We start from the raw sequence: 49793 nt of genomic DNA, 5'->3' as shown, positions 1-49793 counted from the left end.
GGCCCGCGGCTCTCGGCGGCGCCGGGCAGCACGGCGGCGAGCGGTCCGGGGACCGGCCGGCCGGCGGCGCCCAGCGCGGCGGAGAGCCGGTGGAAGCCGCCCAGGGCGCCCGGGGCGGCGGCGAACGGCAACTGCCGCTCGCCGAGCGCCAGCCGGGGGCCGGCGGAGCGCAGCGGGCGGGCGTCGGCGGCCAGGGCCAGCAGCCGGCCGGCCGGGCCGTCCAGCGGGTAGGCCCACCAGAGCACGTCCCGCAGGTGCTCCTCGCGGTCGACCACGGGCAGCTGCCCCGCCCAGGCGGCGCCGTCGGAGGTCAGCTCGGCGAGGGTGGTGAAGGTGTCGCGGCGGCGACGGCCGACGGCGCCCGGCCCGGCCTGGCCCGGCACGCTGCGCGGCTCGGCGGCGGGCAGCAGGCCGGCGGCCGGCCGGTCGTGGACGGCCTCGGCGCGGTGTCCGAACAGCTCCTCGGCGGCCCGGCTCCACTGGGCGATCCGCCCCTCGCGGTCGACCAGCACGACGGCGAGCCGGACCAGGGCGACCACCCCCGACGGCTGGTCGCCCGGTGCGGTGCCGGGCTCCGGAGCGGTGCCCGTCGGACGCGGTGTGGAGTTTGGATCGTCCACCATGGATTCGGTCTGCTCCCGCCTGGCCGCCACGCCTGGAGACGGCCGGTTCTCCGGAGGAAGGCATGCTGTGCGGATACCAGCGAAGCACGGACCGGCCGGGACTCGATAGCGAAACGGGGAGATTCCTCGGTATCAGTTGCGTGTCACACGCCGTGCGCCCCTCCGCACTCCCCGTCCGGCCCGCAGGCCGGGCCGGGTACGGGCGGTAGGGTCGCAGCACGGGCCAGGCCGGCCCCGCACCGGACAGCAGGAGACGGAGGCCAGAGGTGACCGCGCAGATCCCCGTCCGCTGGACGGATCCGCAGCAGGGGGAGCTGGAGGAGCGGGTCGAGGCCGCCGAACTCGCCTGGCTGACCATGGACGTCGACGTGCGGACGCTGCGCGTCGAGATCGACAACTTCGCGCTGATCCACCACCAGCTGCTCGGTCCGCTCTACGCCCGGCTGGACGAGCTGGACGCGCTGCTGGCCGAGGCCGTGGCCACCCGCACCGGGCTCCCGGAGGACCTCCGGCGGGCCCACGAGGCGCGGCAGCGGGTGGAGGACATGCCGGACCTGGACGCGCTGTTCGACAGCGTCCAGGCGCAGGAGGACGCCCCGCCGCCGCCCGCGCCGGTCCGGGTGCGTCCCGGCCGGGACGCCCAGCGGATCTACCGCGAGCTGGTGCGCCGGGCCCACCCCGACCTGTCCACCGACCCGGCCGAGCAGGAGCGCCGGGCGGCGTTCCTGGCCCGGGTCAACGAGGCCTACGCGTACGGCGACACCGGCGCCCTGGAGACGCTGTCCGCCGAGTGGTCCACCGCGCCCGAGGCCGCGCCCGCGACCGACTCCCCCGACCGGCTCGGCTGGCTGCGCCGCCGGCTGGAGTGGCTGACCGGGCGGATCGGCGAGCTGGCCGCCGAGCAGGTCCGGCTGGAGCGCAGCGCGATGGGCGAACTGCTCGCGCTGGCCCCGCAGGACCCGGACGGGCTGCTGGCCGAGCTGGCCGAGCAGCTGCTGGCCAGGGCCGCCGCCCAGCAGGCCGAGCTGGAAGGGCTGCTCGGCGGCCGTCCGGTGGGGGACAATGACGGCGCCGATCCCGAAGCCCAGGAGAACCAGACGATGTTCGCGCAGATCCCCACCATCGACGCCGCCGCCGTGCCCGCCGACGCCGCCCTGCTGGACGTCCGGGAACAGGACGAATGGGACGCCGGACACGTGGCGGGCGCGCTGCACATCCCGATCGGCGAGGTCGTCGCCCGGCTCGGCGAGCTGCCGGACGAGAAGCTGTACGTGCTCTGCCGGGTCGGCGGGCGCTCCGCGCAGGTCGTCCAGTACCTGGTGCAGAACGGCCGGGAGGCGGTCAACGTGGACGGCGGGATGTACGCCTGGGACGGCGCCGGCCGCCCGATGGTGAGCAGCGGCGGGCAGGACGCCTTCGTCCTGTAGGGCGTCTCCGAGGGGGAACGGACGACGGGGGGGAAGCATGAGCGGGGAGACCGGGACGCGGCCGGCCGGGGCCGAGGAGGTGCCGGCCGAGGTCGCCGCCGCGCTCGCGGCGCTGCGGCGCTCGGTGCTGCTGCTGTCGGGGGCGACGCTGGTGGTCGAGCTGGTCGGCCAGCTGCTGCTGGCGGCGGGCCACTCGACGGCGGCCATCGTGGCCGCCGCGGCCGGCGGGCTGCTGCTGCTGATCGCCGTGCCGGTGCTGCGCCGGCGGCGGCGGGCGGTGCTCGCGGCCCAGGCGGCGGTGCCGGAGCCGGCTGCGGTGCCGGAGCGGACCGGCTGAGGCCAGGGGGATCCGTCCGGCCCGGGGAGTAGGGCAGGATGGGCGCGCGACCGGGCCGGCGCGGTGCCGGCCCCACCCGTCCCCGGGGGAGTTCATGGCCGAGAGTACGGACCCGCCGCCCGTCGGCCGGCCCTGGTCGACGCCCGCGCGGGTCGTCCTGGGCGTGGCCGGAGCCCTGCTGACCGGCACCACCGGGCTCTTCCTCGGCGCGGTCTTCCTGCATGTGGCGCCCGCCAATTCGCTGTCCCGGGAGTACCGGGAGCAGGTGGACGGCCTGATCTATCCGGAGTTCGAGCAGAACTGGAAGCTGTTCGCGCCCAATCCGCTGCAGCAGAACATCGCCGTGGACGCCCGGGTGCGCACCGAGTCGCCGGACGGGGAGGCGCGGATCCACGAGTGGGTCGGGCTGACCGCGCAGGACATCGCCGCGATCCGGGGCAATCCGGCGCCCAGCCACGCGGACCAGAACCTGCTGCGGCGCGCGTGGGACTTCTACGACGGCTCGCACAGCGCCCAGGACGAGTCGACGACCAATCCGCGCGGCCGGCTCGCCGAGGAGTACCTGAAGCGGATCGCGGTGCAGCGGATCGGCCCGAGCGTGGAGGGGCGGCCGGTGGTGGCGGTCGAGCTGCGGGTGACCACTACGACGGTCGCGCCGCCGGAGTGGAGCGAGGAGGCGGCGCCCGCCGCGCCGAAGGTGCGGGAGCTGCCCTGGTGGCCGGTGAAGGCCGGGGACCTGCGGGGGCTGCGGTGAGCGGGGCGGTGCCCGGCGGAGCGGGCGAGGTGTCCGACGTGACCGGCACGGCCGACGCGGCCGACCTGACCGGCACGGCCGCCGCGGCCGATGCGGCCGATGTGGCTGGTCCTGCCGGTCCGGCCGGGGAGACGGTCGAGGGAGCGGCTGTGGCGGCGGTCGCGGCCGCGGTGGTGGCCGGGATCCCCCGGCAGCCCGGCCCGGAGGCGGCCGCCGCGCCCGCCGGTACTCGGCGGACCGGACCGGCCGGGCTCGCCGGGCGGGCGGTCGCGGTGTTCACCGGGCGGGTGCTCGGGCGGTACCAGGCGGCGACGGTGCGGATCGGCTTCGGGCTGGTCTGGCTGGCCTACCTGCTCCGGGAGTGGCCCAACCGGCGGCTGCTGTACGGCGACACCTCGCCCTGGTCGACCGACCTGGCCCAGCAACTGCTGGCCGACAACCGGGCGCTGACCGTGCTGCCCTGGTTCGGCGGGCGGCCCTGGTTCGAGCTGGTCTACCACCTGGCGGTGCTGGCCGCGCTCGCCGTCCTGCTCGGCTGGCGGACCAGGGCGAGCACGGTGCTGTTCCTGGTCACCGTGCTGTCGCTGCAGAACCGCAATGTCTTCCTCGGCGACGGCGGCGACAACATCGTCCACCTGATGGCGATCTACCTGGTCTTCACCCGGTGCGCCGAGGTGTGGTCGCTGGACGCCCGCCGGGGGGAGTCCGGGCGGAGCGGGGTGCCGCTCTGGACGCTGCTCGGAGCGCTGCTGCTGGTCTGTCAGCTGGGCGGCTTCGCCGGGACGAGCCTGGACTGGACCACCCCGGGGTTCCCGTACGTCGGCTGGGCGCCGCTGTTCTGGGGGCTGTGGGCGGTGGCCGGGCTGTGGTGGCTGGCCGAACGGTTGGCGCCGGAGGGCGAGACCCGGGCGGTGCTGGACGCGCTGGCGACCATGGTGCACAACTGCGCGATGCTGGTGATCGCCGTCGAGGTGGTGCTGATCTACGCCACGGCCGGCTGGTACAAGGTGCAGGGCTCGCGCTGGCAGGACGGCACCGCGCTGTACTACCCGCTGCACCTGGACTACTTCACGCCCTGGCCGGGGCTGTCCGGGTTGGTCGGCGGGGCGCTGCTGCCGGTGTTCCTGATCTCCTACGGGACGGTGCTGCTCCAGGTCGGCTTCCCGTTCACCCTGGTCGACCGGAGAGTCAAGAACGCGCTGCTGGTGGTGATGATGGCCGAGCACATCGGGATCGCCGTACTGCTCGGGCTGCCGGTGTTCTCGCTGGCGATGATCGCGGCGGACGCGGTCTTCCTGCCGACGGCGGCGCTGTGCTGGGTCGGGGCGCGGGTCGCGCGGATCCGGCCGCGGAGGGCACCACTAAGCTGACCGTTATGTCCTGGTTCGCCGCACTTCGAGACACCGCGCGGACCGGACTGACCGTCGACCGGGCGCTCACCGACCCCAAACGGGCGGTGCGCGGGGCGGTCGCCGTCGCCCTGGTGCTCTTCCCGACCCTGGCCCTCGGCGACGCCAGGCTCGCCACCTCCGCCGCGATGGGCGCGTTCATCGCCGGCACCGCGACCTTCCAGCGCAGCTTCCGGCCCCGCGCCACCCTCGCCGTCGCCGCCGGGACCGGACTCGGCATCAGCACCTTCCTCGGCTACCTGGCGGTCGGAGTGCCCGGAGCCTTCCCGGTGCTGCTCGCGGTCTGGGCCTTCGGCGCCGGACTCACCTGGGCGATCGGGCCGACCGCCGGAATCGTCGCCGCCAACACCCTCTCGGTGATGCTGATCGTGGTCCAGCTGCCCGTCAGCCCGCTCACCGCGCTCGGCCACGGACTGGTCTGCGCGCTCGGCGGCGTCGTCCAGGCACTGGTCATCACCGTCTGGCCGATCGGCAGCTGGACCGCCCAGCGCGAGGCGCTCGCCGACACCTACGCCGAACTCGCCGACTACGCCCGGCGGCTGCGCCAGGACCCGACCGCGCACATCGACCCGGCCCCGTTCATGACGGCCCGGCACGCCGCCGCGCTCACCCCCTGGCAGGACCGCAACCGCCCGCCCGAGCTGCGCGGCCTGCGCGGCCTCGCCGAACGGATCAGGCCCACCCTGGCGGCGATCGCCGACCCCAAGGTCGGCGCCCCCGAGGAGGGCCCCGAACGCGACCGGGCCCGCGAGGTACTGGCGGCCGCCGCCGAGGCGATGGACGCCCTGGCCCGGGCGATCCGCACCGGCGACCCGCTCCGGCTGCCCTCCTCCGCCCCGGCCCTCACCCTGGTCGCCCGGACCGAGGGCCCGGAACTGCGCGGCGCCGCCCGCCGCGCCGCGCGCCGACTGGCCGGACTGCTCCGCGGCGCCGCCGACGCGCTCGACCGGGGCGCCGAGGACACCATCGACACCCCCGTCGTCCAGCCCGGCGGGACGCTGCGCAAGCCGCCGCTGATCAAGATGCTGCCGACGGCACTGCGCGCGGTGCGGCGGCAGTTCCGGCCGCACTCGGCGGTCTTCCAGCACGCCGTCCGGCTGGCCGCAGTGGTCACCGCCGCCTATCTGCTGGCCCGGCTGGCCGGCTTCGAGCACGGCTACTGGGCGCCGATGACCGCCGCCATGGTGATGCGCCCCGACTTCGCCCAGACCTACAGCCGGGGCGTGGCCCGGCTGGCCGGGACGTCGGCCGGGGTGGCGGTCTCCACCCTGGTGGTGCAGCTGGCGCGGCCCGGGGAATGGGTGCTGGCCGCACTCGCCGTGCTCTCGATCGGCGGCGCCTATCTGACCTTCCGCACCGGCTACGCCGTGATCACCGCCTGCATCTCCTCCTACGCGGTCTTCCTGCTCGGGCTCCAGGAGGGGAACCCGCTGGTCACCGCCGTGGAACGGGTCGGCCTCACCATGCTCGGCGGCTCGCTGGCCCTGCTCGTCTACGCACTCTTCCCGACCTGGCAGACCGCCAGGCTCGGCGAGCGGCTGGCCGAGTGGCTGGCCGCCGCCGGGCGGTACACGGCCGAGGCGCTCGCCGTCTACGAGCGGCCGGCCGCCCCGCGCGGGCGGGAGGTGCGCGGGGCACTGCTGGACTCCCGGGAGGCGCGCTCGGAACTGCTCCAGGCGATGCAGCGGGCCGACGCCGAACCCGGCCGGCACGCCTCCGGCCTGCCCGGGGTCAGCCGCCGCCAGCTGGACCGGGCCCGGGCGGCGGTCGGCCACCTCGGGCGGGTCGCCGTCCTGCTGGAGGCCCATCTGCCCGGGCCCGACGCCGAGCCGGTGCCGGGGGCGGCCGAGTTCGCCGAGGAACTGCGGCTGGCCACCGCGCTGGCGGCGGGCGCGCTGCTGACCGGGCAGCCGGTGGACTTCGGCGCCGTCCGGGAGGCCCAGGAGCGGCTGGAGCGGCGGCTCTCCGACGCGCCGCCCGGGGTGCAGCGGGACGTGGTGCGGGCCGGGACCAGGCTGCTGCTGCAGGCGTTGAAGGACCTGGAGCGGGCGCTGCGGGGCGGCGGCACGGTCGGCTCCGCCGAGCGGCGCGAGCCGGAGCCGACCGGACGTTAGGGGCCGGTCCGGCGGGCCGGTGGGGCCCGGTTCGGCGGGCCGCGGTGGGGTCCGGTTCGCGCCGCGTGGCGGTCAGGAGGCTGGTGCGAGCCGCCCAGGACGCCGGGCAGTTGCGCACGGACGTCGGAATGGGCGATCTGGTGCTGCTCTGCGTCCGGGTCTCCCGCCCGCTCCCGGGCGGTCTGGCCGCCCTGGACGCCGGCGGCGCGCTCGTCCACCGGCACCTGGACCTGGCACTGGCCGGGCTGCGGCCCGGAGCGTCCGACGGGGAGCCCGGTGAACCGCTCACCTTCGACCAGGTGATCGCCGCCGCCGGTCGGCCGGGCGAGCCCGTGGTGGCAGAGTGGGCGGGATGAACGAGGAACTGCTGCGCGCCTGGCGGACCGGCGCCGAGGAGCCCGGTGCCGTCCTGCTGGACGGCTTCCACCCGCTGAAGCACGCGCTGCGGTTCGGCGGCGCCGTCCGGCAGGTGCTGACCGCCGACCGGGCCGCGCTGCTGGCACTGGCCGCCGAACTGGCCCCGGACGTCGCCCCGGCACTGGACGCCCTGGCCGTCGAGCTGCCGGAGGCCGCGCTGCGCACGCTCGCACCCCGGTTGAGCCCGACCGGCGTGGTCGCCCTGGCAATGCGCCCGACCGCCGAGGCCAACCGCGCCGCGCTGGCCGTCCGGCCCCGGTCGGCGCCCGTTGTTCTGCTGGAGAACCCGCGCAACCTGGGCAATGTGGGCGCCGTGATCCGGCTGGCGGCCGGCTTCGGCGCGGCCGGCGTGGTCACCACCGGCGAACTGGACCCCTGGCACCCCGCCGTGCTGCGCGGCAGCGCGGGCCTGCACTTCGCCACCGCCGTGGAGCGGCTGACCCTGCCGGAGCTGCCGGCCGGTCCGCTCCATGTGCTCGACCCTGAGGGCACCGACATCCGGGAGACGGCCTTCCCGGACGACGCGGTGCTCGCCTTCGGCACCGAGCGGCACGGCGTCTCGGCGGAGCTGCGGGCGCGGGCCGACCGGCTGGTCGCGGTGCCGATGCGGCCCGGGGTCTCCAGCTTCAACCTGGCGACCAGCGTGGCGATGGGGCTGTTCCACTGGATGTCGGGGCGCCCGCCCGGCGGCGCGGTCTGACCCGGTCGTCGGGGTGGGCCGGGCCGGGCGGGTCAGGAGGCCGGGCCGGACGGGTCAGGAGAACAGCACCCGCCAGGTGTCCGGCCCGGGGTAGCCGTCGGCCTCGGCGCCGCTCCACCCCATCGCCTCCTGGAACGCCCGCACATTGCTCCGGTCGGCATCCGTCCAGCGCGGGCCCGGGCCCTCGGCGTAGGCGGCGCCGAAGCCCTTGCGGACCAGCTGACCGCCGAGCCGCTCGACCTGGTCGCCCACCACGCCGGGGCCGAAGGCACCGGGGCCGGGGAAGGCCGGCGAGCTACTGCCGGGCGATGAGGACGGGGACGGTGACGGGGGCGGTGGTGAGGAGGGCGGGGGCGGGGGCAGCGGGGCGGCGCCGTCGATGTTCCGGCCCTTGCCGTTGACCAGGTAGTCCCAGGTGTCCTTGCCCGGGAGGCCGTCCGCCTCACCGCCGCGCCAGCCCTGCGCGAGCTGGAACGCCTCGGTGGCCCGCCGGTCCGACTCGCTCCAGCGCGGCCCCGGCCCCTCGGTGTAGAACCGGCCGCCGCCGCGCCGCACCAGCATCTCGCCCAGCCTGGTGACATAGGCGTTGTCGGCACCCGGACCGAACTTGTCGGCACCCGGGAAGGCCGTGGCCGCGGCGCCGTCGCTGCTGCTCCCACCAGTGGTGAGCGCCTTGTAGCGGTACGGGACGTAGGTGGCCGAGTTGGACCAGTAGGCGTACGGGGTCGCCCGCCTGGTGGCGCCCGGGGACGTCTGCTCGTACGCCAGGTAGCGGGTGCGGGCGGAGTCCGTCCAGCCGCCGAAGACGGTGACGTGCGAGCCGCCCCGGGGACTGGCCGGGTCGTTGTGGATCAGAACGTCACCGGGCTGGAGCTCGGCCTTGGTGATCCGCTCGGCGAAGTCCGGCAGGGTCCAGGTGGTCTGGCTGCTGCCCAGCCCCCAGGCCATCGAGACGAAGCCGGAGCAGTCCTGGCGGTACCCGTCCGACCAGTAGCGGCTCATGCTGTACGGGACCTTCTGGTCGACCCAGCGCTGCGCCCGTTCGATGATCGAGGCCCGGGTGACGGGTTGCGCGGCGGCCGCCCGTTCGTCGGTGGCGGTCTCGCCGTAGAGGCTCTCGCCGTAGAGACCGCCGACCTCGCCCTGCGGGGTGTCGGTGCGGGGGGCGATCGGGCCGCCGGGGGTCGGTGCCGGGGCGGGTGCCGCGGTGGCCGCCCCGACCGCGCCGCCGCCCAGGGCGGTGCCGACGGCGGCCATCAGGACGGCGGCCCGGCGGCGGACGCTGCGGGCCGCGGCGTGGCCGCCTTCGTGCACCGGTGCGGCGTGCAGCCGGGCGCGGCGGCGGGTGGCGCAGCCCCCGCATATGCAGTCGTCCTCCGGTTCGACCTCGTCGAACCGCAGTAGGTCGAACCGCAGCAGGTCGAACCGCGGCAACGGGGCCGGTCGGCCGGTTCTGGTCATGCTCCGCCTCTTTCTCCTGGTGGGGGAGGGTGTCCGTCGGGCCGCTGACGGCGGGACAGCACATTCCTTCCCAGGGCGACACCGTGTGTCATCCGGACCAAAGTCCCAAAGCGGACACCTGGTCGGCGCGGTGGGTTGCGCCGCGCGGGTGACTGCCGTTCGGTATCCCGGGCGTGGCGCGGGCGTGGCGCGTGGGCGGTGTGGGAGCGGGGCAGGCGGTCGGCTGGGAGGCTGTGCTGGCGGCCCGTCGGACTGTCCCGCTGTCAGCTGACGGGGCGTGCGGAGGCGGGCGGGTTGGCGGGTGAGTACTCGGGTTCGGTCCAGCTCAGCGGGGTGGCGTCGGCCAGTTCGACGACGCCGGTGACGGTCAGGTCGACCACCCGTTCGGCTCCCGGCAGGCCGGCGGCGGCCGGGTCGGACCAGTCGGTCCTGGCCTCGCCGGTGACCAGCAGCGCGCCGCCGGTCTCCCAGTCCGGGACGAGCAGTCCGGCCCGCGGGTCGAACTCCAGGTTGCCCAGGGTCATGAACATGTTGTTGCCCGCGTAGTCGGGCCAGCGCAGTCGGTCCGGGCCGAGGACCCGCAGGAAGCCGGGGTTGCCGCCGCGGTGCGAGGCGTCCGTCCGGCCGTCCGGGCCGGCGGTGGCGACGAAGAAGGTGTCGGCGGTGCTCACCAGCAGCTGCTGGGCGGTGCTCAGCAGCGGGCCGGCCGCCACCCGGCGCGGGGCGCCGGCGCCGGGGCGGTCCACCGGGTGGCGGCGCTGGATGTACTTCGGGCAGTTGGCGTAGACCTGCTCGGCGGCGATCACCAGGCCGCCCCGGCCGTCCGGTGCGGAGCGGCCGTTGACCCGCATCCGGCGGCGGGCGGCCGGGTCCAGGGCCACGGTGCCGACCTCGGCGGGGCGGGCCAGGGCGGCGGCCAGTGGGTCGGCCTCGGCCGGGTGGGCGGCCACCGTCACCGTCCGCTCGTCGGGGGCCCGCAGGAAGCCGGCCGGCCCGCTGAGCTGGGTGGCCCAGAGCCGGCCGTCGGCGTCGGCCGCCCCGACCACCAGCATCCGCCGCTCGGTCAGGAAGCGGGCGGCCACGGCGGGGACGGTACTGCCGACGGCGCGGCCGGAGTGGTCCGCCCGGTCGGTGCGGCCGGCCCGGGCCTGCACGGCCCGTTCGCCGGGGTGGTAGGGGGTGCCAGTGGCGGTCATGACGGGTGCCTCCCTCGGGCCGGGCGGTACGTCCTGGAGGTGTTTGCAGAACTCTTTGCAAAGTGCACTTTGCAAAGAGTTTCTAGAAGAAGCCGCAGGTCGGGGCGGAGGCGGTGGGGGCCTCGGCGCCGGTCTCGTCGACGCCCGCCGGGGTGTAGATCTCCAGCCGGATGCCGTCGGGGTCGGTGAAGAAGATCCCGCCGGAGGCGGCGCCCTCGCGGTGCGGGACGACGCCGTCGTAGGCGAAGGAGGCGCCCAGCTCGCGCAGCAGGGCCTCGGCGGCGCGGACCTCGTCGAGCGAGTCGACCTGGAAGGAGAGGTGGTGCAGGCCGGGGGCGGCGGTAGCGAAGGCGCCCTCGCTCTGCTGCCAGAGGGTGAGCACCGGCCGGCCGTCGCGGCCGAGGAAGGCGTAGCGGTGCTCCGGGTCGGTGCCCTCCGCGACCAGCTCCAGCCCCAGGACGCGCCGGTAGAAGGCGGTGGAGCGGGCGAGGTCGGTGACGTTCAGGCCCACGTGGCCGGTCTGCAGGGTGCTGCTGATGGTGCCGGACATGCCTGATCACTCCCGTGGTCAGGGCGCCGCGGGGCGCCGCTGTCTAACCGTTGCTGACGACGGTAGTGGTTATCCTCGGAGAGGGTCAACCGGTACGGGCGGTTTCAATGGTTAGAAATTCCGGTCATGGCTCTGCCATGACAAATCCGGAGTTGCGGGGTGCGGAGGAGCGGGCGCGCCGGCGCCGGGCCGGGGTGCGGCTACTCCCACTCCCACCGGGCGCCGATGTGGCCCGGCTGCTGGTCGGGGGCGAGGATCTGGGCGCTCGCCGAGGCGCCGATCCAGAGCTGCTCGCGGCGGCGGTCGACGTCCGCGCCCGGGTCGCGGTCGTAGCGCTCGCAGTGCACCGGCACGGTCGCCGGGTCGAAGTGGACCTGGAGCACGTACTCGCGCACCGGTGTGGCGAAGCGGCGGCTGTACTCCGTCGTCTCGGCGCCGCCGGAGGGGATCTCGACCTCGTACTCGAAGACCGTGCTGTCGCCGAGGCCCAGCGGGCGGTCCAGCATCACCTCGCCGACGATCAGGCCGGTGTCCGGGCGGCGGCGCACCCGGCCGAGCCGGCCGTGCCGGACGCCGGTGATCTCCGGGCAGCCGGTCGCCTCCTCGTCGGCCTTGTGCACCACCAGGCAGCGGGTCACTCCGGACACCGTGGCGCGGACCACCTGGCGCATCCGCAGCAGGTTGCCGCGCCGGTCGGCGTCGACGAAGTACGAGTCGTGGACCGAGAGCCGCTCCAGCTCGCCGGCCGGCGGCGCGTCCAGTTCGGCGAAGACGTCGGCGATCTGCTGCTCGCCCGGCCAGACGTCCTCCAGCCGCAGGTGGCTGGCGCCGGCACTGGCCGCCCAGCGGCCGCGCGGGCGCGGCGGGCCGAGCAGCGCGGACAGCGTGGAGTGCGGCAGGCCGAGGAGTTCCTCCAGCAGGTGGACGGCGCGCAGCGAGCTGGCCCGCTCGGGCTGGCTGCGGCCGCGCCGCCAGTAACTCAGCGTCGTGACACTGACCCTGACGCCGCGTTGGGCCAGGGCGGCGCGGATCCGGTCCAGGCTGAGGCCGCTGGCCTCGATCGCCACGTGCAGGGTGTCGGCGAAGCCGCCGGTGGGGCTGGGACGCCCCGGCGTCGGCGCGGGCGACAGCGGGGGCACGGGCGGCCGGGGTGCGGATGCGGCCGTGTCAGGGCGCGGCCCGACCAGTCTGAGTCGAGCGTCCTGGGGATGCTGTGAGGCCATGTGGTTACCTTCCCCACCGAGCGGGTGCGGCAGACCCGGAACGGCGCCGGAACGCGCCGTCAACGGCCTCGCCGAGCTGTGGGGAACCCTATGCACGGTCGAGAGGCTACGTCATCAGTCGTGCGTATGACAGTGGTCACGGGCGGTCTGCCACAGGGTTAGCGATCTTGAAACAGTGCGGAAACAGACGGGCCTTTTCCCGGCCGGGTGGTGCGTTCCGGACCGGTGGCGGCAGGTTCCGGCCAGGGGCCCCGGGACGGGGGCCCGACGTAGACTCGGGGACCGGCCCGGAGCGGGCGAACCGGCCGGGAGCGAGAGACGGCCGAGAGCGAGGGAGCGTCGATGACCGAGCGGACAGCAGACCCGCGGGACCCGCGCCCGCTGCTCGGCGAGCCGCTCGCGCTCGACCTGCTGAACACGCGGTGGGCCGGTGAGCCGGTGAACGATCTGCTCGCCGAGCCGGACGGCCACGCGATCTGGCTCTCCACGGCCGGGCTGGCCGACCGCTGCCCGGCGGACGGGCCCGGGCTCGACGCCCTGCGGGAGGCCCGGGAGGCGGTCAGGACGGCCGTCCGGGAGCTGGACGCGGGCGGGCTGCCCGGGGCCGGTGCGCTGGCCGGGCTGGACGCGGTGCTGCGGCACGGGCGGGTCCGGCGGGAGGCCTCGGCGGCGGGGCCGGTGGACCGGGTCGAGGTGGACGAGCCGCGGTGGCTGGCCGCCTGGCTGGTGGTGGACGACTTCCTGGGGCTGCTGGCGCAGGGCCCGGGGCGGATCAAGAAGTGCGCGCACGACGCGTGCATCCTGCACTTCTTCGACACCTCGCAGAACGGCCGGCGCCGCTGGTGCCGGATGGCCGTGTGCGGGAACCGGGCCAAGGCGGCCCGGCACTACGAGAAGGCGCGTCCGTAGCGCCGGGCCGAAGCCCCGGGCCGCCCGGCGGGCGGCCCGGGAGGGCGCCGCTCCCCCGGGCCGCGCGGGCGGGTCAGGCCTCGCCGAGCCACTCGGTGAGGGCGGCGCGCAGCTCGCCGGCCCCGGGGTCGACGGCGGCCCAGGCGGCGTAGCCGTCGGGGCGGATCAGCAGCACGGTGTCGCGCAGCTTGCCGTGCGGGTCGGCCGGGGCGACCGTGACCAGGTGCTCCCGCCACGGGTCGGCGGCCGCCACCTCGTCATTGCTGACCAGGACGAACCTCCCGGCCCGCAGTGCCTCGTAGAGCCGCTGCGGGGCGGCCGGGCCGTCCTCGCGCGGCGGCTCCAGGGCGGTCAGCCGCAGGTCCGGGACCCGCTTGCCGACCAGCGGGTGGGCGTCCTTGGGGGCGGCGTAGGCGATGCCGAGGCCGGAGACGGTGCGGGCGCCCCGGTCCACCACGGCGTCGACCCGCCCGGCCACCTGGACCAGCGCCCCGCGCAGCGCCCGGGTGGCGGCGGACTGGGCGAGCGCGACCCGGATCATCGCACCGGAGGCGCGCAGGGCCGCCCGGCCGACCGGGTGCCGCTCGGTCTGGTAGCTGTCGAGCAGGGTGTCGTCGGCCCGGCCGCGCAGGACGGCGACGAGCTTCCAGGAGAGGTTGGCGGCGTCCTGGAGGCCGGTGTTCATGCCCAGGCCGCCGGCCGGGGAGTGGCAGTGGGCCGCGTCGCCGGCCAGGAACACCCGGCCGGAGCGGTAGTCGGGGACCTGCCGCTCGTCGCTGTGGAAGGTGGAGCTCCAGCGGACGTCGTGCAGTCCGTAGTCCTCGCCGAGGGCGCGGCGGGCGATGTCGGCGAGCAGCTCGGGCCCGGGCGCGGTGCCGTCCGGGACCTGCTCGGCGCGGTCCCGGGCGAGTACGCGGTACCAGCCGTCGCCGAACGGCACCAGCAGCGCGAAGCAGTTCTCGTCGGCGCCGGCGGCGATGCCGTCCTCGGGCTCGCGCTCCAGGCGGACGTCGGCGAGCAGCACCGAGTCGACCACCGACTCGCCGGGGAAGGGCAGTCCGAGCAGGTCGCGGACGGTGGAGCGGACGCCGTCGGCGCCGACCGCGTAGCGGGCCCGGTGGGTGGTGGTGGCGCCGTCGCGCACCGTCTCGACGGTGACGCCCTCGGGGTCCTGCCGCAGGCCGGTCACCTCGGCGCCGCGCAGGACGGTCGCGCCGGCCTTCACCGCCCGCTCGTGGAGCAGCCGTTCGGTGTGGTACTGCGGCGTCAGCAGGACGAACGGGAAGCGGGTCGGCAGGTGGCCGAGGTCGATCCGGACCCGGTTGAAGGCCTTCAGCGCCTCGACCGGGCGGCCGGTGGCGATGAGCTCGTCGGCGAGGCCGCGGGCGTCGAGGAGTTCGAGGGTGCGGGCGTGCACGGCGAACGCCCGGGTGAGGTCGGACTCGGTGGCGCGCTTCTCCAGCACGGTGACGCCCAGGCCGGCGGCGGCGAGGTCGCCGGCCAGCAGCAGGCCGGTCGGCCCGGCGCCGACCACGATGACGTCGGTGACGGCTTGCTTCTCGGTCATGTGTCAGCTCCCGGTGCTCGAACAGCGGCTGGACGCCGTGTGTGGCGTTTCCCCGGCCCCCATCATCGCTTCCCGGGAGTGACGTTGTGAATCTCCGGTCCCCGGCGCGTGGCCGGGGACCGGAGGCACGGGCCGCCGGAGGGTGGCACCGGGCTCGGTCGTGGCGGCTAGCTGTGGCGCCGGATCTCCACGGTGCGGAACCGGTTGGCGACGAAGGCGCCGTCGCAGTAGGCGGAGTTGGCGGCCGGGTTGGCGCCGGTGCCGTGCAGGTCGGAGAAGGCGGCGGTCTGGTTGGCGTACACCCCGCCGGTGAGGTTGAGGGAGAGCGAGACGCCGGCGTCGAGGGCGGCCTCGACCAGGGCGGCCTCGACCTCGGCGGAGGTGGTGTAGGCGGCGGCGGTCATCGCGCCCTGGGTGCGGACGGTGTCGCGCAGCAGCTCGACGGCGGCGGCGGTGTTCTCGACCGCGACGGCGAAGGAGACCGGGCCGAAGCACTCGGCGCGGAGGACCGCGCGGTCGTCCGGCTTGTCGGCGTCCAGCGTGACCAGCGCCGGGGTGCGGACGGTCGCGCCCGGGAACTCCGGGTGTTCCACGGCCCGCGGGGCGAGGGCGAGTTCGCCGTACTCGCCGCCGGCCGCGGCGGCCGAGCGCTGCAGCACGCCGGGGTTGACCACGGCGCCGAGGACGGCCGCGGCGCGGGCGTCGTCGGAGAGCAGGCCCTCGATGGCGGCGGCGAGGTCGCGGACCACCTCGTCGTAGGACTTGGCGCCCTGGTCGGTGTCGATGCCGGTGCGCGGGACCAGCAGGTTCTGCGGGGTGGTGCACATCTGGCCGCTGTACAGCGAGAGCGAGAAGGCCAGGTTGTTCAGCATGCCCTTGTAGTCGTCGGTGGAGTCGACGACGACGGTGTTGACGCCGGCCTTCTCGGTGTAGACCTCGGCCTGCTTGGCGTGCTCCTCCAGCCAGTCGCCGAAGGCGGTGGAGCCGGTGTAGTCGATCAGCCTGATCTCGGGGCGGACGGCCAGGGTCCGGGCCACCGTGCCGCCCTCGTGCTCGGCGGCCAGGCAGACCAGGTCGGCGGCGAAGCCGGCCTCGGCCAGGACCTCGCGGGCGATCCGGACGGTGAGCGCCAGCGGGAGCACGGCCCGCGGGTGCGGCTTGACCAGCACCGGGTTGCCGGTGGCCAGCGAGGCGAACAGGCCGGGGAAGCCGTTCCAGGTCGGGAAGGTGTTGCAGCCGATCAGCAGCGCCAGGCCGCGCGGGACGACGGTGAACTCCTTGGTCATCACCAGCGGGTCCCGCTTGCCCTGCGGCTTGGTCCAGCCGGCGCTCTCCGGCAGCCGGGTCTGCTCGGCGTACGCGTAGGCGACGGCCTCCAGGCCCCGGTCCTGGGCGTGCGGGCCGCCGGCCTGGAAGGCCATCGCGTAGGCCTGGCCGGTGGTGTGCATGACCGCGTTGGCGAACTCGTGCGAGCGGGCGTTGATCCGGGCCAGGATCTCCAGGCAGACCGCGGCGCGGGTGAGCGGTCCGGCGGCGGCCCAGGCCGGGCGGGCGGCGGACAGCGCGGCGATCAGGGCGTCCGGCCCGGCGTGCGGGTAGCCGATGCCCAGTTCGAGGCCGTACGGGGAGACCTCGCCGCCCACCAGGTCGCCGTCGGCGGGGTGGCCGGGCAGCTCGAACGGCTGGTTCAGCAGGGACTCGAAGGCGGCCCGGCCGTCCGCGGCGGCGCTCTCGCCGTAGGCCTTCGGGAACTCGGGGTAGGGCGACCAGTAGTCGCGCTTGGCGGCGGCGTCGACCGCGGCCGCCAGGGTGGCCCGGTGGCGTTCGACGAGTTCGGCGACGAGGGGGTGGGTGACCGCTGCGGACATGGTGTGCGCTCCTCAGAGGGGAGGACGGGACACGTCACAGAGTAACCGAACGATCGGTCGGCTCAAGAGGGCGAACGGGGTCGGAGTGCGGGAGCGCACCGGGGGCGGGCGAAAACGCCGGGGGCGCGTCCGAAACGGACGCGCCCCCGGGCCGGGTTGCCGGAGGGGTTACGGGATGCCCAGCTCGAAGATCACGTACCCGCCGTACCAGCCGGAGGCGACCGCCCCGGAGCCGAGCACCACCGCCAGCACCGGCCAGCTCAGCTTCCGCATCGCCACCGCGAGCGCGATCAGCAGCGGGAAGGCCGGCAGCAGGTAGCGCGAGGTGTTGCCGAAGATGCCCAGGCTGCCGAGCACCGAGACGATGGTGGCCAGGGTGTACGCGGTCAGCACCAGCGGCGGGCGCAGCCGGACCAGCAGCACGATCAGCACCGGCAGGCTCAGCACGATCAGCGTCGCCAGCATGTCGGCCGTGTGCCAGGCGAACGGGTAGTCGTTGCGGCCCAGCAGTACGCCGCGGAGCGCGGCCCAGGTGCCCTGGCCCCAGTCGAAGTAGTGCAGCCAGGCGTCGTGCTGCAGGGTGAAGTAGCCGCCCCACTCGCCCGTCCGCCAGCCGACCCAGCCGACGTAGCCGAGCAGGCCGACCGGGGCCAGCAGCATCGCGGTCAGCGGGCGCGCCACCCCGCTCTCCCGCCGGTACAGCTCCACCAGGGCGGCCAGGCCGACCGCGCCGATCAGCGCCGCCGAGGTGGGCCGGTTGAGGCCCGCGACCAGGGTGAGCACCCCGGCCGCCACCCACTGCTTGGTCATCACGCAGTAGCAGGACCAGGCGGCCAGCGCGACGAACAGCGAGTCCGAGTAGAGCGCCCACTCGGCGCCCGAACCCGGGGCGATCGCCCACAGGCCGGCCGCGATCACGCCGGCGCGCGGGCCGGCCATCCGGTCCACCACGGCGTAGATGCCGGCCGCGGCGAACAGCGAGGCGACCACCGAGACGATCATCCCGGCCCCGTACAGGCCGAACGGGCTCACCTCGGAGACCAGCCGCATCAGGCCCGGGTAGAGCGGGAAGAAGGCGGCCGAGTTCTGCTCGATCGTGAAGCCCGGGACGCCGTTGGGGACGCTCACCAGCGCCGGGTGGTAGCCGAACTGGGCGACCTGCTGGTACCACCAGCCGTCCCAGCTGGCCAGCACGTCCCAGGGGTTGGCGCCGCCGCCGAAACGGGGGTGCTTCTCGAGGTAGTCCCCGGAGAAGGAGAGCAGCTTCATGAAGACGGTGAAGCCGACCAGCTTCAGGACGGCGTAGCACCACACGGCCGGGCCGAAGCGCAGGACGAGGTCCCGGGCGCGCTCGCGCCAGTCGAGGGCGGGCTCGGTCGTGGTGACGCCGCTACGCTGTTCGGGCAGATCGGATTCGACTGCCGGTATTGCGCTCATGCGACTTCCCCACCTGCTCGGCCTCGGACGGATCGTCCGCCGAGTCTAGGGTCTGCCTCCGGGCTTTGGTGTGGACCAGGGCCCCCGGGCGCCGTCGGGGCCGGGCCGGGCGGGGCACCCGGGCGCGGGCCGGGCCGGACGGGCGGGGATACTCGGGGAATGGCCGATCACACCCCGCGCACCGCCTACACCGTGGAGTCCCTGCTCGCGGTGACCGTCGACGTGTTCAACGAGCGCGGGTACGACGGCACCTCGATGGAGGACCTGTCGCGCGCGGCCGGGATCTCCAAGTCCTCGATCTACCACCATGTGCGCGGCAAGGAGGAACTGCTCCGGCTGGCCGTCGGGCGGGCCCTGGACGGACTGTTCGGGATCCTGGCCGAGCCGGGCGCGGTCGAGGGGCCGGCAGTGGAGCGGCTGGAGCACGTGGTGCGCCGGACCGCCGAGGTGCTGCTCGCGGAGCTGCCCTACGTCACCCTGCTGCTGCGGGTGCGCGGCAACACGGCCACCGAGCAGTGGGCGCTGGAGCGCCGCCGGGACTTCGACCACCAGGTGGCCGAGCTGCTGCGGGCCGCCGTCGCGGACGGCGCGCTGCGGGCGGACGTCGAACCGCGGCTGGCCACCCGGCTGCTCTTCGGCATGATCAACTCGATCGTGGAGTGGTACCGGCCGGGCCTCAAGGCCGCCGACGGCGTCGCCGACGCGGTGGTGCACCTGGCCTTCGACGGCCTCCGGGCGCGGTAGGGCGCCTCCGGGCGCCCGGACGGGGCGGGGAGCGGCAAGCCCGTCCGTCAGTCCGGCGGGACCTGGTCGGTCTCCTCGAAGACCAGCATGGTGCGGGTGCCGAGCACCTGGGGGATCGACTGGATGCGGTTGAGCACGAGCTCCCGCAGGGCGTGGTTGTCGGCCGTGTGCACCAGCAGCAGGACGTCGAAGTCACCGCCGACCAGGGCGATGTGCGCGACCCCCGGCAGGGCCAGCAACTGCTCCCGCACCGTCCGCCAGGAGTTCTGCACGATCTTCAGGGTGATGTAGGCGGAAGCCCCCTGACCTGCGCGTTCGTGGTCCACCCTGGCGGTGAAGCCGCGAATCACGCCGTCCTCGACCATCCTGGAGATCCGGGCGTACGCGTTCGCCCGGGACACGTGCACCCGCTCGGCCACCGAGCGGATGGAGGCGCGGCCGTCCTGCTGCAGCAGCCGCAGGATCGCCCGGTCGACCCGGTCGAGTCTGGACATCTGTTCAGCCGACATGACCCCCCACCCCTGACGATTGGACGCAATGCCACCAGTCGACCGCCACCCGGGCCGATTGTCCACCACCTTCGCACGCTTCTGGTCAAGATGAACAGACGACCGAACAATCGGTAGGGAGCCCCCGCCACCCCTGGAGGTGCCCCGAGATGACCGTTCTCGACCACAGAAACCACACGGCCGTGCCCGGTTGGCTGCCCGGGGCCACCGCCCCCCGCACCGACCCGGCCCCGCTGCTCCCGGACCCTGCTCCGGTCCGCGTCCTCGGTACGCCCGCGCTGGAGAAGCACGATCCCGTGCTGCTCCGCGAGCTGTACCGCCGCCTCGTCGTCGGCCGCCGCTACAACCAGCAGGCCACCACCCTCACCAAGCAGGGCCGGCTCGCCGTCTACCCCGCCTCGACCGGGCAGGAGGCCTGCCAGGTCGCCGCCGCGCTGGTGCTCGAGGAGCGCGACTGGCTCTTCCCCAGCTACCGCGACACCCTGGCCGTCGTCTCCCGCGGCGTGGACCCGCTGGAGGCCCTCACCCTGCTCCGCGGCAACGCCCACACCGGCTACGACCCCAGGGCCACCAGGACCGCGCCGCTCTGCACCCCGCTGGGCACCCAGGGCCCGCACGCGGTCGGACTTGCGCACGCCGCCCGGCTGAGCGGCGAGCCGGCGGTCGCGCTGGCCATGCTCGGCGACGGCGGCACCAGCGAGGGCGACTTCCACGAGGCGCTGAACTTCGCCGCCGTGCTGCAGGCCCCGGTGGTCTTCCTGGTCCAGAACAACGGCTACGCGATCTCCGTCCCGCTCAGCGCGCAGTCCGCCGCCCCGACCCTGGCCCACAAGGCCGTCGGCTACGGGATGCCCGGCCGGCTGGTCGACGGCAACGACGCGCCCGCCGTGCACGGGGTGCTGGCCGAGGCCGTCGAGCGGGCCCGCACCGGCGGCGGCCCGACCCTGGTCGAGGCCCTCACCTACCGGGTCGAGGCGCACACCAACGCCGACGACGCCACCCGCTACCGGACCGAGGCCGAGGTCGCGGCCTGGCGGGAGCACGACCCGATCCTGCTGATGGAGCGCGCGCTGCGCGAGCTCCGGGTGCTGGACGACGAGCTGGTCCGGGAGGCGGCCGAGGAGGCCGAGGCGCTCGCGGCCCGGATGCGCGCCGAGTTCCACGCCGAGCCCGAACTCGACCCGATGTCCCTGTTCGCCCACGTGTACGCCGAGCCGACCCCGCAACTGCGCGAGCAGGCGGCGCAGCTGGCCGAGGAACTGGCCGCCGAGGCCGAGGTGCAGCCCTGATGACGACCGCTGTCTCCCCCGCCGCCCCCGCCCGCACCGCCAGCATGGCGCAGGCGCTCAACACGGCGCTGCGCGACGCCATGCGCGAGGACCCGACGGTGCACATGCTCGGCGAGGACGTCGGCGCGCTCGGCGGCGTCTTCCGGATCACCGACGGACTGACCGCCGAGTTCGGCCCCGAACGCTGCCTGGACACCCCGCTGGCCGAGGCGGGCATCCTCGGCACCGCCGTCGGCATGGCCATGTACGGGCTGCGGCCGGTGGTCGAGATGCAGTTCGACGCCTTCGCCTACCCGGCGCTGGAGCAGCTGTTCTCGCACGTCGCCAAGATGCGCAACCGCACCGCCGGCCGGCTGCCGATGCCGATCACCGTCCGGATCCCCTACGGCGGCGGCATCGGCGGCGTCGAGCACCACAGCGACGCCTCCGAGGCGTACTACGCCTCCACCCCCGGCCTGCACGTGGTCACGCCCGCCACCGTGGCCGACGCGTACGGGCTGCTGCGGGCCTCGATCGCCTCGGACGACCCGGTGGTCTTCCTGGAGCCCAAGCGGATGTACTGGGGGAAGGACGGGTTCGACCCGGCCGCCCCGGTCGAGCCGATCGGGCGGGCCGTGCTGCGCCGCACCGGCACCTCCGCGGTGCTGATCACCTACGGCCCCTCGCTGCCGGTCTGCCTGGAGGCGGCCGAGGTGGCGAAGGCCGAGGGCTGGGACCTCGCGGTGCTGGACCTGCGCACCCTGGTGCCGTTCGACGACGAGACGGTCTGCCGGGTGGTGCGCTCGCTGGGCCGGGCCGTGGTGGTGCACGAGGCGGGCGGCTTCGGCGGCACCGGCGCGGAGATCGCCGCCCGGGTCACCGAGCGCTGCTTCCACCACCTGGCGGCGCCCGTGCTGCGGGTCACCGGATTCGACATCCCGTACCCGCCGCCGATGCTGGAGCACCACCACCTGCCCGGGGTGGACCGGATCCTGGACGCGGTCGCCCGGCTGCAGTGGGAGGACTGAGGATGATGCCCGTCGTGCGCGAGTTCACCCTGCCCGACCTCGGTGAGGGGCTCACCGAGGCGGAGGTCGTGCGCTGGCTGGTCGAGGTCGGCGAGGTGATCGCGATCGACCAGCCGGTGGTGGAGGTGGAGACCGCCAAGGCGGTGGTCGAGGTGCCCTGTCCCTACGGCGGGGTGGTGACCGCGCTGTTCGGCGCGGTCGGCGAGGAGGTCCTGGTCGGCGCGCCGCTGGTGACGGTCGCGGTGTCGCCGGGCGAGGGCGAGCGGCCGCTCGCGGCGGTGCCGGTGGTGGAGCGGGCGGCGGAGGTGGAACGGCCGCTGGTCGGGTACGGGGTCGCCGAGCCGGACCGGGGCGGACGGCGGCGCCGGGTCGGGGGCGGCGGGGCGGCCGCGGTCGCTCGGGCTTCGGCTCCGGTGGTTCCTTCGGTCCCGGTGGCTTCTTCGGCCCCGGTGCCGGTGGCTGCTCCGGCTCCGGTGGTCGCGGGCGGTGTGCCGGCCGTGATCTCGCCGCTGGTGCGACGGCTGGCGCGGGAGCAGGGCGTGGAGCTGGCGGCGGTCGCCGGCAGCGGGCCGGACGGCCTGATCATGCGGGCGGACGTCGAACGCGCGGTCGCGGCCAAGGTCGCCGTGGCGCCCGCTGCTCCTGCTGTCGCGGCGGCGGGTCCGGTGGGGACGGCGCCCTCCGGCGCCGGGTCCGTCGTGCCGCTGCGCGGACTGCGCAAGGCGGTGGCCGAGAAGCTCGGCCGCAGCCATCGGGAGATCCCCGCCGCGACCTGCTGGGTGGACGCCGACGCCACCGAACTGATGGCGCTGCGACGGCAGTTGAACGCCGTGCCGGGGCCGAAGGTGAGCGTGCTGGCGCTGCTCGCCCGGATCTGCACGGTCGGGCTGGAGCGCTTCCCCGATCTCAACTCCAGTGTGACCGCTGACGGTTCGGGGATCCTGCGGCACTCGGCGGTGCACCTGGGCTTCGCGGCGCAGGGCGAGCGCGGCCTCGTCGTCCCGGTGGTGCGGGACGCGCAGCGCCTCACCACCGAGCAACTCGGCGAGGAGCTGGGCCGGTTGACCGAGGCGGCGCGAACCGGGGCGATCGCTCCGGCCGAGCTGACCGGCGGCACGTTCACCCTGAACAACTACGGGGTGTTCGGGGTGGACGGCTCCACCCCGATCCTCAACCATCCGGAGGCGGCGATGCTCGGGGTGGGCCGGATCGTCGCCAAACCCTGGGTCCACCAGGGCGAGTTGGCGGTGCGCGAGGTGACCCAGCTGTCGTTCACCTTCGACCACCGGGTCTGCGACGGCGGTACCGCGGGCGGGTTCCTGCGGTTCGTCGCGGACTGTGTCGAGCAGCCGGGCGTGCTGCTGCGGCGGCTCTGAGCCCGCGTTCCGGTCGGCGGCGTTGCTCGCCCTGGGTGGTGGAACCGACACCCAGGGCGAGCGCGGCGGGGAGAGTAGCGCGTCCGGGGGGCGGGTGTCCGGGCTTCACGCTATTTGTCGGATGAGCACTTCGGGCATGCCACGCTTCCTGGGCGTCAACAGAGACAAGCCAGGTGGTGGCGTAGGCCGGCCGGAGGCGAAACGATTCTCTTGGGTACTCGAAACGTTGCGGTGAAGTCCCGCAGGACACTCCTGGTCCGTACCGGGCACGGCTCGGCGGCGGCCTCGGCCGTGCCCGGGCTGCCGGAGGCCGCGCCGGGCGTCGGGCCGGATGCCGTGGTGGACGCGGTAGTGGATGCCGTGGTGGACGTCGCGCCGTCCGCGGAGCCTTACGTGCCGCCGGTTCCGCCGGACCTGCCGCCGGTGTTCGGGCCGGTCGGGCCCGGACCGGTGGCACCCGGACCGATCGTGACCGGGCCCGTCGTGACCGGCCCGGTCCTGCCGGTGGAGTCCGTCCTGCCCGTGGTGCCGGTGCAGTCCGTCCGGCCGGTGGTCCCGGCGCCGCCGTCCGCGCCGCCCGCCCTCCCGACGCCGTTGGTCGTCCCCCCTCGGCCCGTCCAACCGCCTGCCGTGCCGGCCCCGCCCGCAGCGGCGGCGGCGCACGGCGGCCCCGTGATCGAGCCGCTGTTCACCAGCGCGCCCGGGCTCAACTGGGCCGGACCCGGCGACCAGTGGTCCCGCGCGTGGGCGCTGCGCACCCTCGGCGGGGACGCGTCACCGGCCGTTCCGCCGGCCGTTCCGCCGACCGCTCCGCCGGCAGTGGACGCGTCGGAGGCCCCGTTACCGGCCGCGGTGCCGACCACGGCCGAGGCGTCGGCCGCGGTGCCGGATCCCCGCGCCGCCGCCGAACTGCCGCCCACCGCCCGGGACATCGAACTGATCCGGACCAGCCTGGCGGTCGTCGAGCCGGTCGCGGACCGGGCCACCGCGCACTTCTACGCGCTGATCTTCCTCACCCACCCCGAGATCAGGGCGCTCTTCCCGGCCGCCATGGACGTCCAGCGCGACCGGCTGTTCCGCGCCCTGCTGACGGCCGCCCGCAGCGCCGGCGACCCGGAGGGGCTGCGGGCCCACCTGGGCGCGCTGGGCCGGGGCCACCGCCGCTACGGCACGCTGACCGGCCACTACGGCCCGGTCGGCGAGTGCCTGGTGGCGGCGCTGGCCAAGTACGCCGGCAGCCGGTGGAACGCCGAGACCGAGCTGGCCTGGCGCCGGGTGTACCGGCTGGTCTCCTCGATCATGATCGAGGCTGCCGAGGAGGCCGCCCGCACCTCGCCGCCCTGGTGGCAGGGCGAAGTGGTGGCGCACGAGCGCCGGACCCCGGACGTCGCGGTGCTCACCGTCCGCCCGGACCAGGCCTACCCGTACCGCGCCGGGCAGTACACCAGTCTGGAGACGCCCTGGTGGCCCCGGGTCTGGCGGCACTTCTCGTTCGCCTCCGCGCCCCGGCCGGACCGTCTGCTGACCTTCCACGTCAAGGCGGTGCAGGCGGGCTGGGTGAGCAACGCGCTGGTGCACCGGGCCGCGCCCGGGGACGTGCTGCGGCTCGGCCCGGCGGTCGGCGGGATGACCCTGGACGACGCCGACGACGGCGACCTGCTGCTGGTGGGCGGGGGCACCGGGATCGCGCCGCTGCGGGCACTCGTCGAGGAGGTCGCCGAGCGCGGCGCCGGGGGCCGCTCGGTGGAGGTGTTCCACGGGGCGCGGACCCCCGCCGAGCTCTACGAGCTGGCGGCGCTGCGGGAGTTGGCTGACCGGCAGCACTGGCTGACCGTGCGCGCGGTGCTGTCCGGCCCCGGCGCCGGGACGGCGGAGGCCGCCGCCGCGGGCCTGCTCGCGGGCGAACTCCCGGAGGCGGTGGCCAGGTTCGGGCCGTGGACCGGACGGACGGCCTACCTCTCCGGCCCGCCCGCGATGGTCCGGCGGACGAGCGGGGTACTGCTGCGGGCCGGGCTGCCGGCCGAGCGGATCCGGCACGACCTGGTCGGCGACCTGGCCGCGCCGTGAGCCGCCCAGCGGGGCCGTGAGTCGCCCTGCGGCGCGGTGAGTCGCCCAGCGGGGCCGTGAACCGCCCGGCGGCGCGGTGAGCCGCCCGGTCGCGCCGTGGGCCGTCAGGCGAGGTCGGGGGCGAGCAGGGCGCGGACGCCCTCGATGTTGGCGGCCAGGTAGGCCCGCAGGGACGGCGGCACCACATTGACCGAGGTCACGCCCTCGCGGGTGAACGGGACCCGCACCACCTCGTAGTCGCCGTTCGGTTCGTCCACCTCGGGGCCGTGCCGACGGTCGAGGTCCATCGAGGCGAGCCGGCAGACGAAGAAGTGCTGCACCTTGACCCCGTGCGGGTGGAGCAGGCCGTCGTCGGCGGGGGTCCCCCCGGCCGGGGGCTGGGGGAGGGTGTGGCTGATGGTGTCCACGAAGGCGGGGACCACGTCGACCACCTTGCCGCCGAGTTCCTCGTCCACCTCGCGGTGCAGGGCCTCGACCACGGTGCGGTCGCTCCGCTCGACACCCCCGCCGGGCGTGATCCAGTACGGGTGCGGGGCGCCGGGGCGGGTGCGCCTGATCAGGACCAGCGAGGCCGGTCCGTGAGGGTCGTTGGGATCCGTCTCCAGCACGATCGCCCGGGCGGTGCGCTTGACGACGGGGCGGGGCGGGGTGCGCATGGCGACCTCCGGGGCTGGAGCGTTGTGCGGGAGTCTCCCGCAGCCCGGACCGGCCGAAACGCGCCCCGCCCCGGTTGCGTCCGTCCGGGGCGGGGCGGGACGGTGACCGTTCGGGGCGGGGCGGCGGCGTTCGCGCTCAGTCCTCGTCGAGGGCGAGGCTCAGGCCCCAGGAGACCAGGCTGACGATCAGCGCGCCGAACAGCGCGGCCCAGAAGCCGTCGACGTGGAAGTCGAGGTCGAGCTTGTCCGAGGCCCACGAGGTGAGCCACAGCATCAACGCGTTCACCACGAAGGTGAACAGGCCGAGAGTGAGGATGAACAGGGGGAGGGAGAACAACTTCACCACCGGCTTGATCAGCCAGTTGACCACGCCGAAGACCAGCGCCACGGCGACCACCGTGAGCGTCTTGTGCTTCCAGTCGTCCCCGGTGAGCGTGATCGCGGGGACGATCCAGGCGGCGACCCAGATGGCCGCCGCGTTGATCAGTGTCTTGATGACGAAACCCTTCATGGGGCCAGCGTCCCAGGTCGGTCAAGGGGTGACGCCGCTCCGGGCGGTGCGGTGGTGTTGAATGCCGGTGGTTCGAGGTCCGTACGAGAAGGGGTGCTCCCCGATGAAACTGTTCCGACTGGACCACCTGGACGCCGAGCGCGCCGCCAACGACGGCGCGTACCTGCGCTTCCTGCGGGAGCCTCGGATGTCGGCCGGCCTCTACGCGCTCGCCCCCGGCGACACCGACACCCAGACCGCGCACGCCCAGGACGAGATCTACCAGGTGATCAGCGGCCGGGCCGAGCTGACGGTCGGGAACGAGACCGCCACCGTCGGCCGGGGCACCGTCGTCTACGTGCCCGCCGGCACCCCGCACCGCTTCCACCACATCACCGAGGAACTGCGGGTGCTGGTGGTGTTCTCCCCGCCCGAGGACTGAACCGGGGACGCGGCGGACGGCCGGTTAGGGTCGGGGCATGAGCCTGAGCCTGACCGAAGAACTCTGGGCGGCGATCGAGCCGGTCTACGCCGAGATCCTCGACCACCCCTTCCTCGCCGGCCTCACCGACGGCACCCTGCCGCGGGAGGCGTTCCGCCACTTCGTCGTGCAGGACTCGCACTACCTGCGCGACTACGCCCGCGCGTTGGCCGTCTGCGCGGCCAGGGCCCCGGGCGAGGAGGAGGTGCGGGCCTTCGCCGACGACGCGATCGGCGCGCTGGCCGCCGAGCAGGGGATGCACGCCGAGTTCCTGGACGCCTTCGGCGACACCGCCGAGCAGGCCGCCGCCGAACCGGTGCTGCCGACCACCCGCGCGTACACCAGCTACCTGCTCGCCACGGTCTACGGCGGCTCCTTCGCGGAGGCCGTCGGCGCCGTGCTGCCCTGCTACTGGATCTACGCCCGGGTCGGCGAGCGGCTGCTCGCCGAGGGCTCCCCCGACCCGCTCTACGCGAAGTGGATCGCCACCTACGGCGACGAGGCGTTCCAGTCGGTGGTGCGGCGGGTGCTGGCGCTGACCGACCGGCTCGGCGAGGAGATCTCCCCCACCGAGCGGCGCCGGGTGGTCGAGCACTTCGTCACCACCTCCCGGTACGAGTGGATGTTCTGGGACGCCGCCTGGCGCCGGGAGTCCTGGCCGGTCTGAGGCCCGGGACGGGGGTGCGACCGGGGGCGCGACCGGGGTGGCGGCCGGGGTCGTTCCCCGAGGTCGGGGCCGGGTTCACCCGGGGTCCGGGGTCGGGGTGATCTCCGGGTTCTCTCGGGGCCGTTGGCCCTCGTTCCGCCCCCCGGGCCGCCGTACGATCGAAGTACGAAAGCGAGCGGGATGCGGCACCGGACGGCAGCCGACCCCAAGGGGAGAGAAGGAACGGACATGGCTGAGCTCTGGAAGTCGCTGCCCTCGTGGGTGCGGAACATCGTTGTCCCGGTGCTGGTGCTGATCCTGGCGTGGAACCTGCTGATGTTCGTCTTCGGTGTGGTCGGCGCGCTGCTGGCCTTCGCCGTCAAGGCGCTGGTGGTGGTCGGTATCGCCGCCGCCGTGGTGATCCTGGTCAAGAAGGCCGCAAGGAACTAGCGCCCCGGACCTGCCCCGACGCCCGCGCCCCCTCTCCGGGGCGCGGGCGTCGGGCGTTCACGGCCGGGCCGCGGGGCCGGTGGCGCTCTCGCGGAGGAAGGCGTCGAGGTCCCGGTGCGGCCGCCAGCCCTGGGTGCGGGCGCGGGTGAGGTCCAGCACGACGTCGCGGGAGAGCTGGTCCACCGCGTACGGGGTCAGACCAGGGAGCCGCCCGCTGCGGGCGGCCAGCCGGGCCAGCGGGGCCGGCACATGGTGGATCCGCGCGGTCACGCCGTGCGCGGCCAGCACCGCGCGGACCGCCTCGTCGCGCCGGTAGGGGCGGGCGTCGGCGATGTTGTAGGCGACCGGCGTCCACGGGCGGTCGCCGGTGCGGCCGGCGCCGACCGCGGACAGACAGGCGTCGGCGAGGTTCTGCACCGCGGTGAGACTGAGCCGCACGTCGCCGCCGGGCAGCAGCAGCCGTCCCCGCCGGACCCGCTCCAGCAGCCGGGGCACCAGATGCGGGTCACCGGGCCCGTACACCGCGCGCGGGCGCAGCACCACGGCGCCCGCGGCGAGGGCGAGCCGCTCGCCGGCGGCCTTGGTGCGCCCGTACGCGTTGAGCTGGCCGGCCTCGGTGGGGTGGTCCTCGTGGACGGAGCCGCGGTCCGCCCTCGGGTCGTAGACGCTGGCGCTGGAGACCCAGACCAGCGGGCGGTCCCCGGCGGCCCGCAGCAGCCGTTCGGTGCCGGCGACGTTGACGGCGTGCTGGGCGGCCTCGGCCCCGGTGCCCCGGGGCAGGTCGGCGACGGCGGCGGCGCAGTGCACGATCGCGTCGGCGCCGGTGAAGTCGGGCTCCCCGGCGGTGGCGTCCCAGGGGACGTGGCGGCCGGCCGGTCCGGGGCGGCGGCCGTGGCAGAGCACCTCGTGGCCGGCGGCGAGGGCGGCCCGGACGACGTGGGAGCCGCAGAAGCCGCTCGCGCCGGTGACGGCTATCCGCATCGGGTCTCCTCGGTGGGTCTCGGGGCGGTGGGGTTGGGTGCGGCTTTGGCGGGGGTGCGGGTGGCGCGCAGCGTGAGTTCGGCCCAGCCGGGCAGCGCGGCCCGCCGGTCGACCCGGGCCCGGACGACCACCGGCCGGTACGGCGCGAGCGCGAGCAGCAGTTCGGCGAGCAGGGCGCGGGCCACCCCGGCGCCGGGGCAGGCGTGCGGCCCGGCGCCGAACACCGCCTGGGTGGCCGCGGGCCCGGGGGAGGGCGTGGGCCGGTGCGCCCCGGCGGCGTGCCGGGCGACCAGGACCAGCCGGTCCCCGGCCCGGACCCGTCGCCCGGCCAGCACGGCATCGGCGGCGGCCACCCGGGGGAGCAGCGGCGAGGCCGCGGTGAGCCGGAGCAGTTCGGCGGCCAGCGCGGGTGCGCCGGGGGCGTCGACCGAGGGCCAGAGTCCGGCGTCCGCGCACCAGGCGGCGGCCCGGGGCAGCGCGGCGACGCTGGTGTTGACGGCGGCGACCGCGACCATGGCGTCCCGGGGGTCGGGCAGCAGCGCGGCGAGTTCGCCGGCCCGGGCGGCGGCCGTCCGGGCCGCGCCGGGCGGACGGGGGCCGGGCAGGTGGTCGCGGGCGGCGGCCGCGGCGGCCTCGGTGGCGGCTCCGGCGATAGTCGTCGGGCAGACCGCCGTCCCGGTCAGTGCGGCGGCCGTGACTCCGGCCAACTCCCTTGAAAGAGAGACGAGTTCGAGGTCGCCGGTGGCGAGTTCGGGGATCCGCGCGGTGAGCACCGCCTGCCAGGACGGGCGGAGCCGGTCCACCGCCGAGGCGTCCAGCTCGACCGCCAACGCGCGCCGGGCGGCCCGGTGTTCGGCGCCGTCCTGGTCGAACAGCAGCCCGCCGGAGGTGAGTTCGGCGGCGGCCCCGCCGGTGGTGCCGGGGGCGGTGCGGTCCAGCGGGATCCGGGTGAGCGCGGTGCGGTAGGCCTCGGCGTCGTGCACCAGCACGGTGCGACCGAGCCGGGCGACCGGGCGGCGGCGGGTGGCGGCGAGCAGCGCGAACAGGAGGGGGTGGCTGCGCAGATAGACCCGGCGGTCCCGGCGGCGGGCGGCCCGGTGCGCGGCCGGTGCCGGCGTCGGCACCGCGCGGTCCGCCCGCTCCCCCGCGCGCGTGTCCTTGTTCATCCGGCCAGTTCCCGGGCGCACCGGGCGGCCGCCGCCGCGCGGTCCGGCTTGCGGGAGCGCCCGGCCAGCGGCACCCGGCCGAACAGCACCGCGTCCGGGCGGGCCGAGCCCATCCGCGCCAGCGGTCCGGCCAGTGCGGCGCGCAGCCGCTCCGGGTCGGTGCCGGGCGAGGGCTGGACGAGAGCGACCAGCCGTTCGTCACCGTCCCCGTCCGGGACGCCGACCAGCACCGCGAGTTCGACGCCCGGCAGGTGCAGGGACGGTTCGTAGAGGCCGGGATAGATGTTCTCGGCGCGGCGCAGCACCATGTCCTTGAGCCGCCCGCCGAGCACGATCCGGCCGTCCGGGTCGAGCGTGGCGAGGTCGCCGGTGCGCACCCAGGGGTCGGGTTCCTCGCCGAGGTAGCGGTGCCGGGCGCCCGGGCCGCCGAGCAGGAGTTCGCCGTTCGGCGCGAGCGCGGTGCGCACGCCCGGCAGCGGTGCGCCGACCAGGTCGCCGGGCCCGGTGAAGGCGCTCTTCTCGGCCTCTTCGACGGCGGCCGCCGGGAACAGCTCGGTGAGTGCGTAGACGCCCCAGGCTTGTTCCGCCCCGGCCTGTTTGACCCGGCGGAGCAGGGTGGCGTCGGCGGGCGCCGAGCCGGTCCAGACCCGGCCGGTGAAGCGTGCCCCGGCGCCGAGCGCGGCGCGCAGCTGCGGCGGGGTGAGGTAGGTGTGGGCGGGGGTGAGCCGGGCGAGCTGGCGGGCCAGCGCGGCCGGTTCGCGGGCGGGCAGGGCGACCGCGGCCCCGGCGCTCAGTGCGGGGACGAGCACGAAGAAGGTGCCGCCCAGGACGACGGAGCCGGGTCGCGGGTCGACCAGTTCGCCGACGGTGCGCAGACCGGCGGCCAGGCCGCCCCGGGAGTGCACCACGGCGCGCGGGCGGGCGGTGGTGCCGGAGGTGAAGACGATGACGGCGTCCGTGTCGCGCGCGGGTGCGTCGGAGCCGGGGATGCCCGGTACCGACGCGCCGAACCGTCCGACCCGCAGTCGGGGCGCGCAGCCGGGCAGCCGGCGGCCGAGGGTGGCGACCGGGCCGAGCGCCTCCAGCGGGGGCAGGGCGAGGTCGGCGCGGCGGGCCAGCGGCCGGGCCCAGCCGGCCACCGCCTGGGCGGCGGCGTCGGCGAGGACCAGGTCGGGGCGGGCCAGCGCGAGCCGGGCGGCCAGGACGTCGGGGCCCGCGGTCGGGTCGAGGACGGCGATCCGCAGGCCGAGCCGGTGTGCGGCGAGCATGACGGCGAGCGCGCGCGGGCCGGGGCGCAGGGCGAGGCCGAGGGTGGTGTCCTCGCCGAGGCCGCGGGCGTTCAGGGCGACGGCGTAGGTGTCGGCGAGGGCGGCGAGTTCGCCTCGGCGGATCCGGACGCGGGTGCCGCCGAGCCGGGTGTGGGCCAGGACGGCCGGGCGGTCGGGGTGCCGGGTGCGCAGGTCGTGGGCGAGCCGGTCGAGCACGGGGTGTCCTCGGGGTGCGGTGGGTCCGGTGGGTCCGGGGGTTCGGGGCGCTGGTTCGGTGGTCCGGGGACTTTGCAAAGTCTGCTGAGACTTTGCAAAGTCCCCTCCAGGCCAGGAAACGGGGGGTGCAGAGCACTTTGCAAAGTCCTGGCAGGACTTTGCAAAGTGCTCTGCAGTTGGTGGTGGCGGCGGGAGTTGTGGTGGCGGCGGGAGTGGGAGTGGGAGGCAGGGGTGGAGACGGGCAGGGGAGGCAGTGGTGAGCGGTGAGTGGCCGGCCGCCAGCAGTCAGCGGACGTCGACGGCGCGGGTGCCGGGCCCGCGGTCGAGGTACCAGCGAGCGGTGCCGACCACCCCGTAGGCGCGGATCCGGCGGGTGGAGTTCTGCACCACCATGTCGCGGCGGTGCGTGATCGCGGTGGTGTGCCGGCGGACGCGGTTGATGAACAGCCGGTCGGTGGGCGAGGGCCGGCGCGGCATGCCGCCGACCGCCAGGTACAGCTCGGCGGTGATCGCCATGTTGTTGCCCGCGTGCATCCGGTACGGCGTGAGGTAGCCGTGCCGGCGGTGGTGCGCGGGCCGGATCCGGCCGAAGAACGCGCCGAGCGCGACCAGGACCAGGAAGACGGCGCGCCCGGCCGGTCCGTGCTCGTCTCTGCGGGCGGTGACCCGGCCGCAGACCAGTCCGCCGCCGTCGAGCAGGGCGGCCCGGGCGGCGGCGGTCCAGCCGGGGGCGGGCAGGCAGTCGGCGTCGGTGCGGGCGAGCAGGATGGCACCGCGTGCGATGGCGTGCCGGAACGCGGTGTCGACCGCCGAGCCGACGCCCTTCTCCGGCTCGACCAGCACCTCGACCGGGAAGGGCGCCCGGTCGGCGAAGGCGCGGACGGCCTCGACGGTGCCGTCGGTGGAGCCGTTGTCGGCGACCAGCAGGGTGAACTCCCGGTCCCGCTGGGCGGCGAGGGCGTTCAGGGTGGCGGTGATCCTGGCCTCCTCCCGGTAGGCGGGGACGACCACCCAGAGCGCGGTCACGACGCCTCCCAGACCATCGTCATCAGGCTCACACCGCCGCCGAGACCGAGCATCAGCACTTTGTCGCCCGGCTCCAACTCATCGCGTATTCGGTCGAGTTGGATCCCGATCGTGGCGCTGGCGACATTGCCGAGCTCGGGCACCGTCACCACCAGCTTCTCCTCCGGCACCCCGGTGGCCTCGACGAAGCGCTCCAGGTAGGGGACGGTCACCTGGTGCACCAGTACCCGGGCGTAGTCCTCCCAGCCGAGGCCGGTGCGGGCGGCCACCCGGGTCAGGATGTCCAGGCCGATCTTCTCGAAGACACCGCGCAACTCCGTGCCACTGCCGCGGAAGTAGCTGTACTCGTCGCCGCGCGGGTGGCGCGAGCCGCCGCCCGGGATGCCGCCGGTCCGCCAGTGCTCGGAGGCGGTCTCGGTCTCCACGTCGAGGATGCCGCCGCGCTCCACCGCCTCCACCACGACGGCGGCGCCCGCGTCGCCGAAGGTGTAGCCGGCGAAGCCCGCGCGGAACTCCTCCGCCCCGTCGGGGTCCCGCCGCATCGCCCGGCTGGGTGTCTCGCCGGTGACCACCAGGGCCCGCCGGGCCCGGCCGGCCATGATCATCGAGCGGGCCAGGTCGATCCCGTTGAGGAAGCTGTTGCAGGCATTGCTGACGTCCAAGGCATGGGCGCGCGAGCCGAGTTCGGCCTGCACCAGATGCGCGGTGGCGGGTTCGGCGACATCCCGGGTGGCCGAGGCGAACAGCAGCAGGTCGAGGTCCAGCGGGTCCAGGCCGCGACTGTCCAGGGCGCGCCGGGCGGCGCCTAGGGCGAGGGTGGAGGCGTACTCGCCGTCGGCCGCGAAGTGCCGGGTGACGATGCCGGTGGCCTTCTCGAAGGTCCGCTCCGGCAGGCGCAGCCGGCCGCCGGCGGTGATCTCGTCCTGGAGCTGCCGGGAGGTCAGTCGGCGGGCGGGGAGCTGGGATCCGACGGCGGTGATGCCGATCCGCGCGGTGGCTGCTGGGTGCATGGTCCCATCGTGCTGCGGACGGGGCGGCGCCCGCCTGAGTACCTGTACTCAGGCGGGCGCCGCCGGGCTACTCGGACCGGGTCAGCCCTGCTCGGACTCCTCGTCCTCGCGGCGGTCCGCGCCGTCGCGGGCGGGGAAGCCGGCCGGCACGGCGTCCACCGGTACCGGGACGGAGACCGTCGCCACGGCCGCGGGAGCACCGGCTGCGGGAGCACCGGCTGCGGGAGCAGCAGCGCCAGGAGCGGCGGCCGCGGCAGCACCGCCCGCCGCCCCGCCGTCCGCGCCGACGGTGGACAGCAGCTGCCGGGCCAGCCCGAGCCCGGTGCCGCCCATCGCGAGCGCCTTGGTGAACAGCTCGCCCATCCCGTCGGCGCCGTTGAGCAGCACCATGTGTTCCACATTGCCGAAGGACTCGGCCGCCGCCCGCACGATCTGCGGCCACTGCTCGGCCAACTCCTGCGCCACCACCGCCTCCTGGTTCTCGGCGAGGGCGGCGGCCCGGGCCTTGATGCCCTCGGCCCTGGCCAGCGCGACCGCCCGGGCCGAGGCGGCGTCGGCCAGGCCGCGGGCCTCGACCGAGGCCGCCTCCGCCCGTCCGGTGGCCGTGGTCGCCTCGGCCTGTGCCAGGCCGCGCACCCGGGTGGCGTCGGCGTCCGCCTCGGCCGCGATCCGTACCCGCCCGGCCTCGGCGGCGGCTGCCAGCTCGGTCTCCTGGGCCTGTGCCTGGGCGGCGGAGATCCGGGCGTCACGGGCCGCCTCGGCGGTGGTGCGGGTGTCGTACGCGCGGGCGTCGGCGGGCTTGCGCACGTCGATCTGGAGCTGCTGCTCCTTGCGCCGTGCCTCCAGTTCGGCGACCCGGGTCTCCTGGACCACCACCTCCTGCCGGGAGGCGGCGTCGGCGAGCGGACCGGCCTGTCGGGCGCGGGCCGTCGCGGTGTCCATCTCGGCCTGGTAGGAGGCCTGTTGGATCTCGCTGTTGCGGGTGGCCTCGGCCTTGCGGGCGGCGGCCTCCTGCTCCGCCTCGGTGGCCACCCGGTCCGCCGCCGCCTGGGCGATCCGGGCGTCCCGCTGGACGGCGGCGGCGTGCGGGATGGCGAGGTTCTTGATGTAGCCGGTCGGATCGATGATCTCCTGGATCTGCAGGGTGTCGATGATCAGCCCGAGCTTCTCCATCTCCAGTCCGGAGGCGGCCCTGGTCTCGCCGGTGAGCCGCTCGCGGTCGCGGATCATGTCCTCGACGGTGAGTCCGCCGACGATCGACCGCAGGTGCCCGGCGAAGACGTTGTGGACGCGCTGGCTGATCAGTTTCTGCTGGTCCAGGAAGCGGCGGGCGGCGTTGGCGATGGAGACGTCGTCGTCGCCGACCTTGAAGATCACCACGCCCTTGACCCGGACCGGGATGCCCTGCGTGGTGACGCACTCGACGTTCAGTTCGGCCTCGTTGAGGTCCAGCGAGAGTCGCCGGACGCCCTGCAGGCCGGGGGTGACGAGGGTCCCCCGGCCGGTGACGATCCGGAAGCCCAGCCCGTCACCGACCCCCTCGGTGCGGTGGCGGGAACCGGAGATGATCAGTGCCTCGTTCGGCTCGGCCACCCGCCACATGAGCTTGAAGAGCGTGATCATGACCACCAGGGCCCCGGCGACCGCCCCGGCGATGATGTATCCCATGGTTCAACTCCCCCTTCCGGCGCAGGAGATGCGCCGAAAAGGATTGTCCGCCCGGGTCGGTCGCGGGGAAAGGGACGTGACATGACGCACCGTCACAAGGTCGTCACGGGAGGGTCCGCGGATCGTCACAGGCCACCGGCCACCGGCCACCCAGCCACCCGGCCGCCCGATCGTCACGGACCGATCGGCGCGACGTAGACCGTCCGCGGCGGCTGGTACTCGATCACCACCACCGGCGTCCCCACCACCAGCCGGTCCCCGGGAACGGCCAGGTAGGCGAGGAACGCCTCGGCGCCCCGGCGCTCCGGGACGTGCACCATCACCTCGCCGACCAGCCCGGCACCCACCGCTCCGGTGACCCGCCCCGTGCTCCCGACCACGCCGGCCTCCCTCGACTCGTCAGCTACGAAGCCAGTCTGCCCGCCGGAAGGCCGCCGCGCCCCACCGTTCACCCGCCGGACCTCGCCGTTCGCCTGCGGGGACCCCCTCTGGACCTCGGGCGGTCGGCTCGCTACGGTGTTGGACGTCATGCGCGGGCAACACCGCCTGCGGACGCGGGAGCTCGGAGCACCGGGCTGAGAGGGCGCTGAACGGGACGTCGAAGGACGGACCGGAGGCTGCGTCGACCGCAGGAACCTGACCGGGTAATGCCGGCGTAGGGAGTTGAAGGTCCGTTGACCACCTTTGAGGCACAGCCGCAGTCTGCCCAGTCGCCGTCCGGGCACGGCGCCGCAGTGACCAGCGCCGGCACCGGCTACCCCACCCCCGCCTGGCGCAAGGCCTACCGCGAGGGGTCCCGCCCCGACCTGCGCGTGCCGTACCGCGAGGTCGTGCTCACCAACGAGAAGACCGTCCCGCTGTACGACACCTCCGGGCCGTACACCGACCCGGCCTACGAGCCCGACGTCCGGCGCGGGCTGCCCGCGCTGCGGGACTCCTGGATCCGCCAGCGCGGCGACGTCGAGGAGTACGACGGCCGCGAGGCGCGCCCCGAGGACGACGGCATCAAGCACACCTCGCCGCGCGGCGGGAACCTCCGCAACCTCGACGCGGTGTTCCCCGGCCGCCCGCGCCGTCCGCTGCGCGGCCGCGGCGACGTCGCGGTCACCCAGCTCGGCTACGCCAAGCGCGGCATCGTGACCCCCGAGATGGAGTTCGTCGCCCTGCGGGAGGGCCTGGCGCCCGAGTACGTGCGGGACGAGGTGGCCCTCGGCCGCGCCGTCATCCCGGTCAACGTGAACCACCCCGAGGTCGAGCCGTCGATCATCGGCACCAACTTCCTGGTGAAGATCAACGCCAACATCGGCAACTCCGCGGTCACCTCCTCGATCGAGGAGGAGGTGGAGAAGATGACCTGGGCGACCCGCTGGGGCGCCGACACCGTGATGGACCTCTCCACCGGCCGCAACATCCACACCACCCGTGAGTGGATCCTGCGCAACTCCCCCGTGCCGATCGGCACCGTGCCGCTCTACCAGGCGCTGGAGAAGGTCGACGGCCGGGCCGAGGACCTCAGCTGGGAGGTCTACCGGGACACGATCATCGAGCAGTGCGAGCAGGGCGTCGACTACATGACCGTGCACGCGGGCGTGCTGCTGCGCTACGTGCCGATGACCGCCCGCCGCAAGACCGGCATCGTCTCCCGCGGCGGCTCGATCATGGCCGCCTGGTGCCTGGCGCACCACCGGGAGAACTTCCTCTACACCAACTTCGAGGAGCTCTGCGACATCCTCGCGCGCTACGACGTCACCTTCTCGCTGGGTGACGGCCTGCGCCCCGGTTCGATCGCGGACGCCAACGACGAGGCGCAGTTCGCCGAGCTGCAGACCCTGGGCGAGCTGGGCCGGATCGCCCGCGCCAAGGACGTCCAGGTGATGATCGAGGGCCCGGGCCACGTCCCGATGCACAAGATCAAGGAGAACATGGATCTCCAGAAGGAGATCTGCGACGAGGCCCCGTTCTACACCCTGGGCCCGCTCACCACCGATGTCGCGCCCGGCTACGACCACATCACCTCGGGCATCGGCGCCGCGATGATCGCCTGGTGGGGCACCGCGATGCTCTGCTACGTCACGCCCAAGGAGCACCTGGGCCTGCCCAACCGGGACGACGTGAAGACCGGCGTCATCACCTACAAGATCGCCGCCCACGCCGCCGACCTGGCCAAGGGCCACCCCGGCGCCCAGGCCTGGGACGACGCGCTCTCCGACGCGCGCTTCGAGTTCCGTTGGGAGGACCAGTTCAACCTGGCCCTCGACCCGGAGACGGCCCGCGAGTTCCACGACGAGACCCTCCCCGCCGAGCCCGCGAAGACCGCCCACTTCTGTTCCATGTGCGGTCCGAAGTTCTGCTCGATGAAGATCTCCCAGAAGATCCGCGAGGAGCACGGCGACGGTTCGAGCGCCGTCGAGTCCGGCTACGGGGCCGACGCGCTCGCCGGGATGGCCGAGAAGTCGGCGGAGTTCGCCGCCCAGGGCAACCGGGTCTACCTGCCGCTGGCGGACTGAGCACGCCGCACGGGTGCGCCGGACCGGGAGGTGGAGGGGGCCTCCCGGCCCGGGCGCACCCGTGCGGCGGTGTCCCGGCCCGCTGCCCGGTCGGTAGCGGCGCCGGTCAGGCGGCGTCCTCGGGGTACCAGCGGAGCTCGACCGTGTTGCCGTCCGGGTCCTGGACGTAGATGGAGGTGGCGCTGCCGCGGGCGCCGTAGCGGGGGACGGGGCCCTCCAGGACCTTGAAGATGCCGGCGTCGATGACCTGCTGCCAGTCGAGCGGGTCGACGGTGAGACAGATGTGGTCGACGTTGGACTCGCCGCGCGGGCGGGACATCAGGTCGATGATCGTCTCGGGGGTGACCCGGAGGGACGGGAACGAGACCTTGCCGGCGCGCCACTCCTCGACCCGGACCGGCTCCAGGCCGAGCAGGCCGCCGTAGAACTCCAGCGAGCGCTCGATGTCGCGGACGTTGAGCACGAGGTGGTCGAAGGCCTTCACACGGATGGCGGTCATGGTGGCTCCAGTCGGGAGGGGTAGTGCCGGTGACGTGTTCCACGATCCGCCAGGCGGCCGGTGTCATCAAGACGGCATCGGTCAACGATCATTGAGGCGGAGTAAACGATGGGGGGCGCACGGTGCTGGAACGGGTGGAGATCGAGGTCTTCCTGACACTCGCGGAAGAGCTGCACTTCGGCCGCACCGCGGAACGCCTGCGGCTCAGCACCGGCCGGGTCAGCCAGGTGGTGCGACAGCTCGAACGGCGGCTCGGCGGCGCGCTGTTCGAGCGCACCAGCCGGGCGGTGCGGATCACCCCGGTGGGCCGGCGGCTGGCGGAGGAGCTGGCGCCGCTGGTGGCCGGCATCACGGCGGCGGTGCGCCGGGCGGCCGAGGCGAACCGGGGTGTCGCCGGTGAGCTGCGGGTGGCGTTCCTCGGCGAGGGGACGGCGCCGGTGCTGCTCAGGGCGGTCGCGCTGTTCAACGAGCGGCACCCGGACTGCCGGGTGGACGTCCGCGAGGCCCAGCTGGCGAACACCCGGTCCAGCCTGCTGGACGGTTCGGTGGACGTGCTGATCGCCGCCTTCCCGTTCGACGGGATGGCGAACGGCCCGGTGCTGATGACCGAGCGCCGGGTGCTCGCGGTGGCGGCCGGGCACCCGCTGGCGGGGGCCGCCTCGGTGTCGCTGGAGGTGCTGGGCGACCATCCGGTGGTGCAGTACCCGGCCGTGACCTCGGCCGCCTTCAAGCGGGACCGCACCCCGGACCGGACCCCGTCGGGGCGGCCGGTGCCGCCCGGCCCGGTCGGCGCGACCTTCTCCGAGATGCTGACGCTGGTCGCGCTGGGCCGGGGCGTGCTGCCGGTCGGCGAGCTCTCGCTGCGCTACCACCCGCGTCCGGACCTCGCCTATGTGCCGATCGAGGACGCCCCGCTGATCGAGCGCGGCCCGGTCTGGCGGGAGGGGAACACCACGGAGCGGGTCCGCGAGTTCGTCCGGGCGGCGGCGGACTCGGTGGCGGGGGGCTCGGCGGCGGTCGACTCCGCGGCAGCCACCTCCTAGCATTCGGCCCGGGTCAGCTGTCGTCGGGCCCGGTGAGGGCCGGGGCGGTGCCGGCCCGGGCGGCGGCGGTGAGGTGGGGGACGAGCGCCCGCTCGCGCAGGGCGCGCTGCCAGTCGCGCCGGGCGTCGTCGAGCTCGGCCGCGAGCTCGGGGTCGGTGCCCTGCGGGAAGGGGACGGTGGGCGGGGCCGAGCCGTCGCGCAGGGCGGTGAGGATCAGCCCGACGATGCCGACCGCCATCGCGGCCACCCCGGCGGCGAGGGCGAGCCACCCGGCGGTGAGCAGCGAGCGGGCCAGGGCGCTGTCCGGGTCGGCGGCGCGCAGCGCGTAGCCGAGCAGCAGCAGGACCAGGGCGGCCGCCCAGGCGAGGATCGGGGTGAGGACGGTGAGCACCGGCAGCAGCCCGGCGCCGCCGTTCTCCGAGCGCAGCTGGGTGAGCAGTCCGGGCGCGGTGGGTTCGCCGGGTGCCGGCGGGGTGGCGCGCAGGTTCTCGCGCAGCCGCAGGTAGTGCTGGTACTCGGTGGCCGCCGGGGCGGCGACGTGGTCGGCCGAGGCGAGCGCGTGGGCGCGCAGGTCGTCGGAGGGTGGCGCGCCGGGCGCGCGCAGGACGGTGCGGAGGGTGTCGTCGCGCAGTGCCGCGTCGAGGAGGCGCTCGAAGTCCGGGCGGTCCTCGGCGAGCAGGTGCGGGGCGTCGTTCATGGGGACCCCGTTCATGCGGACCCCCGCGCTCTCCGCCCCCATGGGCGCGGGGCGGGGCGCGGAGTCGGGCCGCCGGTGGGGCGGCCGGGTGTGGTGTGCCCCCGATGGTAGGGGTGGGTGCGGCCGGGTAGACAGAGACTTTCCGGAATTTCGCGCCCCTGGATGCGCGTGCGCGACCGTCCGTGCGCCGGGAACGCGCGTTCGGTCGACGGACCGTCACCTGCCGTGGGCGGAGGGTGTTCCGCGGCGGCGGAAGGGCCGGACCGCGTGCGGTCCGGCCCTGTGGCAAGCGTCCGGGGCCCGTGCGGGTGGGCCGACGGCTCAGATCGGCAGGCGGGAGACCAGCAGCCGGCCCTCCATGGTCACCCCGCCGTCCATGGCGACGGCGAGGTCCTCCGCGTAGACGTACGGGCCCGGGACGTGCGGCGGCATGCCGTCGTCGGCGTGCACCGCGCCGGTGAGGTACGGGATCGGGCTGTGGCCGTGCACGACGCGCGTGCCGCCGTAGGTGTCCAGCAGCTCGCGGACGGCGGTCGGGCCGGAGTCGCCGCGGAAGGCGAAGCGCTTGGTGAACCGGCGGAAGCAGTCCCACCACTCGTCGACGCCCTCGTCCGCGAGCAGGTCGTGCACGGCGTCGTTGACCTCGGGGATGGACTCGCCGTACTCCAGGTACGCGGTGGTGTCGGAGTGCAGCAGCAGGTGGCCGTCCTCCAGGGCGATCGCGGGGAGCCGGGAGAGCCAGCTGATGTGGTGCGCCTCCAGGCGCTCCAGGTCGCTCTGCTGTCCGCCGTTGAGCCGCCAGGCGGCGAGGAAGGAGGCGGTGCCGGCGGTGGACTGGACGGGCTCGTCGCCGTACCGGGCGGCGCCGAGGAAGAGCAGTTCGTGATTGCCCATCAGGGCCCGGCAGTAGCCGCCGGCCGCCGCCGACTCGGCGGCGAGCTGCATGACCAGGTCGATGACGCCGATGCCGTCCGGGCCCCGGTCGGTGAAGTCGCCGAGGAACCAGATCCGGGACCGGCCGGCGGACCAGTGGCCGTCGGCGTCGATCAGGCCCTGGTGGCGCAGCTCGGTGCGGAGCTCGTCGAGGTAGCCGTGCACGTCGCCGACGACGTAGAGCGGGCCGACCGGCTCGCCGGGGGCGGGGGCCGGGTACGGGTGGTAGGGCTGGCCGGGTTCGGCGAGCGGGGGGCCGAGCTCGATGGTCGGCGGGTCGTCGCTCTGCGCTCCGGGGCCGGGGTGGCCGCCGTGGGCGGGGGAGGGGTGGTCCGGCAGGGTGGGCTCGTAACCGGCCTGCTCGTGGGGGCCGTTCTGGGCGTGCACGGTGTGGCCCTGGTCGGGGCCGGTGGCCGGCCAGTGCTGTTCGAGGTACCGGGCGCCGCCGTAGCCGCTGTAGGTCTCGGCCTCGTAGCCGGTCGCGGCGTACCCCCCGTTGGGGTCCGGTTCGTAATAGGTGCCGTACGGCAGCACGTCGAGGTCCGGCTGGTGGCGTGGGCCTGAGTCCGGGTGTTCAGGCCCGGGGAAGCGGTCCTCGGGTGTCATTCGCCCATCATAGGAAGACCACTCTCCCGGCGTCGTCACCTGGTGGGTATCCAATCCTCCGGAGCGTCAGCCGGGCGGTCCGTCAGGTCCGTTTTGTCCCGACTCGGCATGGGCCGGACCACAGCCCGCTGGGGTGCGGTCCCGGGGGTCACACCTCACCCGGCGGGCGGGGCGGGCTGACCGTGGTGCGTGGGCTCCGTCGTTGCGAGGAGGCGCGGACGATGAGCTCGGTCGGCATCAGGGTGCCGGGCGGCGGACCGGTGCCGGCGGTGCGGAAGCGGGGCGGGAAGAGCCGGGCGATGTCCACGCCGGTGCCGGAGTCCACGCCCTCGATGGCGTCGATCAGGAGGTTCACCACGGTGGTGCCGATCCGCCGGGGCTTGAGCGACAGGGTGGTGATGGGCGGCTCGGTGGTGGCGTAGACGTCGCTCTCGCTGCAGCAGACCAGCAGCAGGTCGTCCGGCACCCGCAGGCCGTAGCGGCGGGCGGCGGCGAGCAGGTCGGTGCCGTTGGGGTCGAACAGGCCGTAGACGGCGTCCGGCCGGTCCGGGCGGGCGAGCAGCCGGTCGGCGGCGACGGCGCCGGCGGCCGGGTCGTGCGCGGGGTAGGTCTCGTAGACCGGTTCCTGGCCGACCTTGGCGCACCAGCCGAGGTAGGCCTCGGTGGAGAGCCGGGTGTAGGTGTCGGTGCTGGTGCCGGTGAGCAGGCCGATCCGGCGGGCGCCGGCCTCGGAGAGGTGGTCGAGGATGCCGAGCACGGCGGCCTCGTGGTCGTTGTCGACCCAGGCGGTGACCGGGCAGTTCCCCGGCTTGCCGTCGCTGACCACCGGGACGCCGGACCGGTACAGCTCGCTGACCAGCGGGTCCTGGTCGGGCGGGTCGATCACCACGGTGCCGTCCAGGGCGATGTTGCCCCAGACGTCGTGCCGGGACGAGGCGGGCAGCACCACCAGTGCGTAGCCGCGGCCCAGGGCGGCACTGGTGGCGGCCCGGGCCATCTCGGCGAAGTAGGCGAACTCGGTGAAGGTGAACGGCTCTTCGCCGTAGGTCGTGACGGTCAGCCCGATCAGGCCGGACCGTCCGGTGCGCAGGGTGCGGGCCGCCGCCGAGGGGCGGTAGCCGAGGCGCTCGGCGACTTCGCGCACCCGGCTTCTGGTCTCGTCGGGCAGGCGGCCCTTCCCGTTCAGCGCGTCGGAGACGGTGGTGATCGACACTCCGGCGGCTGCTGCCACATCCCGGATGCCGGCCCGCTCCAGACGCCGTGAGGTGGTGGGCCGCCGACCGCTCTGGTTGGCTGCTGCTGTCATGGCGGACCGATCGTATGGCTCCTGACAAGGGTCTGTGACCGGCGCATTGGGAGCCTGTGGAGATACGTTTCTCCGTGAGTGAGCCCGTGTGCGCCCCTTCGATCCCCGTACGAAACCAGCTGGTTTACCTCTGACATGTGCCAAAGGAACCCAGCAGAATGGCTGATCCGCGTCTGTAACCCGACCGGGCATCTCACCCCTACGGGTGAGTGCGATCGGTATCGTTCAGGGCACCCGACCGGGGTGGAACCGCACGCGTTCCGACTGCCCGGGCACGGCGGCGACCCCGACCGTGGCGGGCGAACGCAGCGGAAAGACAGAAGGAGACCGACCGTGACCGCAGCACAGGGCCCCCGCCTCAGGCCGAGCCTGGACGGCATTCCCACCTACAAGCCCGGCAAGCCGGCAGGCCCCGACGCCTACAAGCTGTCGTCCAACGAGAACCCGTACGAGCCGCTCCCGGGCGTGCTGGAGGCGGCGGTCGCCGCGGCCGGCAAGCTCAACCGCTACCCGGACATGGCCGTCACCGAGCTGACCGCGGAGCTGGCGAAGCACTTCGACGTGCCGGTCGAGCACATCGCCACCGGCACCGGCTCGGTCGGCGTCGCCCAGTCGCTGATCCTCGCCACGGCGGGCCCGGGCGACGAGGTGATGTTCGCCTGGCGCTCCTTCGAGGCCTACCCGATCATCACCCAGGTCGCCGGTGCGACCCCGGTCCCGGTGCCGCTCACCGCCGGCGGTGACCACGACTTGGACGCGATGCTGGCCGCGATCACCGAGCGGACCAGGCTGATCTTCGTCTGCAACCCCAACAACCCCACCGGCAACGTGATCCACCGCGCCGAGCTGGAGCGCTTCCTGGACGCCGTCCCGGCCGAGGTGCTGGTCGTCGTCGACGAGGCGTACATCGAGTTCATCCGCGACCCCGAGGTGCCCAACGGCCTCGACCTCTACCGGGACCGCCCGAACGTCTGCGTGCTGCGCACCTTCTCCAAGGCGTACGGCCTGGCGGGGCTGCGGGTCGGCTTCGCGGTCGCGCACGAGCCGGTCGCGAACGCGCTGCGCAAGACCGCGGTGCCGTTCGGCGTCGTCCAGATCGCCCAGGACGCCGCCGTCGCCTCGCTGCGGGCCGAGGCCGCGCTGATGGTCCGGGTGGACGCGCTGGTCGAGGAGCGGACCCGGGTGGTGGCCGGGCTGCGGGCCCAGGGCTGGGAGATCCCGGACTCGCAGGCCAACTTCGTCTGGCTGGAGCTGGGCGAGCGCTCGCAGGACTTCGCGGCCGCGTGCGCGGCCGCCGGGGTGATCGTCCGGCCGTTCCCGGAGGGCGTGCGGATCTCGATCGGCGAGGTCGAGGGCAACTCGATCTTCCTCGCGGTGGCGGAGGCGTTCCGCAAGGAGCTGTAGCCCCCGCGCGCAGTCAGGTCCCGCGGCGGAGCGGGCGGCCCGGTCCGTACCGGCCGCCCGGCTCCGCCGCGGTGCGTTCCGGGGCGGTTGCCGGGGTCCGGCGGCGGCGCCGCGACGGGCCCCGGACGATCAGGAGTGCCTGGGGTTTTCTGGGAGACGGCTGGGAGAACGGTCAACGGATCGTCCGGAACCGGCCAAGCCGGCCCCGGTGGCGGGCGGAGCGCGGCAAATGCCCGGTTCGGCCGGTCAGCCTTCTCCCAGTCGGCGCCCAGGACGGTGCAAGAGCGTCCCGGGAAGCTGTCCGCCATGAAGGTGTTCCCGCGACGGCGAGGTGCCGTCCTCGTCAACTCCGCGCTCGGTGTGGCCCTGCTCGGTGCCGCCGCCCTGGCGTACACCGTGCTGGACGACGGCTCCGGCACCACGGCCGCCAAGGCCCCCGTCCGGACGGCGACCGTGACCAAGGGCACGGTCCTGGCCACGGTGTCCGGAACCGGCACCCTGGCCTCGCCCACCGACGCCGCCCAGGACTTCACCACCGGCGGGCGGCTCACCGCCGTCAAGGTCGCGGTCGGAGACCAGGTGACCAAGGGGCAGGTGCTCGCCACCGTCGACACCACGGCCGCCCAGCAGCAGGTGGACGCCGCGCAGGCGGCGCTCAACACCGCCTCGGTCAATCTGACCAAGGCCAGGGCGGGCGTCACCACGACGACCGTCCAGCAGCTGCCGGCCAAGGCCAACGGCTCGTCGGGCTCCTCGGGTTCGTCCGGCGGCGGTACGTCCGGCGGGAACGGCACTGGCGGCTCGGGCAGTACCGGCGGCACGGGAGGCCGGGGGGCGGGCGGGAGCAGCGCGTCCGCCCCCTCGGCCGACCCGTCCGGGCAGACCGCCCCGTCCGCGCAGGCCACCGTCCCGGCGGCGCCGCCCGCCGTCCCCGAGCCGCAGACCACCACCATCTCCACCACCAAGGTGGACGAGGCGGCGGTCGCCCAGGCCGAGCAGCAGCTCGCCACCGCGCAGACCAACCTCTCCAACGCCCGGACGGCGCTGGCCGGCACCACGCTCACCGCCTCCGTGGACGGCACGGTCGCCTCGGTGGCGGCCAAGGCCGGTGACACGGTCGGCGCGACCGGCGGCGGCTCCTCCGCCACCGGCGCCAAGTCGACCGGGAGCTCCGCCACCGCCCCCAGCGGCTTCATCGTGCTGACCAACCCGACCGGCATGCAGGTCACCGCGAACTTCTCCGAGCTGGACTCGCTCAAGCTCAAGAAGGGCGAGGCGGCCACCGTCACCCTGAACGCGCAGTCCGACAGCAGGTTCAACGCGTCGGTGCTGTCGGTCAGCCCGTTGCCGGTGAGCGGCTCCGGCGGCGGTTCGGCCGCCGTGCAGTACTCGGCGACGCTCCAGATCTCCGGTGACACCAGCAAGCTGCGGACCGGCCTCAGCGCGACCGTCTCGGTGGTCACCGGCGAGGCGGACAACGCGCTCTCGCTGCCCACCTCGGCCCTGTCCGGCACCGGTTCGAGCCGCACCGCGACCTTGGTCCACCAGGACGGCAGCACCGACCGGGTGACCGTCGAGGTCGGGGTCGAGGGCGACACCACGGTGCAGGTGCTGACCGGGCTGAACGAGGGCGACAAGGTCGAACTGGCCTCCACCAGCGGGTCCAACGGCTTCCCCAACGGCTCCTTCCCGGGCGCGAACGGCGGCCAGGGCGGCCAGGGCGGCCGGGCGCGGGTGCGGGTGTGGCCGGGATCGGCGGTGGCGGAGCCGCGGGCGGCGCGGGCGCCGCCCGGGGCGGTGGCCGCTGATGGCCCGCCGCGCCCTCCCCGCCCTCCTCACCCGCCGCGCCCTCCCGGCCCGGCCGGGCACCGGCCCGGTGCGGCCGGCCCACCCGGCCACGCCGCCCCCGGTGATCCGGATCCGCCGCCTCACCAAGTCCTACGGCCACGGCGACGCCACCGTGCACGCCCTGCGCGGCCCGGACGACCCCGCCACCGGAGCCCCGCTGGGCGTGGACCTGGACATCGAGCAGGGCGACTACGTCGCCGTGATGGGCAGCTCCGGCTCCGGCAAGTCCACGCTGATGAACATCCTCGGCTGCCTCGACGTCCCGACCGACGGCCGCTACCTGCTGGACGGCACCGACGTCGGCCACCTGGACGAGCAGCAGCTCGCCCTGGTGCGCAACCGCAAGATCGGCTTCGTCTTCCAGTCCTTCAACCTCGTCCCGCGCACCACCGCGCTCGCCCAGGTCGAGCTGCCGCTCGCCTACGCGGGCGTGCGGGCCGCCGAACGCCGCCGGCGGGCGCTCGCCGCGCTCTCCCTGGTCGGCCTGGCCGAGCGGTCCGGGCACCGGCCCAACGAGCTCTCCGGCGGCCAGCAGCAGCGCGTCGCGGTGGCCCGGGCGCTGGTCACCGCCCCCGCGATGCTGCTCGCCGACGAGCCCACCGGCAATCTGGACAGCCGCTCCACCGAGGAGGTGCTCGGGCTGATCGACGGCCTCAACGCCACCGGCCGCACGGTCGTGCTGATCACCCATGAGGACGAGGTCGCCCGGCACGCCAAGCGGGTGCTGCGGCTGGTGGACGGCACGATCGTCTCGGACGTCCGGCAGGCCCCGGTGGACGGGCCCCCGCCCGCCCTGCACCCGGCGGGGGTGCCCGCGTGATCCTCTGGCAGACCCTCCGCTTCGCGGCCGGCGGCCTGGCCGCCAACAAGGTCCGCTCCGCCCTCACCATGCTGGGGGTGCTGATCGGCGTCGCCTCGGTGATCCTGCTGCTGGCGGTCGGCAACGGCTCCTCGGTCGCGGTCAAGGAGTCGATCACCTCGCTCGGCACCAACGCGCTCACCGTCACGTCCGGTTCCTCCTTCGGCGGCGCGCGCTCCGCGAGCGGCACCAAGAAGCTGACCGTCGCCGACGCCAAGGCGCTGGCCACCGAGGCGGACCCGCACGCCGTCCGCTCGGTGGCGCCGGTGGTGACCGCCAGCGGCACCGCGCTGAACGGGGACGTCCCGTACAGCCCCGGCTCGATCGTCGGCACCTACCCGGCGTACTTCGAGACCGCCAACCAGAAGGTCGAGCACGGCGAGTACTTCACCCAGGACGACGTGCTGGCCTCCCGCAAGGTGGCGGTGCTCGGGGCGACCACCGCGAAGCAGCTCTTCGCCACCGCGGACCCGGTGGGGAAGCCGATCGTCGTCGGCGGCACCCCGTTCACCGTGGTCGGCGTGCTCAAGGCCAAGGGCGGCAGCGGCTTCACCGACCCGGACGATGTGCTGATCGCACCGCTGCCGACCGTGCAGAACGCCTTCACCGGCTTCGGCTCGGTGAACCAGATCATGGTGCAGGCGGCCTCGGCGGACAGCACCGCGCAGGCCCAGTCCGAGATCACCCGGATCCTGCTCGGCACCCACGCGATCGCCGACCCGGCCAAGGCGGACTTCCGGATCAGCAGCCAGACCTCGCTGCTCAGCGCCCGGGAGTCGACCACGAAGACCTTCACCGTGCTGCTCGGCGCGGTGGCCGCGATCTCGCTGCTGGTCGGCGGGATCGGCATCACCAACATCATGCTGGTCACCGTCACCGAGCGGACCAGGGAGATCGGCATCCGCAAGGCCCTCGGCGCCCCCCGCGGCGTTATCCTCGGGCAGTTCCTCACCGAGGCCACCCTGCTGTCGGTGGTGGGCGCCGGACTCGGCGTGCTGGCCGGGATCGCCGGCTCGCACTTCCGGATCGTCGGCATCGAGCCGGTGGTGATCCCCGAATCGGTGCTCGGCGCCTTCGGGACCGCCGTCGCCATCGGCCTGTTCTTCGGCAGCTACCCCGCCAACCGGGCCGCCTCGCTGCGCCCGATCGACGCCCTCCGGCACGAGTGACCAAGGACCGCAGACCATGAGCAACGAGACCGAGCCGTCCACCCCCGCCGAGCAGGTCGTCCTGCTCTCCACCGCNCCACCGCGCCGGACGGCAGGGACGTCACCGCCGAGCTGGCCGCGCCGCCGCGGCGCCGGCTGCCCTGGGTGCCGCTGGTGCTGTCCGCCGCGGTGATCGCCACGGCGGCCTTCGCCGGCGGTGTCCAGTACCAGCGCGACCAGGCCCCCGAGCGGACGTCCGGGGCCTCCGGCCGGACGGCCGCCGCCGGCGGCGCGCAGCAGCCGCGGCCGGGCGCGACCGGCGCCGGCCAGGGCAACCGCCGCAACGGCCAGGGGGCCCAGGGCGGCCAGGGCGGGGGTCAGGGCGCCGGTGGCGGCCAGGGCGGCTTCACCCGGGGCACGGTCAAGGCCGTGGACGGCACCACCGTCTACCTGACCGACGCCAACGGCAACACCGTCAAGGTGACCACCGGGGACTCCACCAAGGTGCAGCTCAACAAGGAGGGCAAGGTCGGCGACCTCCAGCCCGGCCAGAGCGTCACCGTGGTCGGCACCCCGAGCGACGGCGGCTACGCCGCGACCCAGCTGGTCGAGGGCGCCGCTGCCGGCGGCTTCGGCGGCTTCGGGGGAGGCGCCGGCGGCTTCGGCGGCGGCCCCGGCGGAGGCGCCACCCGGAACCCGTCCGGCGGCTGACCGGCCGCCGTACGCCCGCGCGGCCCGGCCCGACCTCCTCCGGGGGCCGGGCCGCGCATCCCCCCGCCGACCTGCGCCGGAGTACCGTCGGGGCGGTACGCACACCACCGAGGGCCGACCTGGGGGTCCGTCCGTACAAAACCGCCCGATAAGGTGTTAATCCAACATTCATCGATGGCCCTTAGCCTCCCCGAGCTAGCCTCAAGCTGAACGCCATCGTCCGACCGGGAGGCGGAACCCCCGTGCAAGGCACTGTGTCGACAGGAACTTCGGCGGTGAACAACGGCGGCCAGGGGGAGGCCTACCTGCTCGTCGTCGACGACGAACCGAACATCCGCGAGCTGCTGTCCGCCTCGCTCCGCTTCTCCGGCTTCCGGGTGGCCTCCGCCGCCAGCGGCGCCGAGGCGCTGGAACTGATCGCCGTCGACCGCCCCGACCTGGTCGTCCTGGACGTGATGCTCCCCGACCTCGACGGCTTCACCGTCGTCGAGCGGCTCCGGGAGCAGACCAGCCGCGGCCTCATCGCCGGCCCCGGCCACGGCCACCCCGGAGACCACCTGCCGGTGCTCTTCCTCACCGCCAAGGACGGCGTCGGGGACAAGGTCCAGGGCCTCGCCGCCGGCGCCGACGACTACGTCACCAAGCCGTTCAGCCTGGAGGAGCTGATCGCCCGGATCCGCGCCATCCTGCGCCGCTCCGGCGGACCGGCCGAGGACGGCCGGCTGATGGTCGCCGACCTCGTGCTCGACCCGGTGGCCCACGAGGTCACCCGCGGCGGACTCGTGGTCGCGCTCTCCCCGACCGAGTTCAAGCTGCTGCACTACCTGATGGCCAACGTCGGCCGGGTGGTCTCCAAGGCGCAGATCCTCGACCACGTCTGGGCCTACGACTTCGGCGGCGACCTCTCGATCGTCGAGTCCTACATCTCCTACCTGCGCCGCAAGCTCGACTCCGGACCCAGCCACGGGCCCAAGCTGATCCACACCGTGCGCGGCATCGGCTACGCCCTGCGCCGCCCCCCGCAGAGCTGACCCCGGACCCCGCCGCCCCGATGTCCCTCCCGCACCCCCGCCGCGCGTCCGCGCGCCCTTCCGTCCGGCCGCCCGGCCGCCGCCTCGGCGGCCCGCTCGGCCGGCTGTCGCTGCGCGCCCGGCTGCTGGTGCTGGTGCTCGCCCTGGTCACCACCGGCC

At 74.8% G+C, this 49793-nt stretch carries 45 protein-coding genes, 1 pseudogene and 1 riboswitch; of the genes and pseudogenes, 24 read left to right on the top strand and 22 right to left on the bottom strand.

The annotated features are described in order from the left end of the window. On the bottom strand, nt 1-623 hold a 623-nt coding region (locus tag VR45_RS06125; protein ID WP_159394125.1), incomplete at its 3' end, for a PAS domain S-box protein. A 266-nt stretch (nt 624-889) separates the two neighbouring features. Here VR45_RS06125 and VR45_RS06120 point away from each other — a divergent pair. The 7 genes from VR45_RS06120 (at nt 890) to VR45_RS06090 (ending at nt 7781) form a co-directional block, all read left to right on the top strand. Next, a complete protein-coding gene (locus VR45_RS06120; protein WP_063772416.1) occupies nt 890-2050 on the top strand; it encodes a rhodanese-like domain-containing protein in 1161 nt (386 codons plus the stop codon). A gap of 37 nt (nt 2051-2087) precedes the next feature. Next, complete coding sequence (locus VR45_RS06115; RefSeq protein ID WP_045938633.1) at nt 2088-2387, top strand: hypothetical protein; 300 nt, start codon at nt 2088-2090, stop codon at nt 2385-2387. 94 nt (nt 2388-2481) lie between these two features. Further along, nucleotides 2482-3141, top strand: coding sequence for a DUF5819 family protein (locus VR45_RS06110; protein WP_045938632.1), 660 nt, complete (start codon nt 2482-2484; stop codon nt 3139-3141). A 272-nt stretch (nt 3142-3413) separates the two neighbouring features. Further along, nucleotides 3414-4511, top strand: a complete 1098-nt coding sequence (locus VR45_RS06105) for an HTTM domain-containing protein (RefSeq protein ID WP_234325851.1) — start codon at nt 3414-3416, stop codon at nt 4509-4511. A gap of 5 nt (nt 4512-4516) precedes the next feature. Continuing rightward, nucleotides 4517-6664, top strand: a complete 2148-nt coding sequence (locus VR45_RS06100) for an FUSC family protein (RefSeq protein ID WP_045938631.1) — start codon at nt 4517-4519, stop codon at nt 6662-6664. A gap of 44 nt (nt 6665-6708) precedes the next feature. Then, nucleotides 6709-7020 (top strand): hypothetical protein, encoded by a 312-nt coding sequence (locus tag VR45_RS06095; RefSeq protein ID WP_353612665.1) that lies wholly within the window; start codon nt 6709-6711, stop codon nt 7018-7020. Further along, nucleotides 7017-7781: a TrmH family RNA methyltransferase gene (locus VR45_RS06090; protein ID WP_045938646.1), complete on the top strand. Its 765-nt coding sequence runs from the start codon at nt 7017-7019 to the stop codon at nt 7779-7781. The genes VR45_RS06095 and VR45_RS06090 overlap by 4 nt, the downstream gene beginning before the upstream one ends. Nucleotides 7782-7835: 54 nt before the next feature. On the opposite strand, the gene VR45_RS06085 is transcribed toward VR45_RS06090, so the two are convergent. The 4 genes from VR45_RS06085 to VR45_RS06070 form a co-directional block, all read right to left on the bottom strand. Continuing rightward, nucleotides 7836-9242, bottom strand: a complete 1407-nt coding sequence (locus tag VR45_RS06085) for a peptidoglycan-binding protein (protein ID WP_199925908.1) — start codon at nt 9240-9242, stop codon at nt 7836-7838. Between the two features lie 263 nt (nt 9243-9505). Then, the gene (locus VR45_RS06080; protein ID WP_045938630.1) at nt 9506-10438 is read right to left on the bottom strand and encodes a pyridoxamine 5'-phosphate oxidase family protein; all 933 of its coding nucleotides are present in this window, start codon (nt 10436-10438) and stop codon (nt 9506-9508) included. 82 nt (nt 10439-10520) lie between these two features. Continuing rightward, nucleotides 10521-10988, bottom strand: a complete 468-nt coding sequence (locus VR45_RS06075; RefSeq protein ID WP_045938629.1) for a VOC family protein — start codon at nt 10986-10988, stop codon at nt 10521-10523. A 200-nt stretch (nt 10989-11188) separates the two neighbouring features. Continuing rightward, the gene (locus VR45_RS06070) at nt 11189-12127 is read right to left on the bottom strand and encodes a hypothetical protein (protein ID WP_078896270.1); all 939 of its coding nucleotides are present in this window, start codon (nt 12125-12127) and stop codon (nt 11189-11191) included. Between the two features lie 426 nt (nt 12128-12553). Between VR45_RS06070 and VR45_RS06065 the strand changes: the two genes are divergently transcribed. Beyond that, the gene (locus VR45_RS06065; protein WP_045938628.1) at nt 12554-13120 is read left to right on the top strand and encodes a CGNR zinc finger domain-containing protein; all 567 of its coding nucleotides are present in this window, start codon (nt 12554-12556) and stop codon (nt 13118-13120) included. 73 nt (nt 13121-13193) lie between these two features. Here VR45_RS06065 and VR45_RS06060 read toward each other — a convergent pair whose 3' ends face one another. The 3 genes from VR45_RS06060 to VR45_RS06050 all read right to left on the bottom strand — a co-directional run bounded on the left by VR45_RS06060 (nt 13194) and on the right by VR45_RS06050 (nt 17992). Continuing rightward, nucleotides 13194-14687 carry an FAD-dependent monooxygenase gene (locus VR45_RS06060; protein WP_045938627.1) on the bottom strand — a complete coding sequence of 498 codons (1494 nt, stop codon included), beginning with the start codon at nt 14685-14687 and terminating at the stop codon, nt 13194-13196. 167 nt (nt 14688-14854) lie between these two features. Further along, nucleotides 14855-16555 (bottom strand): phenylacetic acid degradation protein PaaN, encoded by a 1701-nt coding sequence (gene paaN, locus VR45_RS06055; protein ID WP_045938626.1) that lies wholly within the window; start codon nt 16553-16555, stop codon nt 14855-14857. A gap of 168 nt (nt 16556-16723) precedes the next feature. Continuing rightward, on the bottom strand, nt 16724-17992 hold the full coding sequence (locus tag VR45_RS06050; protein WP_078896269.1) for a glycosyltransferase family 39 protein: 1269 nt from the start codon (nt 17990-17992) through the stop codon (nt 16724-16726). Between the two features lie 159 nt (nt 17993-18151). Here VR45_RS06050 and VR45_RS06045 point away from each other — a divergent pair, with 159 nt between their 5' ends. Then, a complete protein-coding gene (locus tag VR45_RS06045) occupies nt 18152-18736 on the top strand; it encodes a TetR/AcrR family transcriptional regulator (protein WP_045938625.1) in 585 nt (194 codons plus the stop codon). A 47-nt stretch (nt 18737-18783) separates the two neighbouring features. On the opposite strand, the gene VR45_RS06040 is transcribed toward VR45_RS06045, so the two are convergent. Further along, on the bottom strand, nt 18784-19230 hold the full coding sequence (locus VR45_RS06040; protein WP_078879731.1) for an Lrp/AsnC family transcriptional regulator: 447 nt from the start codon (nt 19228-19230) through the stop codon (nt 18784-18786). A gap of 164 nt (nt 19231-19394) precedes the next feature. Between VR45_RS06040 and pdhA the strand changes: the two genes are divergently transcribed. The 4 genes from pdhA to VR45_RS43725 all read left to right on the top strand — a co-directional run bounded on the left by pdhA (nt 19395) and on the right by VR45_RS43725 (nt 24984). Continuing rightward, nucleotides 19395-20534: a pyruvate dehydrogenase (acetyl-transferring) E1 component subunit alpha gene (gene pdhA, locus VR45_RS06035; RefSeq protein WP_045938624.1), complete on the top strand. Its 1140-nt coding sequence runs from the start codon at nt 19395-19397 to the stop codon at nt 20532-20534. Next, a complete protein-coding gene (locus VR45_RS06030; RefSeq protein ID WP_045938623.1) occupies nt 20534-21541 on the top strand; it encodes an alpha-ketoacid dehydrogenase subunit beta in 1008 nt (335 codons plus the stop codon). Before pdhA ends, VR45_RS06030 begins: the two co-directional genes overlap by 1 nt. Nucleotides 21542-21546: 5 nt before the next feature. Continuing rightward, complete coding sequence (locus VR45_RS06025) at nt 21547-22917, top strand: dihydrolipoamide acetyltransferase family protein (protein ID WP_045938642.1); 1371 nt, start codon at nt 21547-21549, stop codon at nt 22915-22917. 231 nt (nt 22918-23148) lie between these two features. Further along, entirely contained in the window at nt 23149-24984 is a 1836-nt protein-coding gene (locus VR45_RS43725) for a globin domain-containing protein (RefSeq protein ID WP_078896268.1), read from the top strand. Between the two features lie 104 nt (nt 24985-25088). On the opposite strand, the gene VR45_RS06015 is transcribed toward VR45_RS43725, so the two are convergent. Continuing rightward, nucleotides 25089-25640 (bottom strand): NUDIX domain-containing protein, encoded by a 552-nt coding sequence (locus VR45_RS06015; protein ID WP_045938622.1) that lies wholly within the window; start codon nt 25638-25640, stop codon nt 25089-25091. A gap of 136 nt (nt 25641-25776) precedes the next feature. Further along, nucleotides 25777-26151 (bottom strand): phage holin family protein, encoded by a 375-nt coding sequence (locus VR45_RS06010; protein ID WP_030392367.1) that lies wholly within the window; start codon nt 26149-26151, stop codon nt 25777-25779. A 103-nt stretch (nt 26152-26254) separates the two neighbouring features. Here VR45_RS06010 and VR45_RS06005 point away from each other — a divergent pair, with 103 nt between their 5' ends. The 3 genes from VR45_RS06005 (at nt 26255) to VR45_RS05995 (ending at nt 27707) form a co-directional block, all read left to right on the top strand. Further along, nucleotides 26255-26572 carry a cupin domain-containing protein gene (locus tag VR45_RS06005; RefSeq protein ID WP_030392366.1) on the top strand — a complete coding sequence of 106 codons (318 nt, stop codon included), beginning with the start codon at nt 26255-26257 and terminating at the stop codon, nt 26570-26572. 37 nt (nt 26573-26609) lie between these two features. Beyond that, a complete protein-coding gene (tenA, locus tag VR45_RS06000; RefSeq protein ID WP_045938621.1) occupies nt 26610-27278 on the top strand; it encodes a thiaminase II in 669 nt (222 codons plus the stop codon). A 228-nt stretch (nt 27279-27506) separates the two neighbouring features. Then, a complete protein-coding gene (locus VR45_RS05995; protein ID WP_030305494.1) occupies nt 27507-27707 on the top strand; it encodes a DUF5326 family protein in 201 nt (66 codons plus the stop codon). A gap of 57 nt (nt 27708-27764) precedes the next feature. On the opposite strand, the gene VR45_RS05990 is transcribed toward VR45_RS05995, so the two are convergent. From VR45_RS05990 to VR45_RS05960, 7 genes are all read right to left on the bottom strand, one after another. Further along, nucleotides 27765-28688, bottom strand: coding sequence for an NAD-dependent epimerase/dehydratase family protein (locus VR45_RS05990; RefSeq protein ID WP_045938620.1), 924 nt, complete (start codon nt 28686-28688; stop codon nt 27765-27767). Further along, entirely contained in the window at nt 28679-29854 is a 1176-nt protein-coding gene (locus tag VR45_RS05985) for a cytochrome P450 (RefSeq protein WP_063772415.1), read from the bottom strand. Before VR45_RS05985 ends, VR45_RS05990 begins: the two co-directional genes overlap by 10 nt. After that, nucleotides 29851-31338 carry a class I adenylate-forming enzyme family protein gene (locus VR45_RS05980; RefSeq protein WP_045938619.1) on the bottom strand — a complete coding sequence of 496 codons (1488 nt, stop codon included), beginning with the start codon at nt 31336-31338 and terminating at the stop codon, nt 29851-29853. Before VR45_RS05980 ends, VR45_RS05985 begins: the two co-directional genes overlap by 4 nt. Nucleotides 31339-31623: 285 nt before the next feature. After that, nucleotides 31624-32364: a glycosyltransferase family 2 protein gene (locus VR45_RS05975; protein WP_078896267.1), complete on the bottom strand. Its 741-nt coding sequence runs from the start codon at nt 32362-32364 to the stop codon at nt 31624-31626. Further along, complete coding sequence (locus VR45_RS05970) at nt 32361-33374, bottom strand: ketoacyl-ACP synthase III (RefSeq protein WP_045938617.1); 1014 nt, start codon at nt 33372-33374, stop codon at nt 32361-32363. The genes VR45_RS05975 and VR45_RS05970 overlap by 4 nt, the downstream gene beginning before the upstream one ends. A gap of 81 nt (nt 33375-33455) precedes the next feature. Beyond that, complete coding sequence (locus tag VR45_RS05965; protein WP_078896266.1) at nt 33456-35042, bottom strand: flotillin family protein; 1587 nt, start codon at nt 35040-35042, stop codon at nt 33456-33458. A 173-nt stretch (nt 35043-35215) separates the two neighbouring features. Further along, nucleotides 35216-35422 (bottom strand): hypothetical protein, encoded by a 207-nt coding sequence (locus VR45_RS05960; RefSeq protein ID WP_045938616.1) that lies wholly within the window; start codon nt 35420-35422, stop codon nt 35216-35218. Between the two features lie 164 nt (nt 35423-35586). After that, nucleotides 35587-35721: riboswitch (TPP riboswitch) on the top strand. Nucleotides 35722-35776: 55 nt separating this feature from the next. Here VR45_RS05960 and thiC point away from each other — a divergent pair. Next, nucleotides 35777-37549, top strand: a complete 1773-nt coding sequence (gene thiC / locus VR45_RS05955; protein ID WP_045938615.1) for a phosphomethylpyrimidine synthase ThiC — start codon at nt 35777-35779, stop codon at nt 37547-37549. A gap of 106 nt (nt 37550-37655) precedes the next feature. Here thiC and VR45_RS05950 read toward each other — a convergent pair whose 3' ends face one another. After that, the gene (locus tag VR45_RS05950) at nt 37656-38048 is read right to left on the bottom strand and encodes a VOC family protein (protein ID WP_030392357.1); all 393 of its coding nucleotides are present in this window, start codon (nt 38046-38048) and stop codon (nt 37656-37658) included. 122 nt (nt 38049-38170) lie between these two features. Between VR45_RS05950 and VR45_RS05945 the strand changes: the two genes are divergently transcribed. Continuing rightward, nucleotides 38171-39091 carry a LysR family transcriptional regulator gene (locus tag VR45_RS05945; RefSeq protein WP_045938614.1) on the top strand — a complete coding sequence of 307 codons (921 nt, stop codon included), beginning with the start codon at nt 38171-38173 and terminating at the stop codon, nt 39089-39091. 13 nt (nt 39092-39104) lie between these two features. Here the strand turns inward: VR45_RS05945 and VR45_RS05940 are convergent, their stop codons facing one another. From VR45_RS05940 to VR45_RS05930, 3 genes are all read right to left on the bottom strand, one after another. Beyond that, complete coding sequence (locus VR45_RS05940; protein WP_052708867.1) at nt 39105-39803, bottom strand: hypothetical protein; 699 nt, start codon at nt 39801-39803, stop codon at nt 39105-39107. 306 nt (nt 39804-40109) lie between these two features. Further along, entirely contained in the window at nt 40110-41327 is a 1218-nt protein-coding gene (locus tag VR45_RS05935; RefSeq protein ID WP_078896265.1) for a metallophosphoesterase, read from the bottom strand. A 148-nt stretch (nt 41328-41475) separates the two neighbouring features. Further along, nucleotides 41476-42633: a LacI family DNA-binding transcriptional regulator gene (locus VR45_RS05930; RefSeq protein ID WP_078879728.1), complete on the bottom strand. Its 1158-nt coding sequence runs from the start codon at nt 42631-42633 to the stop codon at nt 41476-41478. Nucleotides 42634-42966: 333 nt separating this feature from the next. Here VR45_RS05930 and hisC point away from each other — a divergent pair, with 333 nt between their 5' ends. From hisC to VR45_RS05905, 6 genes and pseudogenes are all read left to right on the top strand, one after another. Continuing rightward, complete coding sequence (hisC, locus tag VR45_RS05925; RefSeq protein ID WP_045938613.1) at nt 42967-44037, top strand: histidinol-phosphate transaminase; 1071 nt, start codon at nt 42967-42969, stop codon at nt 44035-44037. 306 nt (nt 44038-44343) lie between these two features. After that, nucleotides 44344-44682 (top strand): annotated as a pseudogene (locus tag VR45_RS50460) (biotin/lipoyl-binding protein); the annotation flags it as partial. Between the two features lie 1162 nt (nt 44683-45844). Then, on the top strand, nt 45845-46705 hold the full coding sequence (locus tag VR45_RS05920) for an ABC transporter ATP-binding protein (RefSeq protein ID WP_078896264.1): 861 nt from the start codon (nt 45845-45847) through the stop codon (nt 46703-46705). Continuing rightward, nucleotides 46702-47913, top strand: coding sequence for an ABC transporter permease (locus VR45_RS05915; RefSeq protein ID WP_045938612.1), 1212 nt, complete (start codon nt 46702-46704; stop codon nt 47911-47913). The genes VR45_RS05920 and VR45_RS05915 overlap by 4 nt, the downstream gene beginning before the upstream one ends. A gap of 144 nt (nt 47914-48057) precedes the next feature. Continuing rightward, complete coding sequence (locus VR45_RS45380) at nt 48058-48603, top strand: hypothetical protein (RefSeq protein WP_052708866.1); 546 nt, start codon at nt 48058-48060, stop codon at nt 48601-48603. Nucleotides 48604-48878: 275 nt separating this feature from the next. After that, a complete protein-coding gene (locus VR45_RS05905; RefSeq protein WP_045938611.1) occupies nt 48879-49634 on the top strand; it encodes a response regulator transcription factor in 756 nt (251 codons plus the stop codon). Nucleotides 49635-49793: the final 159 nt, after the last annotated feature.

The organism is Streptomyces sp. NRRL S-495 (assembly GCF_000966955.1).
Classification (GTDB): domain Bacteria; phylum Actinomycetota; class Actinomycetes; order Streptomycetales; family Streptomycetaceae; genus Kitasatospora; species Kitasatospora purpeofusca.
The sequence above is the reverse complement of the archived record's forward strand: the minus strand, read 5'-3'. Positions and strand labels throughout refer to the sequence as shown.

Coding starts and splice junctions, on each gene's coding strand:
- VR45_RS05920 (WP_078896264.1), top strand. CDS start 45,845: ATGGCCCGCCGCGCCCTCCCCGCCCTCCTCACCCGCCGCGCCCTCCCG.
- VR45_RS05935 (WP_078896265.1), bottom strand. CDS start 41,327: ATGACACCCGAGGACCGCTTCCCCGGGCCTGAACACCCGGACTCAGGC.
- VR45_RS06045 (WP_045938625.1), top strand. CDS start 18,152: ATGGCCGATCACACCCCGCGCACCGCCTACACCGTGGAGTCCCTGCTC.
- VR45_RS06090 (WP_045938646.1), top strand. CDS start 7,017: ATGAACGAGGAACTGCTGCGCGCCTGGCGGACCGGCGCCGAGGAGCCC.
- paaN (WP_045938626.1), bottom strand. CDS start 16,555: ATGTCCGCAGCGGTCACCCACCCCCTCGTCGCCGAACTCGTCGAACGC.
- VR45_RS06075 (WP_045938629.1), bottom strand. CDS start 10,988: ATGTCCGGCACCATCAGCAGCACCCTGCAGACCGGCCACGTGGGCCTG.
- VR45_RS06110 (WP_045938632.1), top strand. CDS start 2,482: ATGGCCGAGAGTACGGACCCGCCGCCCGTCGGCCGGCCCTGGTCGACG.
- VR45_RS05950 (WP_030392357.1), bottom strand. CDS start 38,048: ATGACCGCCATCCGTGTGAAGGCCTTCGACCACCTCGTGCTCAACGTC.
- VR45_RS05965 (WP_078896266.1), bottom strand. CDS start 35,042: ATGGGATACATCATCGCCGGGGCGGTCGCCGGGGCCCTGGTGGTCATG.
- VR45_RS06030 (WP_045938623.1), top strand. CDS start 20,534: ATGACGACCGCTGTCTCCCCCGCCGCCCCCGCCCGCACCGCCAGCATG.
- VR45_RS06080 (WP_045938630.1), bottom strand. CDS start 10,438: ATGACCGCCACTGGCACCCCCTACCACCCCGGCGAACGGGCCGTGCAG.
- VR45_RS05940 (WP_052708867.1), bottom strand. CDS start 39,803: ATGAACGGGGTCCCCATGAACGACGCCCCGCACCTGCTCGCCGAGGAC.
- VR45_RS06015 (WP_045938622.1), bottom strand. CDS start 25,640: ATGCGCACCCCGCCCCGCCCCGTCGTCAAGCGCACCGCCCGGGCGATC.
- VR45_RS06025 (WP_045938642.1), top strand. CDS start 21,547: ATGCCCGTCGTGCGCGAGTTCACCCTGCCCGACCTCGGTGAGGGGCTC.
- VR45_RS06050 (WP_078896269.1), bottom strand. CDS start 17,992: ATGAGCGCAATACCGGCAGTCGAATCCGATCTGCCCGAACAGCGTAGC.
- VR45_RS06100 (WP_045938631.1), top strand. CDS start 4,517: ATGTCCTGGTTCGCCGCACTTCGAGACACCGCGCGGACCGGACTGACC.
- VR45_RS05930 (WP_078879728.1), bottom strand. CDS start 42,633: ATGACAGCAGCAGCCAACCAGAGCGGTCGGCGGCCCACCACCTCACGG.
- pdhA (WP_045938624.1), top strand. CDS start 19,395: ATGACCGTTCTCGACCACAGAAACCACACGGCCGTGCCCGGTTGGCTG.
- tenA (WP_045938621.1), top strand. CDS start 26,610: ATGAGCCTGAGCCTGACCGAAGAACTCTGGGCGGCGATCGAGCCGGTC.
- VR45_RS06060 (WP_045938627.1), bottom strand. CDS start 14,687: ATGACCGAGAAGCAAGCCGTCACCGACGTCATCGTGGTCGGCGCCGGG.
- VR45_RS05970 (WP_045938617.1), bottom strand. CDS start 33,374: ATGCACCCAGCAGCCACCGCGCGGATCGGCATCACCGCCGTCGGATCC.
- VR45_RS06085 (WP_199925908.1), bottom strand. CDS start 9,242: ATGACCAGAACCGGCCGACCGGCCCCGTTGCCGCGGTTCGACCTGCTG.
- VR45_RS06115 (WP_045938633.1), top strand. CDS start 2,088: ATGAGCGGGGAGACCGGGACGCGGCCGGCCGGGGCCGAGGAGGTGCCG.
- VR45_RS05985 (WP_063772415.1), bottom strand. CDS start 29,854: ATGAACAAGGACACGCGCGCGGGGGAGCGGGCGGACCGCGCGGTGCCG.
- VR45_RS06010 (WP_030392367.1), bottom strand. CDS start 26,151: ATGAAGGGTTTCGTCATCAAGACACTGATCAACGCGGCGGCCATCTGG.
- VR45_RS06040 (WP_078879731.1), bottom strand. CDS start 19,230: ATGTCCAGACTCGACCGGGTCGACCGGGCGATCCTGCGGCTGCTGCAG.
- VR45_RS06065 (WP_045938628.1), top strand. CDS start 12,554: ATGACCGAGCGGACAGCAGACCCGCGGGACCCGCGCCCGCTGCTCGGC.
- VR45_RS05990 (WP_045938620.1), bottom strand. CDS start 28,688: ATGCGGATAGCCGTCACCGGCGCGAGCGGCTTCTGCGGCTCCCACGTC.
- VR45_RS05995 (WP_030305494.1), top strand. CDS start 27,507: ATGGCTGAGCTCTGGAAGTCGCTGCCCTCGTGGGTGCGGAACATCGTT.
- VR45_RS06005 (WP_030392366.1), top strand. CDS start 26,255: ATGAAACTGTTCCGACTGGACCACCTGGACGCCGAGCGCGCCGCCAAC.